55 protein-coding genes and 1 CRISPR repeat array (1 of these 56 only partly in view) are annotated in these 57,671 nt (G+C 41.1%); of the genes, 29 read left to right on the forward strand and 26 right to left on the reverse strand.

The window, feature by feature from the left end:
- Positions 1-10 precede the first annotated feature (10 nt).
- From KPF51_RS00220 to rapA, 4 genes are all read right to left on the reverse strand, one after another.
- A complete protein-coding gene (locus KPF51_RS00220) occupies positions 11-439 on the reverse strand; it encodes a DUF2489 domain-containing protein (protein WP_005724851.1) in 429 nt (142 codons plus the stop codon).
- Positions 440-444: 5 nt separating this feature from the next.
- On the reverse strand, positions 445-1,014 hold the full coding sequence (yihI, locus tag KPF51_RS00225) for a Der GTPase-activating protein YihI (RefSeq protein ID WP_005755466.1): 570 nt from the start codon (positions 1,012-1,014) through the stop codon (positions 445-447).
- A 63-nt stretch (positions 1,015-1,077) separates the two neighbouring features.
- Complete coding sequence (gene rluA, locus KPF51_RS00230) at positions 1,078-1,737, reverse strand: bifunctional tRNA pseudouridine(32) synthase/23S rRNA pseudouridine(746) synthase RluA (protein WP_005724855.1); 660 nt, start codon at positions 1,735-1,737, stop codon at positions 1,078-1,080.
- A gap of 80 nt (positions 1,738-1,817) precedes the next feature.
- On the reverse strand, positions 1,818-4,721 hold the full coding sequence (rapA, locus tag KPF51_RS00235) for an RNA polymerase-associated protein RapA (RefSeq protein WP_005724857.1): 2,904 nt from the start codon (positions 4,719-4,721) through the stop codon (positions 1,818-1,820).
- A 275-nt stretch (positions 4,722-4,996) separates the two neighbouring features.
- Here rapA and pnuC point away from each other — a divergent pair, with 275 nt between their 5' ends.
- On the forward strand, positions 4,997-5,701 hold the full coding sequence (gene pnuC / locus KPF51_RS00240; RefSeq protein WP_005724867.1) for a nicotinamide riboside transporter PnuC: 705 nt from the start codon (positions 4,997-4,999) through the stop codon (positions 5,699-5,701).
- 47 nt (positions 5,702-5,748) lie between these two features.
- Here pnuC and KPF51_RS00245 read toward each other — a convergent pair whose 3' ends face one another.
- Entirely contained in the window at positions 5,749-6,462 is a 714-nt protein-coding gene (locus KPF51_RS00245; RefSeq protein WP_211599551.1) for a tRNA1(Val) (adenine(37)-N6)-methyltransferase, read from the reverse strand.
- Between the two features lie 111 nt (positions 6,463-6,573).
- Here KPF51_RS00245 and srmB point away from each other — a divergent pair, with 111 nt between their 5' ends.
- Complete coding sequence (gene srmB, locus KPF51_RS00250; RefSeq protein WP_005724872.1) at positions 6,574-7,902, forward strand: ATP-dependent RNA helicase SrmB; 1,329 nt, start codon at positions 6,574-6,576, stop codon at positions 7,900-7,902.
- Positions 7,903-8,049: 147 nt separating this feature from the next.
- A CRISPR array of direct repeats spans positions 8,050-8,257; the repeat unit is 28 nt; unit sequence GTTAACTGCCGTGTAGGCAGCTTAGAAA.
- 51 nt (positions 8,258-8,308) lie between these two features.
- On the opposite strand, the gene rfaC is transcribed toward srmB, so the two are convergent.
- The 7 genes from rfaC to KPF51_RS00285 all read right to left on the reverse strand — a co-directional run bounded on the left by rfaC (position 8,309) and on the right by KPF51_RS00285 (position 16,013).
- Positions 8,309-9,274: a lipopolysaccharide heptosyltransferase RfaC gene (gene rfaC, locus KPF51_RS00255; RefSeq protein ID WP_005724889.1), complete on the reverse strand. Its 966-nt coding sequence runs from the start codon at positions 9,272-9,274 to the stop codon at positions 8,309-8,311.
- Positions 9,271-10,317, reverse strand: coding sequence for a lipopolysaccharide heptosyltransferase II (waaF, locus tag KPF51_RS00260; protein WP_005724891.1), 1,047 nt, complete (start codon positions 10,315-10,317; stop codon positions 9,271-9,273). Before waaF ends, rfaC begins: the two co-directional genes overlap by 4 nt.
- A 68-nt stretch (positions 10,318-10,385) precedes the next feature.
- The gene (locus tag KPF51_RS00265) at positions 10,386-10,793 is read right to left on the reverse strand and encodes a copper chaperone PCu(A)C (RefSeq protein ID WP_005724893.1); all 408 of its coding nucleotides are present in this window, start codon (positions 10,791-10,793) and stop codon (positions 10,386-10,388) included.
- Positions 10,794-10,908: 115 nt separating this feature from the next.
- A complete protein-coding gene (locus KPF51_RS00270; RefSeq protein ID WP_005724895.1) occupies positions 10,909-12,333 on the reverse strand; it encodes a sucrose-specific PTS transporter subunit IIBC in 1,425 nt (474 codons plus the stop codon).
- 228 nt (positions 12,334-12,561) lie between these two features.
- Positions 12,562-13,581 (reverse strand): substrate-binding domain-containing protein, encoded by a 1,020-nt coding sequence (locus tag KPF51_RS00275; RefSeq protein ID WP_005724897.1) that lies wholly within the window; start codon positions 13,579-13,581, stop codon positions 12,562-12,564.
- A 25-nt stretch (positions 13,582-13,606) separates the two neighbouring features.
- A complete protein-coding gene (locus KPF51_RS00280; RefSeq protein ID WP_005724899.1) occupies positions 13,607-15,049 on the reverse strand; it encodes a glycoside hydrolase family 32 protein in 1,443 nt (480 codons plus the stop codon).
- A gap of 37 nt (positions 15,050-15,086) precedes the next feature.
- On the reverse strand, positions 15,087-16,013 hold the full coding sequence (locus KPF51_RS00285; RefSeq protein ID WP_005724900.1) for an aminoimidazole riboside kinase: 927 nt from the start codon (positions 16,011-16,013) through the stop codon (positions 15,087-15,089).
- 185 nt (positions 16,014-16,198) lie between these two features.
- Here KPF51_RS00285 and hflD point away from each other — a divergent pair, with 185 nt between their 5' ends.
- The 6 genes from hflD to KPF51_RS00315 all read left to right on the forward strand — a co-directional run bounded on the left by hflD (position 16,199) and on the right by KPF51_RS00315 (position 23,102).
- A complete protein-coding gene (hflD, locus tag KPF51_RS00290; RefSeq protein ID WP_005724902.1) occupies positions 16,199-16,810 on the forward strand; it encodes a high frequency lysogenization protein HflD in 612 nt (203 codons plus the stop codon).
- Positions 16,811-16,837: 27 nt separating this feature from the next.
- Positions 16,838-18,205, forward strand: a complete 1,368-nt coding sequence (gene purB, locus KPF51_RS00295) for an adenylosuccinate lyase (RefSeq protein ID WP_061406270.1) — start codon at positions 16,838-16,840, stop codon at positions 18,203-18,205.
- Positions 18,206-18,563: 358 nt separating this feature from the next.
- Positions 18,564-20,150, forward strand: a complete 1,587-nt coding sequence (locus KPF51_RS00300; RefSeq protein ID WP_061406269.1) for an L-lactate permease — start codon at positions 18,564-18,566, stop codon at positions 20,148-20,150.
- Between the two features lie 77 nt (positions 20,151-20,227).
- Entirely contained in the window at positions 20,228-20,947 is a 720-nt protein-coding gene (locus KPF51_RS00305; RefSeq protein ID WP_005719269.1) for a (Fe-S)-binding protein, read from the forward strand.
- 11 nt (positions 20,948-20,958) lie between these two features.
- Positions 20,959-22,362 (forward strand): LutB/LldF family L-lactate oxidation iron-sulfur protein, encoded by a 1,404-nt coding sequence (locus tag KPF51_RS00310; protein WP_005724907.1) that lies wholly within the window; start codon positions 20,959-20,961, stop codon positions 22,360-22,362.
- Positions 22,363-22,379: 17 nt separating this feature from the next.
- Positions 22,380-23,102 (forward strand): lactate utilization protein C, encoded by a 723-nt coding sequence (locus KPF51_RS00315; RefSeq protein WP_061406268.1) that lies wholly within the window; start codon positions 22,380-22,382, stop codon positions 23,100-23,102.
- Between the two features lie 92 nt (positions 23,103-23,194).
- Here the strand turns inward: KPF51_RS00315 and pssA are convergent, their stop codons facing one another.
- Positions 23,195-24,571, reverse strand: coding sequence for a CDP-diacylglycerol--serine O-phosphatidyltransferase (gene pssA, locus KPF51_RS00320; RefSeq protein WP_064661127.1), 1,377 nt, complete (start codon positions 24,569-24,571; stop codon positions 23,195-23,197).
- 165 nt (positions 24,572-24,736) lie between these two features.
- Here pssA and KPF51_RS00325 point away from each other — a divergent pair, with 165 nt between their 5' ends.
- The gene (locus KPF51_RS00325) at positions 24,737-25,816 is read left to right on the forward strand and encodes a TrmH family RNA methyltransferase (RefSeq protein WP_005752335.1); all 1,080 of its coding nucleotides are present in this window, start codon (positions 24,737-24,739) and stop codon (positions 25,814-25,816) included.
- Positions 25,817-25,974: 158 nt separating this feature from the next.
- Here KPF51_RS00325 and KPF51_RS00330 read toward each other — a convergent pair whose 3' ends face one another.
- Positions 25,975-26,235 carry a YfhL family 4Fe-4S dicluster ferredoxin gene (locus KPF51_RS00330; RefSeq protein WP_005719279.1) on the reverse strand — a complete coding sequence of 87 codons (261 nt, stop codon included), beginning with the start codon at positions 26,233-26,235 and terminating at the stop codon, positions 25,975-25,977.
- Positions 26,236-26,312: 77 nt separating this feature from the next.
- Between KPF51_RS00330 and KPF51_RS00335 the strand changes: the two genes are divergently transcribed.
- From KPF51_RS00335 to KPF51_RS00350, 4 genes are all read left to right on the forward strand, one after another.
- Positions 26,313-27,008 (forward strand): hypothetical protein, encoded by a 696-nt coding sequence (locus tag KPF51_RS00335; RefSeq protein WP_005719283.1) that lies wholly within the window; start codon positions 26,313-26,315, stop codon positions 27,006-27,008.
- 116 nt (positions 27,009-27,124) lie between these two features.
- Positions 27,125-28,288, forward strand: coding sequence for a phosphoglycerate kinase (gene pgk / locus KPF51_RS00340; protein WP_005752336.1), 1,164 nt, complete (start codon positions 27,125-27,127; stop codon positions 28,286-28,288).
- A 113-nt stretch (positions 28,289-28,401) separates the two neighbouring features.
- A complete protein-coding gene (gene fbaA / locus KPF51_RS00345; protein WP_005719287.1) occupies positions 28,402-29,481 on the forward strand; it encodes a class II fructose-bisphosphate aldolase in 1,080 nt (359 codons plus the stop codon).
- Between the two features lie 81 nt (positions 29,482-29,562).
- Entirely contained in the window at positions 29,563-30,813 is a 1,251-nt protein-coding gene (locus KPF51_RS00350) for an O-antigen ligase (protein ID WP_061406266.1), read from the forward strand.
- A gap of 21 nt (positions 30,814-30,834) precedes the next feature.
- Here KPF51_RS00350 and KPF51_RS00355 read toward each other — a convergent pair whose 3' ends face one another.
- From KPF51_RS00355 to recO, 4 genes are read right to left on the reverse strand one after another with little or no spacing between them, the layout of a single operon-like run.
- A complete protein-coding gene (locus tag KPF51_RS00355) occupies positions 30,835-31,191 on the reverse strand; it encodes a diacylglycerol kinase (RefSeq protein WP_005724931.1) in 357 nt (118 codons plus the stop codon).
- A gap of 23 nt (positions 31,192-31,214) precedes the next feature.
- Positions 31,215-33,434 carry a GTP diphosphokinase gene (relA, locus tag KPF51_RS00360; RefSeq protein ID WP_061406265.1) on the reverse strand — a complete coding sequence of 740 codons (2,220 nt, stop codon included), beginning with the start codon at positions 33,432-33,434 and terminating at the stop codon, positions 31,215-31,217.
- A gap of 8 nt (positions 33,435-33,442) precedes the next feature.
- Positions 33,443-34,756: a 23S rRNA (uracil(1939)-C(5))-methyltransferase RlmD gene (rlmD, locus tag KPF51_RS00365; RefSeq protein WP_061406264.1), complete on the reverse strand. Its 1,314-nt coding sequence runs from the start codon at positions 34,754-34,756 to the stop codon at positions 33,443-33,445.
- Positions 34,757-34,759: 3 nt separating this feature from the next.
- Positions 34,760-35,482, reverse strand: coding sequence for a DNA repair protein RecO (gene recO, locus KPF51_RS00370; RefSeq protein WP_005752341.1), 723 nt, complete (start codon positions 35,480-35,482; stop codon positions 34,760-34,762).
- A gap of 179 nt (positions 35,483-35,661) precedes the next feature.
- Between recO and rsmE the strand changes: the two genes are divergently transcribed.
- From rsmE to ruvX, 3 genes are read left to right on the forward strand one after another with little or no spacing between them, the layout of a single operon-like run.
- The gene (gene rsmE, locus KPF51_RS00375) at positions 35,662-36,396 is read left to right on the forward strand and encodes a 16S rRNA (uracil(1498)-N(3))-methyltransferase (protein ID WP_005724940.1); all 735 of its coding nucleotides are present in this window, start codon (positions 35,662-35,664) and stop codon (positions 36,394-36,396) included.
- A 12-nt stretch (positions 36,397-36,408) separates the two neighbouring features.
- On the forward strand, positions 36,409-36,966 hold the full coding sequence (locus KPF51_RS00380) for a YqgE/AlgH family protein (protein ID WP_010907391.1): 558 nt from the start codon (positions 36,409-36,411) through the stop codon (positions 36,964-36,966).
- Complete coding sequence (gene ruvX / locus KPF51_RS00385) at positions 36,966-37,388, forward strand: Holliday junction resolvase RuvX (RefSeq protein ID WP_005755497.1); 423 nt, start codon at positions 36,966-36,968, stop codon at positions 37,386-37,388. Before KPF51_RS00380 ends, ruvX begins: the two co-directional genes overlap by 1 nt.
- 87 nt (positions 37,389-37,475) lie before the next feature.
- On the opposite strand, the gene eno is transcribed toward ruvX, so the two are convergent.
- Both eno and pyrG read right to left on the reverse strand, forming a co-directional pair.
- On the reverse strand, positions 37,476-38,777 hold the full coding sequence (gene eno, locus KPF51_RS00390; protein WP_005724946.1) for a phosphopyruvate hydratase: 1,302 nt from the start codon (positions 38,775-38,777) through the stop codon (positions 37,476-37,478).
- A gap of 320 nt (positions 38,778-39,097) precedes the next feature.
- Positions 39,098-40,726, reverse strand: coding sequence for a glutamine hydrolyzing CTP synthase (gene pyrG / locus KPF51_RS00395; RefSeq protein ID WP_005724949.1), 1,629 nt, complete (start codon positions 40,724-40,726; stop codon positions 39,098-39,100).
- Between the two features lie 299 nt (positions 40,727-41,025).
- Between pyrG and brnQ the strand changes: the two genes are divergently transcribed.
- On the forward strand, positions 41,026-42,330 hold the full coding sequence (gene brnQ, locus KPF51_RS00400; RefSeq protein WP_005724951.1) for a branched-chain amino acid transport system II carrier protein: 1,305 nt from the start codon (positions 41,026-41,028) through the stop codon (positions 42,328-42,330).
- A 61-nt stretch (positions 42,331-42,391) separates the two neighbouring features.
- Here the strand turns inward: brnQ and KPF51_RS00405 are convergent, their stop codons facing one another.
- Together KPF51_RS00405 and KPF51_RS00410 are read right to left on the reverse strand one after the other, a co-directional pair.
- Positions 42,392-43,276, reverse strand: a complete 885-nt coding sequence (locus KPF51_RS00405) for a folate-binding protein YgfZ (RefSeq protein WP_005719322.1) — start codon at positions 43,274-43,276, stop codon at positions 42,392-42,394.
- An 11-nt stretch (positions 43,277-43,287) separates the two neighbouring features.
- Positions 43,288-44,151, reverse strand: coding sequence for a YicC/YloC family endoribonuclease (locus KPF51_RS00410; RefSeq protein WP_005724953.1), 864 nt, complete (start codon positions 44,149-44,151; stop codon positions 43,288-43,290).
- Positions 44,152-44,285: 134 nt separating this feature from the next.
- Here KPF51_RS00410 and rph point away from each other — a divergent pair, with 134 nt between their 5' ends.
- From rph to yjjG, 6 genes are all read left to right on the forward strand, one after another.
- Entirely contained in the window at positions 44,286-45,002 is a 717-nt protein-coding gene (gene rph / locus KPF51_RS00415) for a ribonuclease PH (RefSeq protein ID WP_005724954.1), read from the forward strand.
- A 15-nt stretch (positions 45,003-45,017) separates the two neighbouring features.
- Positions 45,018-45,662: an orotate phosphoribosyltransferase gene (gene pyrE / locus KPF51_RS00420; RefSeq protein ID WP_005719325.1), complete on the forward strand. Its 645-nt coding sequence runs from the start codon at positions 45,018-45,020 to the stop codon at positions 45,660-45,662.
- Between the two features lie 91 nt (positions 45,663-45,753).
- Positions 45,754-46,617: a co-chaperone DjlA gene (gene djlA / locus KPF51_RS00425; RefSeq protein WP_005724956.1), complete on the forward strand. Its 864-nt coding sequence runs from the start codon at positions 45,754-45,756 to the stop codon at positions 46,615-46,617.
- Positions 46,617-47,234: a DUF2238 domain-containing protein gene (locus tag KPF51_RS00430; RefSeq protein WP_005724957.1), complete on the forward strand. Its 618-nt coding sequence runs from the start codon at positions 46,617-46,619 to the stop codon at positions 47,232-47,234. Before djlA ends, KPF51_RS00430 begins: the two co-directional genes overlap by 1 nt.
- Positions 47,225-48,163 carry a tRNA dihydrouridine(16) synthase DusC gene (gene dusC, locus KPF51_RS00435; RefSeq protein ID WP_061406263.1) on the forward strand — a complete coding sequence of 313 codons (939 nt, stop codon included), beginning with the start codon at positions 47,225-47,227 and terminating at the stop codon, positions 48,161-48,163. Before KPF51_RS00430 ends, dusC begins: the two co-directional genes overlap by 10 nt.
- A complete protein-coding gene (gene yjjG, locus KPF51_RS00440) occupies positions 48,163-48,834 on the forward strand; it encodes a pyrimidine 5'-nucleotidase (RefSeq protein WP_061406262.1) in 672 nt (223 codons plus the stop codon). Before dusC ends, yjjG begins: the two co-directional genes overlap by 1 nt.
- 148 nt (positions 48,835-48,982) lie before the next feature.
- On the opposite strand, the gene KPF51_RS00445 is transcribed toward yjjG, so the two are convergent.
- The 3 genes from KPF51_RS00445 to KPF51_RS00455 form a co-directional block, all read right to left on the reverse strand.
- The gene (locus KPF51_RS00445) at positions 48,983-49,972 is read right to left on the reverse strand and encodes an amidohydrolase family protein (RefSeq protein ID WP_005719330.1); all 990 of its coding nucleotides are present in this window, start codon (positions 49,970-49,972) and stop codon (positions 48,983-48,985) included.
- 272 nt (positions 49,973-50,244) lie between these two features.
- Positions 50,245-51,984, reverse strand: a complete 1,740-nt coding sequence (locus KPF51_RS00450; protein ID WP_005755510.1) for a DUF3413 domain-containing protein — start codon at positions 51,982-51,984, stop codon at positions 50,245-50,247.
- A gap of 1 nt (position 51,985) precedes the next feature.
- Entirely contained in the window at positions 51,986-52,210 is a 225-nt protein-coding gene (locus KPF51_RS00455; protein ID WP_005724962.1) for a YejL family protein, read from the reverse strand.
- Positions 52,211-52,350: 140 nt separating this feature from the next.
- On the opposite strand from KPF51_RS00455, the gene yejK reads away from it, so the two are divergent.
- The 4 genes from yejK to cpxA all read left to right on the forward strand — a co-directional run bounded on the left by yejK (position 52,351) and on the right by cpxA (position 56,070).
- Positions 52,351-53,367, forward strand: coding sequence for a nucleoid-associated protein YejK (gene yejK / locus KPF51_RS00460; RefSeq protein ID WP_010907395.1), 1,017 nt, complete (start codon positions 52,351-52,353; stop codon positions 53,365-53,367).
- Between the two features lie 66 nt (positions 53,368-53,433).
- Positions 53,434-53,847 (forward strand): outer membrane protein assembly factor BamE, encoded by a 414-nt coding sequence (bamE, locus tag KPF51_RS00465; protein ID WP_005724967.1) that lies wholly within the window; start codon positions 53,434-53,436, stop codon positions 53,845-53,847.
- 63 nt (positions 53,848-53,910) lie between these two features.
- Positions 53,911-54,612, forward strand: a complete 702-nt coding sequence (locus KPF51_RS00470) for a response regulator (protein ID WP_005724968.1) — start codon at positions 53,911-53,913, stop codon at positions 54,610-54,612.
- 54 nt (positions 54,613-54,666) lie between these two features.
- Positions 54,667-56,070, forward strand: a complete 1,404-nt coding sequence (gene cpxA, locus KPF51_RS00475) for an envelope stress sensor histidine kinase CpxA (RefSeq protein ID WP_005724970.1) — start codon at positions 54,667-54,669, stop codon at positions 56,068-56,070.
- Between the two features lie 54 nt (positions 56,071-56,124).
- Here the strand turns inward: cpxA and KPF51_RS00480 are convergent, their stop codons facing one another.
- The gene (locus KPF51_RS00480) at positions 56,125-56,832 is read right to left on the reverse strand and encodes a 7-cyano-7-deazaguanine/7-aminomethyl-7-deazaguanine transporter (RefSeq protein WP_005719344.1); all 708 of its coding nucleotides are present in this window, start codon (positions 56,830-56,832) and stop codon (positions 56,125-56,127) included.
- A 188-nt stretch (positions 56,833-57,020) separates the two neighbouring features.
- On the opposite strand from KPF51_RS00480, the gene KPF51_RS00485 reads away from it, so the two are divergent.
- A complete protein-coding gene (locus KPF51_RS00485; RefSeq protein ID WP_005724973.1) occupies positions 57,021-57,491 on the forward strand; it encodes a DMT family transporter in 471 nt (156 codons plus the stop codon).
- Positions 57,492-57,575: 84 nt separating this feature from the next.
- Positions 57,576-57,671, forward strand: partial view of a heavy-metal-associated domain-containing protein gene (locus KPF51_RS00490; RefSeq protein ID WP_005724975.1) — the beginning only. 117 nt of this gene lie beyond the right edge of the window; 96 of the gene's 213 nt are visible here — the first part of the coding sequence; the start codon lies at positions 57,576-57,578; its stop codon lies off the right edge, out of view.

Genomic DNA, 57,671 nt, shown 5'->3' on the forward strand with positions numbered 1-57,671 from the left:
AAGATTCCATTTACTTCATATCAATTAATAATTGCTGTAATTCTAAGCGAATTTTCTGCTCTAATTCCGCTTCGGCGCTTTCACGTTGTAAGTCTAAACGCATACGTTCATTTTTCTTTAATTCGCGACGCTTTTCATGGGTTGGCATATCCATTACCACTTCATACAGCTGATACATGGCTTGATAATTTTTGAGCTTTTTGCCCAAGGGATCAAGCAACATTTTTAAGCGAATGACGCCTTCCGAATGATTACAATCGCCATTTTGCATGGCTTTCGCAATAATCACAATACTTTCGGTTAAGCGCTGACTACGGGCAGTACGCATATTGGCAATGGCTTTTTTCTGCTTTTGCAATGCCAATAATAAGTAGCCCGCATAGCTCGCCATTGCCACAATAACCAGCACGGCAAGAATCAATAAAATGTTCGTCCACATCATACTTATCTAAATTGGTTAATATCGATTTTTTCAAAGGTGCGTAAGAGATCTTCTTCAGGATCGTCATCTTCTGAAATGCCTAGCTCGTCCATTAATTGTGCAATACGATCTAAACAGTCATCGACAAATTGTTGATCTTCTGCACTTAGCGTTTTGCCTGCATCTAACGCATCTAATAATTGGTTAAGGCATTCATTATTTTCCAATTGTTCTAATTCCAACATTGGGTCTAGTTTCGCCACTTTTTCTTCCACTTTCATCGGTGGAATAGTCATGCCTTTTTCTGGCTTATTCACGAATTCCACAATTAAAGGCACTTTTTTACGGCTACCAAGGCGCGGATCTTTTTTCGCTAGCGCTTGATGATTGTTATTGTTTTCTGTGGCACTATGACGAGAGCCTGAGGCTAAGCCTTTGCGTTTCTTTTTCTTTTTGTCTTCACGCGCTTTGGCATCTAATTCATAGCGTGTTAATTTCTTACCAGGTTTTCCCTTTGGCAATTCGACTTTTTTATCGACTTTACGAGCCGGCATAATATCGCTGACGCGGCGTGTTTTCTTCTTACGAGCCATAATCTTTTCTCTTTCATTCATCGTTGATGGTAGATTGTACCATTTAAAATCGGTTTTACTTAATTAAAACGCAGGTGGCGCACTAAAGCTTAGCCATTCTTGCGTAATTGGGTGGCGAAATGCTAGCTGTTCTGCGTGTAAACACAAGCGAGGCGAGAGGGCTTTGGCTTGTGGTGGGGCATAGAATTTATCACCTAAAATTGGGTGTCCAAGGGCAAGCATATGCAATCTCAATTGGTGAGAACGTCCTGTAATTGGCGTGAGTTTCACTCTTGTTGTGTTGTTAGGATAGCGGGCTAGCACTTCATATAACGTGAGCGCTGGTTTACCCCGCTCAAAGCAAATTTTTTGGCGAGGGCGGTTTTCCCAGTCACAAATTAATGGCAAGTTGACTTCCCCTTGGTCTTCCTCCAGATGTCCCCACACCAATGCTTGATAATGTTTTTTCGGTTCACGTTCACGAAACTGGCGTTTCAGTTCCCGATCGGCCGCTTTGCTCAAGGCAAACAAAATCAAACCGCTAGTAGACATATCTAAACGATGGGCGGGTTCACAGAAACCGTACTTTTCTTTCACGCGCGACATGGCGCTGTCGTAATATTGGGGCTGGTTACCCGGCACGGAGAGCAAGCCGCTCGGTTTGTTGATCACCACAAAATGATCATCGTAATGCACGATATCAAGGTAAGGATCGGTCGGTGGGGTGTAACTGATTAATGCCATTTTGTTTGCTCAATGTTCTTGGCACACGCATTGTGCCTGTGCCGTTTTACTTGAAAAGTGCGGTAAGTTTTTACTCTGTTTTATTCTTTGTTACTCACAATCACACGCAAGCTGTCTAAACGCCAGGTTGCTTGTTTTAGCTGGGCGAGGGACTGGCTGCGAATGTTTTCGAGTGCATCGACTTCATCTTGGCGAATGTTTTTATTCACTGCTTGTAATGCCGTTAAACGGTTTAATTCTGCACTTAATGTCTGATCTGCAAGCTGTTGTGCATTGTGGATAATTTGTTGTGCTTGTGCAACGATTTTTTGCTCACTGAGTTTGACCAGTTGCTCAATGTTCGGACGCACCATTTTCACCACTTTATTTGCCATATTTTTGCCAATCGGCTTTAACTGTTTTTGTAATGCATTGAACGACACCTGTTCCGCTAAGTTATTGCCTTTTTGATCCAACAATAAACGGATTGGTGTAGGTGGTAAGAAACGGGTAAGCTGTAAGCCTTTCGGTGCTTGTGCTTCCACCACATAAATCATTTCTAACAATAACGTCCCTGCAGGCAAGGCTTTATTAATTAATAAACTGACCGCACTTTTGCCGATATCACCTGAAGTGATCAGATCAATACCGTGACGAATGAGTGGGTGATCCCAGCTCATAAACTCGACATCTTCGCGTGCCAGTGAAAGTTGACGGTCAAAGGTGACAGTTGCGCCTTCCTCTTTTAAGCCCGGAAAATCGGGCACAAGCATATTACTTGCCGGTGTGATCACAATAGATTTTTCGCCCAAATCTTCTTGATCAACGCCAATAATATCAAACAGATTTAAAGTGAAGTTCACCAGTTCTGTCGTACCATCTTGTTCAGCAATATCTGTTGCCAACTGTTGCGCTTGTTCGCCCCCGTTGGAGTTCAGTTCTAATAAGCGATCACGTCCTTTTTCTAAAGCCTGTTTTAGTTCATGTTGCTGTTTGCGTGTGAGGCTAACAAATTCTGCAAAGCCTTCAAGTGCAGTCGGTTTTTGTAAAAATTTATTGAGCTGTGTTTGATGTGTTTCAAACAAGGTCATACCCATTGGGCAAGTTTCTTCAAAGGCATTTAAGCCCTCATGATACCAACGCGCAAGTACCACTTGGCCGGTGTCGGCAAAGCAAGGCACATGAATTTGAATATCACGACTTTGACCAATACGATCCAAACGACCGATACATTGTTCTAAGAGATCCGGATCATCAGGCAAGTTAAACAGCACTAAATGACTCGCAAATTGGAAGTTGCGCCCTTCCGAACCAATGCTTGAGCTGAGTAATACCTGTGCACCGTCTTCTTGTTGAGCAAAATAGGCTGCCGCGCGATCACGCTCCACAATGCTGAGTTTTTCATGGAAAACCGCCGCACGAATAGCTTCTTTTTCACGCAAGGCTTGTTCTAATTGAATGGCGGTATTCGCATGTCGGCAAATCACCAACACTTTTTCTTCTCGGTGATTTTTTAAGAAGGTAATTAACCATGCTAGACGAGGATCAAATTCCCACCAGCGAGCATCAGGATTGAGTTTTTGGAACATTTGTTCTGGGTAAAAAGAATCGTTTTCGCTTTTTTCTCCTAACATCGCTAACACATTCGCCGCATTATTGTATTGTTTTGGCAACTCAAGGGTAATTTGGTTGTAAGTACGATGTGGGAAACCTTTCACCCCTTGTCTGGTATTGCGGAATAACACGCGGCTTGTGCCATGGCGATCAATCAGGTTGTCGATAAGCTCTTGACGCGCCAGGGCTTTTTGTTCGTCGTGAGCTTGTGAGTCGATCACTTTTAACATTGGTTCGACATCTTGCTCGGATAACAAATCAGCAATATGGTTTTTTTCCACCGTACTTAAGGGTTTATCCGCCAATAAACTTTGCACCGCATCGGCAACAGGTTGGTACTGTTGTTGTTCTTGTACAAAGGCTTGATAATCATAGAAACGATCGGGGTCCAGCAAACTTAAACGGGCAAAATGACTTTCTTGTCCGAGCTGTTCTGGCGTGGCGGTCAGCAAGAGAACCGCGGGAATTTGACGTGCAAGCTGTTCGACTAATTGATATTCCAAACTTGGGTTATGTTCTGACCAGCCAAGGTGGTGAGCTTCATCCACAATCAGCATATCAAAGCCCGCTTCGAGGAGCTGTTCGACACGTTTTGGTTTTTCGCATAGCCAATCTAAGGCACAAATAATCTGTGATTCCGTGCTAAATGGGTTAATCCATAAAGCAGAAGCGGGATCTTCAAAATCGGCACAGCGTTCCTCATCAAATAAAGCAAAGTGCAAGTTAAAACGGCGTAGCATTTCCACGAGCCATTGATGTTGCAAAGTTTCCGGCACAATGATTAAAACACGTTCCACTTTTTCAGCAAACAATTGTTGCTGTAAAATCATACCCGCTTCAATGGTTTTGCCTAATCCCACTTCATCAGCGAGCAACACACGAGGGGCGGTACGCTGTCCTACTTCTCTGGCAATATGTAACTGGTGTGGAATCAAGCCGGCACGAATGCCGCGTAAACCACGTAAAGGCGATTGGAATTGGGCTTGTTGGTGAGTCAGAGCTTGGTAACGTAGGGTGAAATGTTCATTACGGTCAATTTGGGTGGTAAATAAACGATCTTGTGGCTTACTAAAGGTCATTTGATGAGCAATATCCCTTTCTTGAATCGTGATTTCTTCGCCGTTATCTTGTCGTTTGAGTAAATAAAACGCCACACCGTTATTCTCAAGAATGTCCAAGACATTACCTTTCCAGCCTTCATGATGCACAATTTCATCGCCAATTTGAAATAAGACGCGCGTTAAAGGCGCAGAGTTTAAAGCATAAATACGTTGCTCTTCAGAAGCAGGAAATAGAATGGTGACAGTGCGCATATCTATGGCGACAATTAAACCTAAGCCAAGATTATTCTCACTTTCACTCATCCAACGTTGACCGACTGCAAATGTCATAATGTTATAATTCTCTTTGTTTTGATGACTTGATAAAAAATATAAGACGTGTTCTTTCATTAAAAAATAGCCGGCTATTTTAGCGATCTTGCACTCAAAAATAAAACGAAATCTCTGTTTGGATGTGAGGGAAGAAAAAATAACCTTGTATTATATCTGTATATAACAAAAAATATCTTGATTATGGGTTCATAATTGATAATGTAGCTTATCATTGACATTTGTAATCAGCGATGTAAAAATCAACCTAAATTTCATTGTAGGAGAAGAGCAGCATGAATTTACAAGCCGTAAAAAATGAATTTCTTGGAGGCTGGAAGCCTTTTGAAGTGGCGTGGTTAAGTCTGTTTTTAATTGCGCAGATTGTCATTTATATCCAAAACCCAGATTCGATTTTGGGCATGATTTCAGGTATTTCTGGCATTTTATGTGTGGTGTTTGTCAGTAAAGGAAAAGTGAGTAACTACTTCTTTGGGCTGATTTTTGCCTACACTTACTTTTATGTGGCTTGGCAAGCCAATTATCTCGGCGAGATGAATACGGTATTGTATGTGTATATTCCCGCACAATTTATTGGTTATTTCTTATGGCGTGAGAATTTACAGAAAGGCAGTGAAGGCGCAGAAAGTGTGATTGCCAAATCCTTAACCTTAAAAGGCTGGGCAATCGTATTGGGCACTATCACGATAGGTACTTTATTGTTCGTGCAAGCATTGAATGCCGCAGGCGGAAGTTCAACAGGGCTAGATGGGCTAACCACGGTTATCGTGGTCGTAGCACAGCTTCTCATGATTTTGCGTTACCGTGAACAATGGCTTTTGTGGATTGCACTGAATGTGATTTCCATTGTGTTGTGGACACAGGCCAAAGAAGGATCGCTTGCGATGGTGACCATGTATTCTGCTTATTTACTCAACTCACTGTATGGCTATTACAACTGGACAAAATTGGAAAAAGCCCATCGTCAGTCAGTACAATAAACTTTATCAATTGATATGGGAGCGATATTCGCTCCCTTTTTGTGTGTTTAAAACGCTAAATAAAAATCTTTGGTTAAGCCAATAAAATCCGGATGATAGCGATTGCTTTCATCATAAATAATCAATTGGCTTGGCTGCAACGGTTGGGCTTGCAAGGAAAATGTGAGCAGTAAACGTTGTGGAGCTTTGCCTTTTTTAGTGATCACTTCACAACGGGCAATACAATAAAGTGCGCTCTGTTTTAACAACGTTTCACCCGCCTCAAAAGGCAACACCATGCTGATTTTGCCTTGCTCGCTAAGACAATGAGATGCCCAATTTAGCCAATCAACATGACGATGCGTGGCAGTATAACGTGCGAGATCACGTTGTGGCGTAGCACAGTCCACACCCTGTGGAAAATAAGGGGGATTTGCCACAATTAAATCAAACTTATTCACAGCGTTTCGGCAAAATTCGGCGGCATCTTGTTGATAGACATGCACACGCTGTGCCCATGGCGAAGCGTGAATATTTGCCTGTGCTTGTAAATAAGCAGCCTGATCTAATTCGACGGCATGAATTTCGCTTTCTTTGGTGCTACGTTGTGCTAACATCAAGGCGATTAAACCTGTGCCAGTTCCCAAATCGAGAATCCGTTCAGCTTGACTGACATCCGACCACGCACCTAATAAAATCCCGTCAGTGCCTACTTTCATCGCACAACGATGGTGCTCAATATGAAATTGTTTAAAGGTAAAACCGTTTTGTTTTGCTGACATATTTTTCCTTAATATTGCCCGCCTTTTGGTACAAATAGCGTCTTCATTTCGCAACACGGACAAAGTGCGCTATAATCTGCCACAATTTTACAATGATAGAAAGCCATACCCATGACATTAGCCACTTTTCAAGATTTTGATCTCGCTCCTGCCTTACTGAAAGCCCTCGCTAAAAAAGGCTACACTCGTCCAACAGCGATTCAGCAAGAAACGATTCCCGCCGCTATGGAACAACGTGACGTGCTAGGCTCTGCACCAACAGGTACCGGTAAAACAGCCGCCTTTTTACTGCCAGCCATTCAGCACTTACTTGATTACCCACGTCGCAAACCGGGTGCCCCACGTATTTTAATTTTAACGCCAACTCGTGAACTCGCTATGCAAGTGGCAGAGCAGGCAGAAAGCTTTGCGGAATTCACGAACTTGAGTATCGCGACAATTACCGGTGGAGTGGCTTACCAAAACCACGGGGAAATTTTTAACAGCAATCAAGATATCGTAGTGGCAACCCCAGGACGCTTATTGCAATACATTAAAGAAGAAAACTTTGACTGTCGTTCAGTCGAAATTCTCATCTTTGATGAAGCGGATCGTATGCTTCAAATGGGGTTTGGACAAGATGCCGAAAAAATTGCCGCCGAAACTCGCTGGCGTAAACAAACCTTGTTATTTTCCGCCACATTAGAGGGCGAATTGCTGGTGGATTTCGCCAGTCGCTTATTAACAGACCCCGTGCAAATTGACGCTGAGCCAAGTCGCCGTGAGCGTAAAAAAATTCAGCAATGGTACTATCATGCTGACAGCAATGAACACAAAATCAAATTATTGGCACGTTTTATTGATGAAGAACAGGTGAGCCGAGGTATTGTTTTTGTGCGTCGACGTGAAGATGTGCGTGAACTGTCCGAAACTTTGCGTAAACGCGGTATTCGTTCCACCTATTTAGAAGGTGAAATGGCACAAACTCAACGCAATAACGCTATTGATAAACTTAAAAATGGTATTGTGACGGTCTTGGTAGCAACTGATGTCGCCGCACGTGGGATTGATATCGAAGATGTCAGCCATGTCATGAACTTCGACTTACCATACAGCGCAGATACCTATTTGCACCGTATTGGACGTACTGCACGCGCAGGTAAAAAAGGCGTAGCGGTGTCTTTTGTGGAAGCCCATGATTATAAATTGTTGGGTAAAGTCAAACGTTACACCCAAGAATTACTGAAAGCACGTATTATCGAAGGCTTAGCACCTCGCACCAAAGCACCGAAAGAGGGAGAAATTAAAACGGTCAGTAAAAAGCAAAAAGCCCGCATTAAAGCAAAACGTGAAGAGAAGCAAAAACAAGAACAAAAGAAAAAAGTGAAACTGCGTCATAAAGATACGAAAAATATTGGTAAACGTCGCAAATCCAATACACCTCCTGCTAACGCAGAATAATCACATCTAAATTGCTAACCCTTTTTTCTGGCTAGATTATTTATCTAATAAGATCAAAGGGTTATTTCTATGTCTAGAAAAAGGGTTTTTAACAGTTTGATCGGCGCCATACTTGCTGAATAAAGGGATGTCGATTAGACTGTTTTAGTTAACTGCCGTGTAGGCAGCTTAGAAAAGCATCGGAAATGGGCAGAGTTGCAGATGTATGTTAACTGCCGTGTAGGCAGCTTAGAAATTTCACTAGAACGCCTGAAAGCAATTTACCCAGTTAACTGCCGTGTAGGCAGCTTAGAAAGCGTGCTAGTTTGTCTGCTGTTGCTTTCAAGTGTTAACTGCCGTATAGGCAGTTTCAATTGACTGTTGGTATATTACTAAAACAGTTGGATATGGGGATCGGTCTGTTAGCTTATATCGTGTTTAACGATAAAAGTGCGGTCAATTTTTGGAAAATTTCATCAGCTTCAATCTTATCCATACTCTCAGCAACGAGATAATGCTGGTTTTTGCCGTAGGAGCCGATCAGTTTGGGATCCGTGGCACCATAGAGAGTCAAGTTGGTTTTATCGAGTGCGGCACTTAAATGTGCCAATCCGGTGTCAACAGAAACAACAGCGCTGGCATTCACAATCTGCTGTGCTAACTCGGATAATGTGGATTTTGGCAAAATCGTCACAAGATCAAGCCCTTGGGCGATCCTCTCTGCACGCTGTTTTTCTTGAGGATTTGACCAAGGTACGTGAATTTGGATACCTTGTGCGGTCAGTTTTTCTGCTAATGTCCGCCATTGTCTGTCCGGTAGAAATTTATCTTGGCGTGTGGTGCCATGGAAAAAGAGGACATAAGGCATCGTTTGTGCGTGTTGTGGGAAATGGCGTGCTATGCCGTAATCGCCTTGTGTATGGGGCAAGGGATAATTTAGGCTTTGTGCAAACAGCTGGCGAATACGTTCGACAGCATGTTGTTGATAGCTAATGGCGTATTTTTTATCGTAGAAACAGGCGGCAATCGGTTCACGAATCGAATGACGATCGTAACCATGGCGTGTGCCTCGCGCTAATCGAGTGGCAAAAAGGGCACTTTTAAGTAAGCCTTGTGCATCAATGACCGCATCATATTGTTCTGATTGTAATAAAGTGCGGTAAGTTTTCCACTGTTTTCGAGTTAGGGCGGTAAATGGGGTTTTACGCCAACGTCGCAGAGCAATGGGGATAACCTGTCGGACGGCGCTATGCCAATGGGGAATTTCAGCGAAACTTTCTTCGACCACCCAATCAACTTGTAAATTGGGGAGGGCGCGTTGGGCATCGGTGAGCGCAGGTAAACTGTGCAGAATGTCGCCCATTGATGAGGTTTTGACTAAACAAATTTTCATGTGTTAGCAAGTAATCCTGTGAGTTTATCGAATACCAATTCCGGTTGAATATCAATTAAACTTTGATGGTAACCTTCGTCACTGTCTTTGCCTTTACGTACTTTGATTAAGCCACCTTCAATTAAACGAATAATTACGGCTTTTTCAGAAAGTGGAGGCGTATAAGTGGGGCTCGTTGGTCCATAAAGTGCCACTAAAGGGCGTTGAACTGCGGCTGCGATATGCATGAGTCCACTGTCATTGGTGACGATAGCGGTACAATCAGCGATTAAATCCACTGCCTCATTCAAACTGGTTTGCCCTGCCAGATTTATGCAAAAGTGACGCATTGTTTCAGGTAGCGCTTGGCGGATTTCTTCGCCTACGGCTTCATCTTTGGCAGAACCAAACAAACGAATGGCATAGCCTTGTTGAATCAGCATTGCTGCCAATTTAGCATAATGATAATGAGGCCAGCGTTTTGCTGGACCAAATTCTGCTCCCGGGCAAAAGCCAATACTCGGGCGTGGGGAAATAAGTGCGGTCTGTTTTTCAAATTTTTTTAAGGTATGTTGTTGTGTGACGGGATCGACCGTTAAATAGGGAACTGGTCGTGGCAAATCCTCTGCTTTCGGCACAGCACCTTTTTCAAAAGCTAAAGCAATATAGCGTTGCACCATCATCGGATAGTCTTTTTTATTACTGCGTAAATCATTTAAAAAGAGATAGCGACTTTCGCCTTTCCAACCACGGCGAAGCGGAATCTTGGCAAAAAAAGGAATGAATGCGGATTTGAGTGAATTAGGTAGAACAATCGCCATATCATATTGGTGGCGTAATGCTTTGCCTAAGCGATAACGATCACCCAAGGCAAATGCCCCATGTCCTAATGGCATTGTAATGGCTTGTCGCACTTCAGGCATACGTTCTAAGAGAGGTTTACACCAATTGGGTGCCATGACATCAATTTCACACTGGGGATATTGTTGTTTGAGTGTTTGATACAGGCTATGCGACATCATCATATCGCCAACCCAAGAGGGTCCAATAATTAAAATATGCATACTTATTCTATCCATGTTGAAAATAACAAATCATATCGCGTATTTTAGACGATTTCTGAGGTGATTTATTAGTATTGAATAATTTTTGCCTCAATATGCATGATTTCACCGTTGTCAAAGAGTAAACGCAGTGGGAAGGTATCACCCACGTTGAGATCTTGTTCGACATTAAACACCATGATATGTAATCCACCCCGTTTGAGCGCTGTCATTTGATGTGCCGGTAGGTTAATACCAGTGACTTCAATCATCTTGCCATGTTGTGTGCCGTGTAAGACGATATCGGCACGGATATCACTTTGTACTAGCGCTAAACTCACATCTTCATTTCCCGTATTATGAATATTCATGAATATGGCACTTGGCTCACCGGCTTTGGCACTGAACATCTGGGCTTGCTCGACATGGATGTGAGCAAAAAGCGAGGTAGGTAAAAGTGCGGTAAGGATGAAGAGAAGTTGAGTTAACGATTTCATAAAAGATCCTAGACAATAAAAATGAGCATCCAATATGCGGATATCATACGCTTTTAAAAAGAAAAATGCCGTGATTTTTTTCTATCACGGCATTTTTATACACGCAACAATCGTCTTATTCTGCTTTTAGTTGTGCTCTTTTACCTAAAATGACCGTGAGAGTAAATGCAATCGATGCGGAAATAAGCATACCGACACAATACATTGCTAAACTATCCGGCTTAATTGAGGGGATCCCCGGCAAGCCCGCAGCGCCTAAAGCAATGGCTTTAACATTAAACAAGGCAATGACCGCACTGGAAATGCCAGCACCGATCATGGCAGATATGAAAGGATAGCGATAGCGTAAGTTGACACCGAACATGGCGGGCTCAGTAATCCCTAACAAGGCTGAGATGCCAGAAGGTACGGCGATCCCTCTTACTTTGGCATCTTTCATCACATAAGCGGCGCCCAAACAAGCTGCACCTTGAGCAATATTTGACATTGCGGCGATTGGGAAGATAAAGGTACCTCCAGTGCGAGCCACCTCAGCAAGCAATTGTGTTTCGACAGCGATAAATGTTTGGTGCATACCTGTGATAACAATGGGTGCGTAAAGTGTACCGAAAATGGCACCCCCCACGAATCCTAATGTGTCATACAACCAGGTCAAGCCTGTACTAATTAAAGACCCCGCTTCACGCCCGATAGGACCTATTACGGTAAAAGCGAGTAAGCCCGTTATAAATAATGCAAAAAGTGGGGTAATTAAGTTATCAAGAAATGACGGGACGACTTTACGTAGGTTTTTCTCCAAGGTTGCTAAGACCCAAGAGGCGACAAGAACGGGGATAACTGTACCTTGGTAGCCGACACGTTCAATTTCTAAACCAAAGATATGCCAATATTGAATATTGCCTTTAGCGAGTGTCAGTGCATAATTCCAGCCATCAGAAAGTGCTGGGTGCACTAATAGCATGCCAAGCGCCGCTCCTAAGAATGGATTACCGCCAAATTTTCGAGTAGCGGAAAAACCAAGTAATACAGGTAAGAAGACAAAAGGTGCATTTGCAATGGTATTAATAAAATCCACTAAATCAGCTATTGCGGGATACAGATCGACAACATTTTTTTCTTCAACGAAGAAACCTTTTGCTGTCAACATACTGTGAATACCCATTAACAAACCACCGGCAACGATGGCAGGAATAATTGGGACGAAAATATCAGCTAGACCTTTCACTAAGCGTTGTAATAACCCTTGTTTTTCTGTACCAGCGGCAGCGACTTCAGAAGTCGTCATATCACCGATACCTAACAACTTGCTTAACTCTGCATAGACTTTATTGACTGTGCCAGAACCAAAAATAATTTGGTATTGTCCTGCTACGGCAAATTGACCTTTGACACCTTCAATATTCTCAATGCCTTTTTTATCAATCAAGTTTTCATTTTTTACAACGATTCTCAAGCGGGTAGCACAATGTGCCGCAGCAGAGATATTGTCTTTACCACCGAGTTTGTCAATCACTTGTTGGGCGATTTGCGAGAAGTTCATGGTCACCACCTATAAAGTTGTGTTGATGTAGAAAAAGTGTGTAATTTTATTTTAACTAAAACGTTTTAGTTATAAAAGTGCATTTAACTAAAACGTTTTAGTTTTGTGCGCTAGATCACATTTTTTGAAAAGAAGCGATGTATTGTTTGAATGGAACAAGAAGAAAGCGTCGTTTAATAAAACAAAGGAGAATTACTTTATTCTCCTTGTCTTCAGCGTTGTGATAGCTTAATCACGATAAATGACGTCACAGTCGATTTTTTGGTTAGGGCTTTTTTTACCTGCAAAGTAACGCATAATATGTTGGAAAATCTGCTGGGCAAGCTGGGGGTGATTTTGTTTAATAGAATGTATGTGGAATGGCAGGGCATTTAAGATATCGTGATCATCGAAAGTGGCTAAATGTAACTGACGATTAAGTAATAAATCCATTTTTTTTTGCTCTGTTAAGTAACGTAACACGCCCTCTAACAAAGTATAGGAAGCGGTGAAGATCGCTTGAGGTAAACGACCTAGTTTAGCTTCTGTCTCCGCTAACATTTGATAACCTGATTCTGGTTGATAGGTGCGGTGTAATATCCATTCTTTTTTTAGGTTAAGATTGGCTTGTTTAAGCCCTTGTAAAAAGCCCGCTAAGCGTGATTCGCTAGGAGAAAGGGTACGCTGTCCGCCAAAGTACATGAATTCTGTTAGCTGATACTGGTCACATAGACGGCAAATTAAAGTCGTAATGTGTTCACTATCATTACTGATGACATAGTTCAGCGCCAAGTCTGGTACATAACGATCCAATTGTAAAATAGGAGTGTGTTGACCGATTTTCTGGTAGTAACTCGGATCTTGATGAGTAGGGGCCGTAATTAAAAAATCAATTTGACGATCCAATAAGCGCTCAATCGCTAATTTTTCTTGCTGTGGATTGTCATCTGAACAGGCAATAATAAGTTGTAAACCATTTTCACGACACTGCTTTTCTAATATTTTAGCTGTACAGGCAAAGCCGTAGTTCGTCAGATCTGGAATCACGAAACCTATTACATTAGAGCGTTGCATTTTGAGTGATTTGGCGTAGACATTTGCTCGATAACCTTGTTGTTCCGCAATGGCTTTTACGCGTTGACACGTCTCCGCTTTAATTTTAAATTCCTCACCTCGATTATTTAAAATCATACTGACGGTAGTGGTGGATAAACCACAACATTTCGCAATATCGCTGAGGGTGATACGTTTTTTATTAGTAATGCTCATGCTGTAAAGAGAAATAAATGAAAACTTAGGGTGTTAAGATAATGGGTTTTAATTCTGCCACAGAAACACAGAGCGGGCGAGAGCTATCTAACGCATTTTCTCGATCTGCAATAAAGAAACGTGAAGTCATCACTTTCTCACCTTGATTTAAAAAAATTTCCACGACAGAACGATCAAAGAATATTTCCACATGGTTTAATTGAGGCAAAATACAATGGCGTTGTTCACCAAATTGTTGCATCAAGGCGGTCTGTGTTGTGTATGTTCTATCTAGCGTCAGTATGCCATTTTGATAGCGTAAAATCAGTTGTTGTCCTCGCTGGTTTGTGAAAAAACGCAGTGTGAAAGGCTGATTTTCAGCATCAAAAGCAACATAGCTACGATCTAAATGTGGAATTTGTTGCTTGCCCTCCACCCAATATTTATGCGCAGGTAGACACTGGTCATACACTTGTGGAATTGGGCGCTGATAAAGTATTCCCTGCTGAATTGAAAATTGACGTGGCAAACTTAGCATAGAATGCCATTGGTATTCATCCGTTGGATAGGTTAAGTCTGGTAAGCCAACCCAAGCATAATAGATACCTTCCGATCCCTGAATACTTTGTGGCGCATAAAAGTCAAAGCCATAATCCAGTTCTTCGATATGCTGTGCGGAAAAGTGCAAATTGGCATATTGACCCAGCGCATAAGTGGCATGGTAGTGATTTTGGAAACAGTAGGTTTTTTGTGCTTTGCCTTGAGGGGACCAAAGAAACAGATCTTGTTCTTGAAGCTTGAGCAAATCAGGGCATTCCCACATAAATACCTGCTGGTTATCAAAATCAGGGAGTTTGAATTCACCGATAAGTTGTGGTGTGGCATCAAGATCGGTCATTTCATAGATTAACGCTGTGCCAGAAAGATCTTCACGTTGTGCACCGAGAATAAAGCGAATTTTGCCTTCTTCCGTTATAAATGGTTTGGGATCTCTGACGTGCTCGGTATAACCTGTTGGGGCTTGATTTAACAAGCAACGTTTTTTTAAGAGTGTGCCGTCTTTCTTAAAAATCGCGATGTTTTGGTGTGGAATACGTTGATTTTCTGCGTTGCGCGTGTTGCCAGTATAAAAAGCAACAATCTGATCTTGCCATAACAGTGCGCCACCCGAATAGCAACCGTGTGATTCAAATAGTTCATCTGGAATCAATGGATCTGCAGCTTGAAAATGGTGAAAATCATACGTAATAAAATGTTTCCAATGTTTCATTCCGTGTATTGCGGCGTACGGGAACCATTGATAAAAAATATGATATTTTTCGCCATCAAACACTAAACCATTAGGATCATTTAATAAGCCTGTTTCTGGCGCAAGATGATAAGTCGGGCGAAATTGTGTATCGCGTAGTACATGTTGTCGAATCTGTGCAAGTTCCCCGACTTGCTGTGCGTGCAAACTTTTGTATTTGCCTTGATTAAAAATATACATAGGTGATGTCCAAAAATGGCAGAAAAATGACCGCACTTTACTCAGCGAGAAAGGCATCTAATTGCTGTTTATTGGGTAACGCAGACATGGCGCCCTTTGCCGTTGTCGCTAATGCGCCGCATGCATTGGCTTGTTTGATGATCTCGACAAGTGCGGTTGGATTTTGCCAATTTTTTACTTGTGAGATACCAAATAAGAGTCCACTGACGAAAGCATCTCCTGCCCCTGTCGTATCAACGGGGATTAACGCTTTTTTACTGGAAACCAATTGGCTTTTGCCTTGTAAGTAATAGGTTGCGCCTAATTTACCCAATGTCACAATAATGAGCTTATCGGGATAGTGTTGGGTCAGTTTAGCGGTAGCGTCTGATAGCGTATCGCTGTCAGTTAAGAACAATAATTCTTCTTCGGAAAATTTTAATACATCAGCCAAGGCGACCACTTGATTTACAACGGTTTTCATTTCTGCTGGGCTATTCCATAACGATTCTCGTAAATTCGGATCGAAAGAGAAGAATCCCCCTTCTGCTTTAATTCGATGAATCGCGGCAAATGTACTGGAACGTGAAGGTTCATTGATAAGCGCAATAGAGCAACAATGTAACCAATCATTTGGGTTAAAATGTGGCAGATCAGAAAGTTCTAAAAATTGATCCGCACTTGGATTCACCATAAAAGTAAAACTGCGTTCACCTTCTTTTAAGTCAACAATCACGGTGGAAGTCCGTTGTTTGGGATCGAGGTGCATATATTGGGTACAGACATTTTCTTGTTGTAATTTGTTTAACATAAAGCGTCCTAATGGGTCATCTCCCACTCGTCCAATAAAGCCAGTTGTGGCGCCTAAACGCGCAATGCCTACTGCCACATTCGCGGGGGCTCCGCCAGCACAACGTAAATAAGTGTTTTCCCCTTCCGGAATTAAATCAACCACCGCATCGCCTAATACCCAGATTTTGCCCATTTTGCTTTCTCCCACAGATTGGATTTTCATCATTTTAATCCTAACTAAAACGTTTTAGTTTTACAAGCTGGATTTTTATTTTTGCGATCTAGATCAAGTTTTCAGCGGTGACATCGTTTGCTTTAAAAAAATGTTAAAAAGTGCTATATTGTCCCCCGATTTTTCATCATCCTATTTCCAATCCTATGGCGAATTACTACGATATTACTTTAGCTCTGGCAGGTGTGTGTCAAGCCGCAAAATTGGTACAACAATTTGCTCATGAAGGGCAAGCGGATCAGGCAGCGTTTGAAACCAGTCTGAATACCTTGTTACAAATTTACCCAGAAGATACTTTGGCCGTCTTTGGTGGTAAAGCGCAGAATTTAAAATTGGGGCTTGAAACCTTGTTAGAACAAATGCATGGAACAGGGTCGGATTTAAGCCGATATTGGATTAGCTTACTGGCGTTAGAGAGTAAGCTGAATAAAGATCCCCATGCAAAAGCAGAACTTGCACGCCGTATTCAATATTTACCAACGCAACTTGAACATTATGATTTACTTGATGAACAAATGTTGTCCACTTTAGCCAGCATTTATGTGGATGTCATCAGCCCATTAGGTAAAAAAATTCAAGTGACAGGTTCCACGCTTTATTTACAGCAATTAGCTATGCATCATCGTATTCGCGCCTGCTTATTAGCGGGCATTCGTTCTGCGGTATTATGGCGCCAAGTGGGGGGAACAAAATGGCAAGTGTTATTCTCTCGTCGCAAAATTATCGCTATGGCAAAACAGATTTATTCTTCACTTTAATCATTTTATTTTATGGAGCAAACCGCTATGCAACTTAATGCATTAACTGCACTTTCCCCGATTGATGGTCGTTATCAAGACAAAGTGAGTTCACTACGTTCAATTTTTAGTGAATTTGGCTTGTTAAAATTTCGTGTGACAGTGGAAGTGCGCTGGTTACAAAAATTAGCTGCCACCGATCAAATTCAAGAAGTTTCTTTATTATCTCAAGAGGCAAACGATTACTTGAATCACATCGTTGAAAATTTCAGTGTGCAAGATGCTGAACGTATTAAAGAAATTGAACGCACGACGAACCACGATGTGAAAGCGGTGGAATATTTCTTAAAAGAAAAAAGTGAAGCTTTACCAGAATTAGCCAAAATCAGTGAATTTATTCACTTCGCTTGTACCTCAGAAGACATTAACAATCTTTCGCATGCATTAATGCTAAAAACGGCACGTGAAACGGTGATTCTGCCAGAATGGCAAAAATTGATCGCCGATATTACCGCACTTGCTAATGAGTATAAGACGATCCCATTACTTTCGCGTACACATGGACAACCTGCATCGCCTTCTACGATGGGGAAAGAAATGGCGAACGTGGTGTATCGCTTACAACGTCAGTATAAACAATTACAGCAGATTGACATTTTAGGTAAAATCAATGGTGCGGTAGGTAACTATAATGCCCATTTATCAGCGTATCCTGATATTGATTGGCATCAATTCAGTGAAGAGTTTGTGACATCATTAGGCTTAACTTGGAACCCATATACCACACAAATTGAACCACATGACTACATTGCTGAGTTTTTCGATAATATGGCGCGCTTTAATACTATTATTATCGATTTTGACCGTGACTTATGGGGATATATTGCGTTAAATCATTTCAAACAACGTACCATTGCCGGTGAAATTGGATCTTCAACCATGCCACATAAAGTCAATCCAATCGACTTTGAAAATTCAGAGGGAAATCTTGGTTTAGCCAATGCAGTCATGGCACATTTAGGCGCAAAATTACCGGTTTCTCGCTGGCAACGTGATTTAACGGATTCCACCGTATTACGTAACTTAGGTGTGGGATTAGGCTATTGTTTAATTGCGTACGCGGCGACACGTAAAGGTATCAGTAAATTAGAAGTGAACGAGCAGCATTTACGTGATGAGTTGGATCAAAACTGGGAAGTCCTTGCCGAACCTATCCAAACAGTGATGCGTCGTTATGGTATTGAAAAGCCGTATGAGAAATTAAAAGCGTTAACCCGTGGTAAGCGTGTGGATGCAGAAGCGATGCGTGAATTTATCGAAACATTAGATATTCCAGCGCAAGAAAAAATCCGTTTACAACAAATGACGCCTGCAACCTATATTGGTGCCGCGGTGGAATTAGTGGAAAAACTGTAACATAAAATAAATAGAGTGAGTCAAAAAATAAGGCTGTGTGATATGTCATACAGCCTTATTTATTTTAACTAATAAATTAAATTATTTCTGATATAAAAATAAGAAATTGGCTTATATTCGTATATAAATTAATCAAACGGTTCGTAAAATATAAGATGTGTGAGTTTTGTCACAGAAAAAAATCTGATTTTTAAAGCATTTTTTTAAAATTACTTTAATATAACAACTTATTAACATTTTAAGTGGTATATTATTTGTGTAGTTTTATTTTTCATGAAAATACATACTCATAAATAGTTATTCTTTGGCGTTGATATTTTGATGTTATCTCAAATTTAATTTTTATGTAGGGTTTTTTATGGTTTTCTTTTTAAGTATTCTTCCTATTGTCTTATTGATTTATTTAATGGTAAAACGTAATAGCTTACCGTCTTATATCGCACTTCCTTTGATTGCTGTTTTAACTTATCTCTTACAAGCATTTTATTTTGGGACAGATTTAACCCGTTTAAATGCCAATGTCATTGCGGGATTAATTGCGACACAAACACCGATTACAATTATTTTTGGTGCAATTTTATTTAACCGCATGATGGAAGTATCAGGCAGCACCGATGTATTACGTAAATGGTTAGCCAATATCAATCCGAATCCAGTGGCGCAAATTATGATCATTGGTTGGGCATTTGCCTTTATGATTGAAGGCGCGAGTGGCTTTGGAACGCCAGCAGCGATTGCCGCGCCAATCTTGATGGGTTTAGGTTTTAAACCGCTACAAGTGGCAATGCTAGCGTTAGTGATGAACTCTGTACCGGTTTCTTTCGGTGCGGTTGGTACACCAACTTGGTTTGGTTTCGGACCATTAGGATTAAGCGAAGACGTAGTACTTGAAGTGGGGCAGAAAACGGCATTTATTCACTTCATTGCAGCCTTTGTGATTCCCGTCTTAGCGTTACGTTTCTTAGTCAGCTGGCAACAAATCAAACAGAATCTTGTTTTCATTTATATCAGCATTTTAGCTTGTACTATTCCTTATTTCTTATTAGCGCAAGTGAACTATGAGTTCCCTGCTTTAGTGGGGGGAGCTATCGGTTTATTTATCTCAATTCTCGTGGCGAATAAAGGGATTGGGGTGAGTAAAACAGCGCAGGCAGACATACAGCTCGAAAAAGTGGAATTTGGCGTACTGGTTAAAGCCTTATTCCCAACCATGATGTTGATTGCGATCTTAATTGTGACACGTATTCACCAATTAGGGATTAAGCAATTATTAAATGATGCGACTACCTGGTTCTCTGTATCTTTAGGTGCCTTCGGTGAATTCAAAGTGAGCCAAGCGTTAATCTTGTCTTTAAACAATATCTTGGGTCAAGGTATTAACGAAAGCTATAAAACTTTATATGTGCCTTCACTGATTCCATTTATTGTCACGGTGATCATTTCGATTTTTGTGTTTAAACTCAATGGGGCAAAAGCCAAAACCATTGCGGTGAGCACCTATCAACAAACGAAAAAACCATTCTTTGCGTTATTAGGCGCCTTAGTTATGGTAAAATTAATGTTAGTTGGCAATGAGAATTATGATTCTATGGTGATTACTATTGGTAAAACCTTCGCTGATGTTACTGGAGATAAATGGGTGTATTTCTCCTCTTATCTTGGTGCTATCGGTGCATTTTTCTCAGGATCTAATACTGTTTCAAATTTAACTTTTGGTGGGATCCAACTCTCTATCGCTGAAACCACAGGCATGTCTGTACCATTAATCCTTGCACTACAATCTGTGGGCGGTGCAATGGGTAACATGGTGTGTTTGAATAACATTATTGCCGTATGTACTGTATTAAATGTCAGTAACCAAGAAGGTTCGATTTTAAAACGGACGGTGGTTCCAATGTTCCTCTATGGTGTTATCGCAGCGTTGGTTGCAGTTGTTATTTACTAATTTATTTTTGATGTCTTTTTTTAAATATAGCTAACTTGCCCGAGTTAGCTATATCCGCATTTATTGGAGTGATGAAAATGAATGTCAATTTTTATGTGACGTGCATTGGTGATGCCTTAAAATCCAATGTCGCTAAACAGTCTGTTCTCCTTTTAGAACAACTCGGATGTAAAATTACCTTTCTTGAACAACAAGGTTGTTGTGGGCAACCTGCGCTTAACAGCGGTTATGTTTTATCTGCTATCCCTGGCATGAAAAAATTGATTGAAACTTTTGAAGTCAATGATTATCCCATCGTTGCCCCTGCTGGTTCTTGCGTGTATGCCATTAAAACTTATGCAGAATACTTGAAAGAGGAACCCGAATGGGCTGCGCGCGCTCAAAAAGTGGCGGATCGTTTTTACGACTTAACCGATTTTATTGTGAATCAGTTAAAGGTTGTCAATGTGGGGGCGAAACTCGCGGGTAACGCGGTATATCACCCTTCTTGTAGCTTATTCCGTAAACTTGGCGTGAAAGAAGAGCCAGTGAAATTATTACAGCAGGTGGAAGGATTAAATTTATTGCCGATCCATAATCAAGAAACTTGTTGTGGTTTTGGTGGCACATTCTCCGTCAAAATGGCGGAAATTTCAGGCGAAATGGTGAAAGAAAAAGTACAGCATATTATGGCGGTGAAGCCGTTGTATTTAATCGGTGCAGATGTCAGTTGTTTACTTAATATTGGCGGACGTCTCAAACGTGAGGGGCATCATGTAAAAGTGATGCATATTGCTGAAGTGTTAATGAGTCGCTAAGGGGGAGAATGATGTCTATTAAAACGAGCCACCTTAAATTTAAACCACGCATCAATGAAGAAATTCAAAATGACATTATGCGTAAAGCTGTGGTGATGGCACAAGAGCGTATCGGTGCAAACCGCCAGAAAATGGTGGAGGAATTAGGGCATTGGGAAGAATGGCGAGAGCATGCCAAAGAGATTCGTAACCATGTCATTGAAAATTTAGATGCTTATTTGTATCAGCTTTCAGAGAAAGTGACCCAAAATGGTGGTCATGTGTATTTTGCGGCAACAGCAGAAGAAGCCACAAATTACATTAAAGACGTCGCCAAGCAGAAAAATGCCAAGAAAATTGTCAAATCGAAATCCATGGTGACGGAAGAAATTGGCATGAATCATGTGTTAGAAGCTGAGGGGATCAAAGTCGTTGAAACTGACTTAGGTGAATATATTTTACAAGTGGCAGAAGATAAGCCTTCACATATTGTGGTACCTGCCATTCATAAAGACCGTCATCAAATCCGTAAAGTACTGGCTGAAAAATTAGGTTATACCGGTTCCGATACACCAGAAGAAATGACCCTATTTATTCGTGAAACGATCCGTAATGATTTCTTAGAAGCGGATATCGGCGTAAGCGGTTGTAACTTTGCGGTGGCAGAAACGGGCAGCGTATGTTTAGTCACTAATGAAGGGAACTTACGTTTAGCCACATCCTTGCCAAAAACACATATTGCAGTGATGGGTATGGAGCGTTTAGCGCCAACCTTTAAAGAAGTGGATGTGCTAATTACCTTGCTTGCACGCAGTGCGGTAGGGGCACGTTTAACGGGCTATAACACTTGGTTAACTGGACCACGTCTAGCTGGGGAAACTGATGGACCTGAAGAGTTCCACTTAGTGATCGTCGATAATGGTCGTTCAAAAATGCTCGGTTCAGAGTTTCGTGAGGTTTTACGTTGTATTCGTTGTGGCGCTTGTTTAAATACTTGTCCAGCCTATCGTCAAATTGGTGGTCATGGTTATGGTTCGATTTATCCGGGTCCAATCGGTTCAGTGATTTCACCTATTTTAGGGGGGTATGAGGAGTTTAAAGACTTACCTTCAGCATGTTCCTTATGTACGGCGTGTAACCAAGTTTGTCCTGTGAAAATTCCACTCGCCAATTTGTTATTAAAACACCGCCGTCATATTGCCGAATCAGGTATGAATCCATTAGCAGAACGGCTTTCTGTCAAAGCGTTCACGTTAGCAAATAGTCACCCAAGTCTGTGGAAAATTGGTATGAATGTAGGGGCGAAAGTGGCGAAATTGGCGATTCGTGATGGCAAAATGCCGATTCAAGTAGGTGCGATTGCTGAATGGACAAAAGCCCGTGATTTACCAGACGCTGAAGGCGAAAGCTTCCGTTCTTGGTTTAAAAACCGTTAATTAAGTGAGGAATTTCGATGTTAGATCAAAATAATAGACAACAGTTTTTAGATCACCTTGCCAAACAATTAGGACGTGAGCCTCGTACGCAAGTCGTCAGTGAATATCATCCGCTAAATGATTATCCAGTGACTCGTTTAACCGAGTTAAGTCTTGACCAGCGTTGTGATGCGTTCGTGGAATTTGCGTCGCAAACCATGTTAGTCAATTGCCAAGTGACCACACCAGAACAAGCTACTGCTGATTTGTTGGCAATGTGTGAGAAATATGGTGGCGGTCCAGTGATTTTAAATGATGATTCTCGTTTAGTCGAAGCGGGGATTACGCCGGCAGTACAAGCCAAATATGAAACTCATATTTGGTCAGAAAATGCAGCAGAAATTAACCGCACTTTTGCGAATACTGCGAATATTGGAATTGTGTTTGCAGAATACGGTTTAACCGAATCCGGTGGAATTGTGTTATTTTCTGATGCACAGCGTGGACGTTCAGTGAGCTTATTACCAAAAGTGTCGATTGTTGTATTAAACAAAAGTACGATTTTGCCACGTGTGGCACAGCTTTCTGAAATTCTTCATCAAAAAGCGAAGCAAGGTGAGCGTATGCCATCTTGCATTAACTTAATTGCGGGACCCAGTTCAACAGCGGATATTGAATTAATCAAAGTGGTTGGTGTACATGGACCGGTGGCGAAAGCCTATTTAATTATTGATGATACAAAAAATGTTTCCATTTCTTAACTGATTGTGTCGTTTAAAAAAGACCGCGAAAGTGCGGTCTTTTTTTATGTTTTTTGAATGAGAAAATATCACCATGACAGAGTGATTGACTATTATAAGATCATCTTCACGAGCTTATCCGCTTTTACACGGGCAAATTTTTTCAATAACTTTTGTACGGGGGCAGGATACTGTTTCATTTCGTCAAGTTCAGAATAATGGCGCAACACTTGCGTATGTTGGCGAATGTAATCCAGTTCTTGTTCAAATTGTGCGCGTAGCTCTTGTTTTGGATCGTAGATAAATAAACCATTCTCTGCATCCAAGCGCCATGCTCTAGGATTTAGATTATTGCCAGTGAGGAGCACATAATTGTTATCGACCCAAACCCCTTTCAAGTGGTATGAATTATCCCCATCTTTCCAAGTCCGAATCACTAACAAACCTTGGTTAATCTCATATTCAAACTTTTTGCTAAAGCGGCGTAAATTGCTTTCGTATAGATAAGGCAAGGCACCCGCCATTTTAAAGGGTTCTGAAGGCGGGATATAGAAGTCATTTGCAGTTTTGTCACCGACAATAATTTCCACTTTTTTCCCTTTATTCAGCAAGCGGCGGATTTTTTGTTGTAGCGTACGTGGAAAATTAAAATAAGGAGTACAAATCGCTAATTCCTCTTCCACAATTTGGAAGAGATCCTCGATCACTTGGTTTAATTGGTTACTGTATTTACTCAAGCCAAAGAGCGCAGAAATACTGAGTTGTTCAGGTGTTTCCTCCAAGAAACGCGCGCCTTTTAACGTATAACGGGCATCAAAAGCGAGTGTTTTACGAAATTCTTTAATCGCGGGGCGTATTTCTTTGGTTGTTGGACGAGTGTTCTGATCTAATGGGTGAACAGCTAACGGATCCAACAAATAGTCGTTGATAAAGTTCACCATGCTGTTGGCTAATTCAGGATGCGTGATTTTATGGTAGCGATCGTAACGGTATTTATTAAATTGATTTAAGTAAACATTGTTAATACTTGCACCGCTGTATAAGACCGTATCATCAAACACAAAGCCTTTAATATGTAACACACCAAAGACTTCTCGAGTGTTCACTGGCACCCCAAAAAAGAGAGGTGAATCTTGCTCTGCTTGATATTTCGCACGTTGTTCACAATACCAGTCAGCATTGGTCATACTTTTTTCCGCACCCAGTAAATTGCGTTGTGCACGGTGCCAGTCAATTAAAATCTTGATTTCTAATGACGGGTTGTTTTGTTTGGCACGGTAGATTTCATCTAAAATTTCTTGACCCGCTTCGTCATGTTGCCAATAAAGTGCGGTCACATAAATGCGTGATTTTGCTTGTTTAATGAGCTGAAGGATTTGCTGTTTGAATGCGGCAGCGCTATAAATAAATTCAACGTGTTCAGCTTGTAAGGGTAAACAGAATAAACGATTGATATTTTGTTTTGCTCGTTTGGTTTTGTTTATCAGCATAAAAATCATTCTCTATAGTTTGATTAGCTCTGTAGTTTACAATATTTACCTCGCGACTTGGTAGAAAAATGCGGTTTTTTCGTTATAATGCTCACACTTTCTTGCAACGCTAGGTGATTTTTTGCCCAGCTTTGCCTCCTCAACTCATCAAATAGGCATATCGAAATGAATAGTAAAGCGAAAGCGCCTGTCTTTCAACAAACCAGTAATAAGCAATTTCATGAACGCAGCGTTGGCGAAAAATCTGTCAAAACTGCACCGCACTTTAAAGAAAAATTTGACGGACGTGGCGAGGCGAAGACTCGCGAAAAATTGACGGGCAATAAATTTTCGGCGAGAAGTAAACCTGTGCGTCGTTCACAGCAAGTCGAACAGCATATTTCTGAAATCTCCATGCGTACAGCATCTGGCGAAGAAGGCAAAGTGAAAGTTGTGGTGAAAAGTACGGGTGCCAGTGATAAACCTCGTGAGAAAAAAACTGGGGCACTTTCGCCACGTGCACCCGAAAAAATTAAGAAAAACCGTGCAGAAGAAATGAAAGTCTATGGCGAGAATGCTTGTCAGGCATTGTTTGCACAACGTCCGGAAAGCATTGTGCGTATTTGGGCAACGGTAGAGATGGCGAAAAAGAGCGGTGAACTTTTCAGTTATTTAGCAGAGCAGAAAAAAGCCTATCATGTGGTGGACAGTGCGGAACTCGCTTTAGTGAGCGGTACCGCGCATCATGGCGGCATTTGTATGTTAGTGAAAAAAGCCCGTCCTTTTACTTTAGCCGGATACTTGGACATTCCACGTAAACAAGATTGTCTTGTGTTGATAGATGGCGTGCAAAATCCACATAATTTAGGCGGTGTTGTGCGTACTTGTGCGGTGTTTGGTGTGAAAGGTGTGGTGATTGAACAAGCGTTAGCGGATAATTTAAACGCGCCTGCGGCAATGCGTGTGGCAGAAGGGGGAATGGAATATGTTCGGGTGTTGGAAACAACCGATGTGCCAAAGGCATTAGCGCAATTGCGTCAAGCAGGTTATCAACTTATTCATGTGACGGCGAATAAACAAGCTAAGCCGCTATCGAAATTACACTTTACTGAGAAAGTAGTGTTTGTTCTAAATGAACAAGGCGATGCTTCTCTTGCACAAGCCGAAGATGAACAGGTGGTGTTGTCTCTTGGTAATCCATTAAAAGCAGAATTAAATATTGCGGTGGCAACGGGCATTTTATTAGCACAGTGGGACTATCGTTGAGGTTAACAGAATCGGGCATTTGCCCGATTTTTCATCATGTTCAGGGAAAGGGGTGTGGGATGTAACCTAAGGAGGGGCAAAGAAAAACGTATGCCTGCGATTGAGGCTCGTTTTCAGGCATTTTCAAGGTGGCTAAGAATTGTTACACTCGATACAGGCTATAATTTATCTGCGTGATGAATCAGAACAAACCGTTCCCACAGTTGCTCATTGGTTTCAATGTGGTCGGGATCGGTAATAATACAGTGATTAATGGGGCAGACTTTTTGACAGGTTGGGATGTCATAATGCCCCACGCATTCTGTGCAAAGGGCGGGATCAATGACGTAAATTTCCTCTCCCATTGAAATTGCTTGATTTGGACATTCCGGCTCACACATATCGCAATTTGTGCATTTGTCTGTGATTAAAAGCGCCATGGTGTTTGTCCTTTGCTGTGTTACAGTGAAAGCGACGAATTATAATCAATCCGCTCCAAAAGTGAAATAGGAATTTTATGAACGAGAAAAAAACACTTCAGCTGTCTATCTTTGTGGTTTGTTTTCTAATGTTTTTGTTGTCAGGCTGGTATTTCTTTTCTAAGCAAAAACAAGCTGTTGAAATTATCGTGGATCGTAATTACGACTATATTATGAAAAATGATCCGATCGGTCAAAACGCCAATGCGCCGACGGATTATTATACGTTTGTATTATCTTGGTCGCCGGCATTTTGTGAGAAGCAGCGTAATCGTTATGGTGATGACTTACCTAATTCATTGCAATATCAATGTGGTTTAACTCAGCAATTTGGCTGGGTGATTCATGGCTTATGGCCTCAAAATGAGCGTGCGCGTCGCGTCTCAGATCAACCGCGTTTTTGCCGAGGGGATTTACCAATGGTACCGCAAGAGATCATTGAGCAATATTTACCAGAATCGCCAAGTGCCAGCTTATTACAAGGTGAGTGGGAAAAACACGGTGCTTGTGCTTTTGATGATGCAAAAGCGTATTTTGACAAACAACGTGAACTGTATCGCACCTTAAAATTACCAAATTATGAATTAAGTCGGAATGAACTTTTCCAGTGGTTGCGTAAAAATAATAAGCACCTAAAAGAGGCATATTTAGGGGCAAGTCGTAATGAACTCTTTATTTGTTATGACTTAAAATGGCAGGTGATCGATTGTCCAAGAAGTCGTACAGGATATTAATTTTTATTTATTAAATAATAAAAATTATTTGATCTAACGCAGTACAGCCTAGTTAGAAAGGGGTATAATGCGTTTAGTTTTCTCATTTTTTAATTTAACCAGTAAGAGGATAAAATATGTCAGTAATCAAAATGACAGACTTGGATTTGAGCGGCAAACGTGTGTTTATTCGTGCTGATTTAAATGTGCCAGTCAAAGATGGCAAAGTGACTTCTGATGCACGTATCCGTGCGACCATCCCTACCTTGAAACTTGCGCTTGAAAAAGGCGCAAAAGTGATGGTGACTTCACACTTAGGTCGCCCAACAGAAGGCGAATTTGATGAAGCAAACTCACTGAAACCTGTAGTTGATTACTTAAATGCAAATTTAGATGTGCCTGTTCGTTTAGTACGCGATTATTTAGACGGTGTGGACGTTAACCAAGGCGAAATCGTGGTATTAGAAAACGTGCGCATTAACAAAGGTGAGAAGAAAAACGATCCCGAATTAGGCAAAAAATATGCCGCACTTTGTGATGTCTTTGTGATGGATGCCTTTGGTACTGCACACCGTGCGCAAGCCTCGACTTACGGTGTGGCTGAATATGCGCCAGTGGCTTGTGCAGGTCCATTATTAGCTGCTGAATTAGATGCTTTAGGCAAAGCCTTAAAAGAACCTGCGCGTCCAATGGTGGCGATTGTAGGGGGGTCGAAAGTCTCAACTAAATTAGAAGTGTTAAATTCCTTATCTAAAATTGCGGACCAAATTATTGTGGGCGGGGGTATCGCCAATACCTTCATTGCTGCAGCAGGTCATAACGTCGGTAAATCCTTATATGAAGAAGATTTAATTCCTGTGGCGAAAAACTTAGCAGCAAGCACAGATATTCCTGTACCCGTTGATGTTCGCGTTGGTTTAGAATTCTCTGAAACTGCAGCAGCAACAGAAAAAGCCGTCAATGAAGTGAAAGATGATGAATCCATTTTTGATATTGGTGATAAATCAGCAGAACAACTCGCGGAAATCATCAAAAATGCGAAAACGATTCTTTGGAATGGTCCAGTGGGCGTGTTTGAGTTCCCGAATTTCCGTAAAGGGACTGAAATCATTTCTCAGGCAATCGCCAATAGCGAAGGTTTCTCAATTGCAGGTGGTGGTGACACATTAGCGGCGATTGACCTATTCGGTATCAAAGATAAAATTTCTTATATTTCAACAGGTGGTGGTGCGTTCTTAGAATTCGTTGAAGGTAAAGTATTACCAGCAGTAGAAATCTTAGAAAAACGTGCAAATGGTTAATTGGGTAGGGGCAGGCTTGTGTAGTCGCCCCTCTCTATTTTGAATGAGAATAAGCATTAGGCTTATCAAGAAACGAAATTTCACTCTAATCAAATAAATAAAGGAAGTAGAAAATGGCTAAATTATTAGATATTGTAAAACCCGGCGTTGTTACTGGTGATGATGTTCAGAAAGTATTTGCATATGCAAAAGCAAACAATTTTGCGATTCCAGCGGTAAACTGCGTGGGTTCAGACTCTGTAAATGCCGTATTAGAAACCGCAGCACGTGTCAAAGCACCTGTGATTATTCAATTCTCAAATGGTGGTGCACAATTTTATGCTGGTAAAGGCTTAAAACCAGCAAGTGGTGCACGTACAGATGTACTGGGTGCCATTGCAGGGGCAAAACATGTTCACGCGTTGGCAGAAGAATATGGTGTACCGGTGATTTTACATACTGACCATGCAGCGAAAAAACTTCTTCCATGGATTGACGGTTTATTAGAGGCGGGTGAAAAACATTTTGCTGAAACAGGCAAACCATTATTCTCTTCTCACATGATTGATCTTTCTGAAGAACCTATGGAAGAAAACATGGCTATTTGCCGTGAATACCTCGCGCGTATGGACAAAATGGGGATGACGTTAGAAATCGAAATCGGTATCACGGGTGGTGAAGAAGATGGGGTTGATAACTCTGACGTAGAAGAATCTAAACTTTATACGCAACCAGAAGATGTACTTTATGTTTATGATCAATTAAACCCTGTGAGCCCACGTTTCACAGTCGCTGCGGCATTCGGTAACGTACATGGTGTTTATAAGCCGGGTAATGTGAAATTAAAACCGTCTATCTTAGGTGCATCACAAGAATTTGTTTCTAAAGAACGTGGTTTGCCAGCGAAATCAATCGACTTTGTCTTCCATGGTGGTTCAGGCTCAAGCCGTGAAGAGATCCGCGAAGCGATCAGTTACGGTGCGATCAAAATGAATATCGATACCGACACACAATGGGCATCTTGGGAAGGGATTTTGAAATTCTACAACGCAAATCAAGATTATCTTCAAGGTCAATTAGGTAACCCAGAAGGTCCTGATGCACCAAACAAAAAATACTATGATCCACGTGTTTGGTTACGTAAAATGGAAGAATCCATGTCTAAACGTTTAGAACAATCTTTCGAAGATTTGAATTGTATTGATGTTCTATAAGCAACTCAATTCAGTTACAATGAAGCCGCACGTTGATGTGCGGTTTTTTTTGTTTGTTTCTTTATTAAGTTGTTAGATATTATGCAAAGCTTAAAAAAATCTTCTTTATACGTATTGAGTATAAATTTTATTATTTTTATCTTCTTTCCCACGCTTTTTCTTGTAAAAGGTGGGCATAATATTGCCTCTGTCGGGTTATGTGGCATCGCACTCATTTACCTGATTTCTCGTCTGCTTAACAGGGAAGAGCTTGACTCACTGCCTCGTGCAGAAAAAATCTGGATGTTATGTCTTCTTTTTTATAGCGCAGCGTTTTTATTGTCTTTCTTTTGGCATGCTGAAAAGTTAAGGGAACTCGAACATATTGCTAAGTTGTGCCTGTTTATCCCATTGTTATATTTATTTGAACGTTATCGACCTCATATCAATTGGCTACTTAAGGGAATTTTATTCGGTGCGATAATTGCAGGCGGGGTGGCGATTTATGATCGCTTTATCTTAAATGTTTATGCGGCGTATTCACCGCGTATGTTACAGATTCAAGCGGGCGATATTGCCATGTCTTTAGGTCTTTTTTCGTTTGTGATTGGTTTGCATTCGTTTAGTCGACAGCAATATCGTCAGATGTTGTGGGCGATTATTGCGACGTTATTCGGGATACTTGGTAGTGTGTTATCGACGGCTCGGGGTGGCTGGATTGGCTTACCGCTGCTGTTATGTTTTGCGTTGTTTGCTTATCGTCAGTATTTATCGAAAAAAATTCTCTTTTTTGTGAGTTTGTTTTTTGTGTTTCTGTTGGCAGCTGTTGCATTCGCCCCTAAAACAAAGTTGATTTCTCGTGTGACAGAAGCATATACCGAAACACAACAATATTTTGACGCACAAGCAGAACAATCGACCTCGATTGGCGCGCGTTTTGCGTTATGGAAAAGTGCATTGCTTATGGCAAAAGAAAAACCACTATTAGGTTGGGGAAATGCGGGAGCGATGGAGAAACGTCAAGTGCAGCAACAAGAAGGGGTGATAAGTGAATATGCCGCCAATTTTACCCATGCACATAATCAATATTTGGATAACCTGTCAAAATATGGTTTTGTAGGGTTAGTTGCATTACTGGCGATTTTTAGTGTGCCATTTTGTTATTTTTATCGAAAACGACATGCCATAAAGGGTGAGGAAAAATTAGTGGCAACATTAGGTATGCTTCATATTATTTCAGTGATGTGCTATTCCTTAACTCAAGCCTTTTTAAACCATAATTCCGGTAATATTTTTTATTTCTTATCGGTTTTTATTTTCTATGGCTGTTTAAAACACAGTGAAAAGGAATAACACATAATATGATTTGTCTGCTCAATAAAAGAGCACCAGTGCCCACACAACAACCACATTGACCATGGCAATAAAAACGGAAGCGGAGCCGAAATCTTTAGCGCGCCCAGAGAGTTCATGATGGTCCAAGCTGATGCGATCAACGACCGCTTCAATCGCACTATTAATCAGTTCAAAGGCAAGGACTAACAAAAGAGAGCCAAGCATTAAGGCAATTTCAATCCCATTTTCACCGAGCCAAAAGGCTAAAGGCACCAAAAAAAGGGCGGCGAGCAGTTCATGGCGAAACGCAGTTTCAAATTTAACCGCACTTTTTAACCCTTTGAGTGAATAACCAGTGGCTTTAATCAGATGAGTAAGTCCTGTTGTTTTATACATTTTTATTATCCTTAATGGCTGAATTACAGTCGTTTTGCTTCAATGACATCGTCGAGTTTTGAGAGACGAGCTAGAATTTTACTCAAAATTTGAACATTATTCAGCTCAATTTCCATATCAATTGTCGCTAATTGTTTTTTAGTATCAGTACGACTCGATACGCCTAAGACACTAATTTTATCGTTGGCTAAAACCGTCGTGATATCACGTAATAAGCCACTGCGATCACTGGCGATAATACGAATACTGATTTTAAATCCACTGGCATAGTTATCACCCCAAATGGACTCTACCACTCGTTCGGGATGGGCTTGTTGTAGCTCGAGGAATTGTTCGCAATCACTACGGTGAATGGAAATCCCCCGTCCCATTGTGATATAACCCATAATATGATCGCCCGGAATCGGTTGACAACAACGGGCAATGTGATGCATTAAATTCCCGACGCCCTCTACGATCACATAACCCCGAGGCTTTTCTTTTTGTTGATTATTCGCCGCACTTTTATTTGCTACATGACGTAAGATTTCTTCATCAACTTCTTGAGCCGTCGTTTTAATTAACTTGTTTTGTAAGAAGTTGATGAGGTGATTGAGGCGAATATCACCGCCACCGATACCCGCGTATAAATCCTCTAAATTTTTTAGGTTGTAACGCGCTAAGGCGTGTGGTTCGATTTGTTTTAAGCCGATGTTTAAGCGTGTAAGTTCATTTTCCAGCATTTCTTTACCTGCTGGAATATTTTTCTCACGATCTTGTTTTTTAAACCAAGCATGGATTTTAGCCCGTGCTTTGGCGGTATGTGTAAAGCCTAAGTTAGGATTTAACCAGTCGCGACTTGGGTTGGCATTTTTCTGTGTAATGATGTCAATTTGATCACCCATTTGTAGCTGATAGGTGAACGGAACAATACGACCACTGACTTTGGCACCAATACAGCGATGACCAATTTCGCTATGAATGGCATAGGCAAAATCTAATGGGGTGGAGCCTGTCGGTAAATCGATAACCTCACCTTTGGGGGTAAACACATAAACGCGATCGTCAAAGACCTGACTACGCATTTCTGCCATAATTTCGCCGGAGTCCGTAATATCATCTTGCCAAGCAAGCAATTTGCGTAACCAGGTGATTTTTTCTTCATAGCCAGAACGACCGCCAATCGCGCCTTCTTTATATTTCCAGTGGGCGGCTACCCCAAGCTCGGCATCATCATGCATTTGTTGAGTGCGAATTTGCACTTCCACCGGTTTACCGCCTTTGCCGAGGACAACAGTATGGATAGATTGGTAACCATTGGGTTTCGGGTTCGCCACGTAATCATCAAATTCTTTCGGAATATGTTTGAAGTGGGTATGCACAATGCCAAGTGCGGTATAACAATCTTGCAATTTAGGGACGATAATTCGCACTGCACGAACATCGTAGAGATCGCTAAATTCAAGATGTTTTTTCTGCATTTTGCGCCAAATGCTATAGATGTGTTTCGGACGACCATACACTTCCACTTTATCAATGTTATGGCGTAAATAGTCGCTTACTTCGGAGACAAAATCGGCAATGTATTGTTCTCGATCAAGGCGTCTTTCTTTCAATAAGTTGGCAATGCTACGATATTGCTCAGGGTGGAGATAACGGAAACAGTAATCTTCTAATTCCCATTTTAATTGCCCGATACCTAAACGATTTGCCAGTGGGGCATAAATATTGGCACATTCTTTGGCGGCTAGGACTTTATCTTCTTCAGAGCAGGTTTGTTCGGCATCCCTTAAAAAAGTAATGCGTTCTGCCAGTTTGATAATCACACAACGGAAATCATCTACCATCGCGAGTAACATGCGGCGGATATTATCTACTTGTGCGTTATTGGCGGATTGGCTGGCATTTAATTGGCGAATGTTATCCATTTCCATCACGCCTTTTGCCAATTTATAGATATTTGCCCCAAAATCTTCGTTAATTTGGCTGAGTTCGACAAGCTTGTGATGAATCGTCGGATAGAGCATTGCCGTGAGTAAGCTATCTGCATCCATATTCAGACTGTGTAGAATTTCGACCATTTCTACGCCAGAGTGCAATGAGCAAGAAGAGGCGTCGTGGTGTTGCGGTATGTACTTTTGCGAGTAATACCAAGCGTTGACCAGATTTTCTCGTACTTCTGGTGAAACCTCTAAACTGGCACACCAGGTTTCAATAACAAAATCTTTTGGATTGAGTAAGTGTGATCCTCGCACTGCAACCATAATCTATCCTATTCTTTTTCAAATAAACTGATGGATTCTAAATGTCCTGTATTGGGGAACATATCGATCATTGCGACTTTTTTAAGTCGGTAGTTAAATTGTAATAAAATCGCTGTATCACGTACTAATGTAGCAGGATTGCAGGAAACATATAAGATTTTTTCTGCGCCCAATTCACATAAGGCATGTAAGGCAAATGCCGCGCCTGTACGTGGAGGGTCCAGTAAAATTTTATTAAAATGTTGGCTCGCCCAATGTTGTTGCACAAAAGGTTGATCTAAATTCGCCTGATAGAATTGGACATTATCACATTGATTTTGTTCCGCATTTCGTTTTGCTTTCTCCACCATTTCTCCTACGCCTTCAATGCCCACAACCTGATTGACCTGACGACTGATTGGGAGGGTGAAGTTTCCCATACCACAAAACAAATCTAATACGTTATCGTTCGATGTGAGTTCCAACCACTCAAGAGCGGTATCAATCATTTTCTGATTTACAACAGCATTCACTTGGATAAAGTCACGGATATCAAACTGTAATTTGGTGCCATCGCGTAGTATGTAGTAAGGTGCCTCGCCATGTAGTTGGGTGATCTGTTGATCATCTTGTACAAACAACATTAAGTTTTCTTGTTGCGCAAAATTGGTTAATAAAGTGCGGTCAGTTTGCGCTAAATTTCCTGTATGGCGTAATAACATCGCAATTCCATTATCCGCATGCACTAACTCCACATGCCCTAAGTTTTTAGGCAGGGACCATGTTGAAAACAACAAATGTAATTTAGGTAAGAGTTGACTTAAGGGGATTTCAAGCACATCACAATGCTGCAGATTCACGATTTGTTGAGTATTTCTCTGACGCAAACCCATCGCAAGTTGTTTGCTTTTGGTATGAAACCGCACGCTTAAACGCACACGACGGCGATAATGCCAAGGCGCTGCGACGATCATGGGCATGAAGGTCGCTTGAGGTTGTAATTGTTGTAAGCGTTGGAATAAGGCTTGTTGTTTAGCCTGACGTTGCATGTCAATTGGAATATGTTGACTTTGGCAACCACCGCACTGGGCATAGTAAGCACATTTTGCTGACTGGCGTTCTGGATGTGGAGTGAGAATTTTGCAGCTGATTCCATGACCATAATGGCGTTTTTCATCGACAATGCGCACTTCCACTTTTTCTTGTGGCAGTGCATTTTCAATGAACCACGTTTTGCCTTGTACTTTGGCTACACCACGTCCTTGATAATCAAGATCAAGAATTTCCGCAACGAATGTTGTGTTACGTGGGGTGGATTGATGAGGGGTATAGTGTAATACCATAGTTTATTTTTGATACAACATATATTGAGTAAATAATTCTCGGCTTTTTAAGGGCTTATTCCCTAAATACTGTTTAAGCGCGATGCGAGTGAAACGTTTAGCCGCCTGTAAAGTGGCGCTGTCGTGAAATTGTCTTGCGTCAAAAGCCAGTAATTCACGACCATAAAAAGTTAAATTATCCTTAATGAGCGATGCAATAAAGCCTTTTTCTTCACGATAACGATAAGTCATATTTTCATCAACCAGCTCGCCTGAGCCAGCACAATGGCAAAAATCGACGCCGTAGCCTAAAGTTTGTAATAATTGAAATTCAAAGTGACGCAGACTAGGCTCAATCAGATGTTCTGCGCTTGCCAAGCCAGTTAGGCAACGTAAATAGTCTTGGAACAGATGGGGATAACCAGTTTCGGGTTCAAGGACGCGACAGAGCAATTCATTAACATAGAATCCGCTATAAAGTGCGGTCTGTTGTAACGGTAATGCAATGGCAGCAGGTTCTACTTTCGTCAATGTTTTCAATTCACTGCGCCCGCTCCAACGCAATAGCAAAGGGGTAAAAGGCTGTAAGATGCCTTTTAATGCGGAACGTTTTGCTCGCGCACCTTTGGCAAGTACGGTTAGACGCCCTGTTTCTTCGGTGAATAACTCAACTAATAAGCTTGTTTCACTATAGGCTTTGCGATGTAAGACAAAACCCCGTTGCCAATTTTCGATAACTTGCCTCAACTTTTGCTAACTAAATCGCCTGTTATTTTAGCAGATTTTCACTGGATATTTGGGGATTTCTGTTTTTTCTTGCTTAAAATGAAAACAAAATAGCCCATACTTTTGTTTAACCAAGCGCTTGCCTTTCTGTTATGATAGGAATATGACAAATCGCGTAAGATAAAATAATCATTGCAGTTATGAGAATACCTCGAATTTACCACCCAGTCCTATTACAAGGCGTGAAACATTGTGAATTAAGTGAAGATGCGGCTAACCATGTTGGACGTGTGTTACGTATGCAAGCCGGGGATAAACTCGTGCTTTTCGATGGCTCAAACCATGTGTATGACGCACAGATTACGCAAATCAGCAAAAAACGTGTTGAAGTAGATATTTTGCAACACCAATGGGATGATCGAGAAAGTCCATTAAAAATTCACCTTGGGCAAGTGATTTCACGAGGAGAAAGAATGGAATTTACCATTCAGAAATCCGTTGAATTGGGAGTACATGTGATTACACCTCTTTGGTCAGAGCGTTGTGGGGTGAAGTTAGATGCAGATCGTCTGGAGAAAAAAATCCAGCAATGGCAGAAAATTGCCATTGCCGCCTGTGAACAATGTGGGCGTAATGTAGTGCCAGAAATACGTCCAATGATGAAATTACAAGATTGGTGTGCGGAAAAAGACGGGGCGTTGAAGTTGAATTTACATCCAAGGGCCCAATATTCAATACGTACCCTACCTGACATCCCAGCAGCAGGGGTACGTTTATTAATTGGTTCTGAAGGGGGCTTATCCGCACAAGAGATTGCCCAAACAGAACAACAAGATTTTATTGAAGTATTATTAGGAAAGCGTGTATTGCGTACGGAAACAGCTTCGTTAGCTGCAATTACAGCATTGCAGATCTGTTTCGGTGATTTAGGTTGAGGAAGAGATATGATGGAATTACAAGATCATTTTTTAATTGCGATGCCTCAAATGGAAGATGATTATTTTGCCCATTCGGTGGTTTATATTTGTGAGCACAACGATCAAGGCACAATGGGATTGGTGTTGAATCAACCCACGGATTTAAGTATTGCAGAGTTGTGCGCCAAAATGAATTTTATGATGAAAACTGACCGTACTTATGGCAATGATTTAGTGTTAGCCGGCGGGCCGGTGAATATTGAGCGAGGCTTTATTTTACATACTAAAACAGCACAAACATTTAAACATAGCTACAAAGTGACTGATCAGCTCAGTTTGACGACTTCGGCAGATATTATCGATACGTTTGGCACGGCACAAGCACCTGAAAAATATTTGGTGGCGTTAGGTTGTGCAAGTTGGACTGTCAACCAATTAGAAAGCGAGATTGCCAATAATGATTGGTTAGTGGTGCCAGCGAATAATCGTATTTTATTTGATGTGCCTTATGAAGATCGTTGGTTAGAAGCCAATTTATTGTTGGGGATTCAACATCATAATTTTGCACACCAAGCGGGACATTGCTAATGGGGATGACTGTTCTCGCATTTGATTTTGGTACAAAAAGCATTGGTTGTGCGGTAGGGCAAAGTATTACGGGCACGGCTCAGGCATTGCCAGCGTTTAAAGCACAAGATGGCATCCCAAACTGGGATGCGATCGGCAAGTGTTTGGCAGAATGGCAACCAGATCGAGTAGTGGTCGGTTTACCGTTAAATATGGATGGTACCGAGCAAGATCTCACAGTAAGGGCAAGAAAATTTGCTCATCGTTTACATGGGCGTTTTGGCGTGGCAGTTGAATTACAAGATGAACGTTTGACTACGACAGAAGCGCGGGCTGAAATCTTTGGACGTGGTGGTTATAAAGCCTTAAACAAAAGCAAAGTAGATGGGATATCGGCGTGCTTAATTCTAGAAAGTTGGTTTGAAAATCAACAGGTTAAGTAGGAAAAAATCATCATTTTCAAGAAATTCATAAAAAAACACCGCACTTGATAAAAGTGCGGTGCTTTTTTTTGCGATGTTATTAGCGAATTATGCTTGACCTTTAACCGCTTTTAAACCTAAGAATGGTGCTTTATCACCTAATGCTTCTTCGATACGGATTAATTGGTTGTATTTCGCGATACGGTCAGAACGGCTCATTGAACCCGTTTTGATTTGACCTGCTGCAGTACCAACGGCTAAATCTGCAATAGTGGCATCTTCTGTTTCACCAGAACGGTGTGAAATCACCGCCGTGTAACCTGCGTCTTTCGCCATTTTGATTGCCGCTAACGTTTCAGTTAATGAACCGATTTGGTTGAATTTGATTAAGATCGAATTCGCGATACCTTTTTCGATACCTTCTTTTAAGATTTTGGTATTCGTTACGAATAAGTCATCACCAACTAATTGAACTTTGTCGCCTAATACTTTAGTTTGGTAGGCGAAACCTTCCCAGTCTGACTCGTCTTGACCATCTTCGATAGACACGATTGGGTATTCTTTGCATAATTCTTCTAAGTAGTGTGTGAACTCTTGAGAAGTGAATGATTTACCTTCACCTTTCATTTCGTACATACCATTTTCTTTGTTATAGAACTCAGATGATGCACAGTCCATTGCTAATGTGACATCTTTACCTAACACATAACCCGCTTTTTCTACGGCTTCTTTGATACAAGCAAGCGCTGCTGCGTTAGATTCTAAGTTAGGTGCAAAACCACCTTCGTCACCGACTGCTGTGCTTAAGCCTTTGCCTTTTAATACTTTCGCAAGGTTGTGGAATACTTCCGCACCGATACGAAGGGCTTCTTTTAAGGTTTTCGCACCCACTGGTTGAATCATAAATTCTTGGATATCAACGTTGTTGTCTGCGTGCTCACCACCGTTGATGATGTTCATCATTGGTAATGGCATAGAGTATTGACCTGGCGTACCGTTAAGTTCTGCAATCCAAGCAAATAATGGCATACCTTTTGCCGCCGCCGCTGCTTTTGCGTTAGCTAAAGAAACCGCTAAAATGGCGTTTGCACCGAATTTAGATTTGTTTTCTGTGCCATCTAAATCGATCATGATTTGGTCGATTTCAGCTTGGTTTGTCGCATCTTTACCAACGAGAGCTTGTGCAATTTCGTTGTTCACTGCAGCAACAGCTTTTAACACACCTTTACCTAAGAAACGTGCTTTGTCACCGTCACGTAATTCTAATGCTTCGCGTGAACCAGTTGATGCACCTGATGGTGCGGCGGCTAGACCCACAAAGCCACCTTCTAAATGGACTTCTGCTTCAACAGTTGGGTTACCACGAGAATCGATGATTTCACGGCCGATCACTTTAACGATTTTTGCCATTTTTGTTTTCCTCTTTAAATGAAAATTAACCTAAAACGAATGGTTCGTATCTTAAAATAATTCATCTGCTTTGTCTTGTGAAAAATGTCGATTAATTGATTTACATCTAGTTTTTTCTTGGTAAACGAAAGCATCAAAAAGCCCCTCACACATTTCGCTCGAACTTGCATAGTATTGGCAGTGATGAGGGAGCGAAATAGCAGTCGCTTTTTTGCAAAAATGGAATCAAAAACGGAGAGTGTGAATGGAACAACATGATATTTTTTGACTAAAAAAGCCCTACAAAGTTGCTGTAGGGCTGAGTTTCTTGATAGGTAAAATTATTTCTTTTGATTGTCTTTTGCCGCTTTGACAAAACCAGCAAAGAGTGGGTGCCCATCACGTGGGGTGGAGGTGAATTCTGGGTGGAATTGACACGCCACAAACCAAGGGTGATTTGGTACTTCAATAATTTCCACTAATTTTTTATCTGCGGATAAGCCCGTGACTTTTAAGCCCGCTTTTTCCACTTGTGGACGTAAGACGTTATTGACTTCATAACGATGACGATGACGTTCTTCGATGGTTTCAGCACCATAAAGTTCACGTGCTTTGCTACCTGCCATTAAATGGCATTGTTGTGCACCTAAACGCATGGTGCCACCTAAATCAGAGGCATCGGTACGTGTTTCAATATTCCCTTCGGCGTCTTGCCATTCGGTAATTAAGCCCACGACAGGATAGTCACAAGTGCGGTCAAATTCAGTAGAATTTGCATTAGTTAAACCAGCAACATTGCGAGCATATTCAATATAAGCCACTTGCATCCCTAAGCAGATCCCTAAATAAGGAATGTGATTTTCACGTGCATATTTGGCGGTGAGAATTTTACCTTCTACACCACGATTACCAAATCCACCCGGCACTAAAATACCGTCAACGCCTTCTAACACTTCTGTGCCTTTGGTTTCCACATCTTGTGAATCAATATATTTGATTTGCACGCTAAGACGGTTTTTTAAGCCTGCGTGTTTTAATGCTTCATTGACCGATTTGTACGCATCAGGTAATTCCGTATATTTACCCACCATACCGATCACCACTTCACCTGTTGGATTCGCTTCTTGGTATAACACTTGTTCCCATTCAGACAGATCGGCTTCTGGGCAATCTAAGTGGAAACGTTGACAAATGAAATCATCCAAGCCTTGTGATTTTAATAAGGCTGGAATTTGGTAAATCGAGCTGACATCTTTCAGTGAAATGACCGCTCTTTCTGGCACATTACAGAATAATGCGATTTTTGCTCGCTCATTTGGTGGGACCATGCGATCAGAACGACAAATTAAGACATCAGGTTGAATCCCAATGGATAATAATTCTTTCACTGAATGTTGTGTTGGTTTCGTTTTCACTTCACCTGCCGTTGGAATATAAGGCACGAGGGTTAAGTGCATAAACAAGGTACGTTCACGACCGACTTGCACTGCCAGTTGACGTAAGGCTTCAAGGAAAGGTAAAGATTCAATATCACCTACTGTTCCCCCTACTTCGACAATTGCGACATCATGCCCAGCTGCGCCATCAATGACGCGAGATTTAATTTCGTTTGTGATGTGAGGAATGACTTGAATTGTTGCGCCTAAATAATCACCACGACGCTCTTTGCGTAAGACTTCAGAATAGATTTTACCTGTGGTGAAATTGTTACGTTTGGTCATTTTGGTGCGAATAAAACGCTCATAATGCCCTAAGTCTAAGTCGGTTTCAGCGCCATCTTGGGTGACAAAGACTTCACCATGTTGAGTTGGACTCATGGTTCCTGGGTCCACGTTGATATAAGGATCAAGTTTTAACATGGTGACCTTTAAACCACGCGCTTCTAAAATTGCTGCTAATGATGCTGCAGCAATACCTTTACCCAGGGAAGATACAACACCGCCCGTCACAAAAATATAATTTGTTGCCATATGAAACCTAACTATTGATATGAAAAAATGGATTGAATGAAATTATCAAGACGGGAGAGTAGTTTACAGCAAAGGCGCGTTTAACTCAATCATTGTGCTGTATTTTATCGAAATGTGAAAAATAAGTGTGCATTTTTAACGATTTTTCATTAAATGTGCTGAAATGACGATGATAAACGCAAAATTGGACATAATTTACCTCACTTTTGTAGGTGTTGATGATTTTTTATAGTAGAATGTCGCGTTTTTCTATTTTTAATATCCTAAAAAATTCTGTTTTTTAATATTTGAGGTTTTCTATGAACAAAAACACATTTGTTGTTGGCTTTATGCTATTTGCCATCTTTTTTGGGGCAGGGAATTTAATTTTTCCACCCAAATTAGGTTTTGAAAGTGGCGTCGGTTTTTGGCCAGCTATTCTTGGGTTTGTCACGACAGGCGTTGGTTTGCCTCTTTTAGGGATTTTAGTGGCGACTCGTTATGAAGGTGGCTATAAGAAAGCATTAGAAGATATTCATCCGTGGATTTCTGTGCTCTTGTTAGGTGCGATTTATTTAACGATTGGACCGTTTTTTGCGATTCCACGTACCGCGGCGACAGCTTTTGATATGGCGGTGATTCCTTTTATTGGGAGCAGCGATCCCGTTTCTTTATTTGCTTTTACCTTTGTTTATTTTGCGATCACATTATGGGTCAGTTTAAACCCGACTAAAATGGTGGATCGTATCGGGGCGATTTTAACCCCTGTTCTATTAGTTGCAATTATTGCGTTAGTCGTGCGTATGGCGAGTATTTTAATTAGCGGAGAGTACAATAATACCTCAGCAGGTATGGAAACCCCATTAATTGTTGGCTTTATCGAAGGCTATCAAACCATGGATGTGCTTGCCTCTTTTGCTTTCTCTGTCGTGGTCATGAACGCAATTCGTGCGAAAAGTGACAAAAACACCAGCTTTATTAAACAAGCCACGGTAGCAAGTGTGATTGCGGCAATTGCTTTAGCCTTTATTTATATTGCGATTGGTTGGATTGGCAACAATATCCCGTTGAGTGCGGAAACTGTTGCAGATGTTGCGAGCAAAGGTCAAAATTTAGGCGTATTTATTTTAAATGATGCGACGACACAATCGTTTGGTGAGCTAGGACGTAGCTTACTGGGCTTAATTGTGACATTAGCTTGTTTAACAACAGCGATTGGTTTAGTGGTGGCAACCTCTTCTTACTTTAACAGTATTTTCCCTGCCATTTCTTATCGTAACTATGCCATTTTATTTACCTTGATTGGATTTGGTTTGGCTAACCAAGGGTTAAATGCCGTGATTAGTAAGTCTGTGCCTGTGTTATTAGTCCTTTATCCAATCTCAATGACAGCAATGTTATTATTGTTAGTTAATTTGGTCATGCCATTACCAAAATTAGCAAAAGGCATCCCATTAGTGTTGGTAGCGATTGTGTCCATCTTATCCGTCATGGGCGCTGAGGTTGTAGCAGGCTTACCATTTAAAGCGTACTCAATGGAATGGTTACCAGTGGCATTATTTGGTTGTTTCATCGGCTTAATCATTGTAAAAGCACAAGCGCAAATGAAAGTGAAAGCACATTAAGTTTATTGTGAGTATTAAAAAAGCAGATCATATGATCTGCTTTTTTGTGCCTGAATGTTAACTAACTTAATGTATAAGGCAAGGGAAACCGGGTTAAAGCTGTATGTTCTGATAAACGAAATTGGACGTCTTCTTCAAGCTGATTGTTTAACACCACTTGTAACCATAAAGTGCCCTCAAAATTCACCGCGCTAATGATATTACCCGTTTTACGCCAATGGTTTTCCAATTGCATTTCAACTTCACTTTTGATATTTGGCATTTCTTGACTTTGAGCTACAAAAGTAAACATCGCGCGTTTATTCGCACCACGGTATTTTGCTCTGGCGACAATTTCTTGTCCAATATAGCAACCTTTTTGGAATGAAATAGCGTGTTCTAAACATTGTAAGTTTAATGCTTGTGGAATAAACTCCGCTTGCGTTTCAGGGCTTAATAAAGGGATGCCATCTTGAATATCCAATAAATCCCATACCACATGGCTAGCATTGGCTTGCAAATCTAATGCTGTTGGGTGGATTAAAATGACACGTGGTTGTTGACTGGATAAGGTTACACGTATTTGTGCGTCGATTTCATCGCAGGCATTGATGATTTTCTCTCCAGCTAAGCCAATAATTTGCCAATCACATGGGGTAAAAGTCACTTTAGAAAAAACCGCATATTTTTTCAATTGGTCAAGCGCCGTTGGCAACAGCCCTTTTTTGACCAGTAAGTAGAACGTCTGCGGAGCCGTACGAATTAAGCGAAAAAGCGAATTGATTTTTCCTTTTGCATCACAATGGGCTGCAAGAGTAGATTCTCCTACCGCTAATTTGTTAACGTCACAAGTGAGCTGACCTTGTAAATATTTTTCGGCATCTTCGCCTTGGATTTCAAGTAGCGTGTATTGTTGTAGATCGCAAACCACATGTGCTTGGGTTTCCGTTAATAATGAATAAGTCATGTCCTTTTCCCTTACTCTAAGTTTTGAATTTGCTCACGCATTTGTTCGATAAGGACTTTCAGTTCAACCGCAGAATTGGTGACTTCAGTACTGATAGATTTGGACGCGAGCGTATTTGATTCACGGTTAAGTTCTTGCATCATAAAATCCAATTTTCTGCCAACCGCACCGCCTTTTTGTAAAATGGCTTTGGTTTCTTTGACGTGTAATTGCAGACGATCGAGTTCTTCAGCGACATCAACCCGTTGGGCTAATAACACCATTTCCTGCTCAACACGTTGGGGATCCACTTGTAAATGGATTTCGTCAAAGCGTTGTAATAAACGATCTCGTTGCCATTGTAAAATTTCCGGCATTTTTGACCGCACTTTATTGGCTTCAACTTCAACGGCATCTAAACGTTGTTGAAGGAGTGTGTTGAGTTTTTCGCCCTCTCTTGCTCGCATTGCAATAAACTCGGTTAATAAGCTGTCAAACGCGCTGAGTAATTGTTGGCTAATCAAATCCAGATCTTGTTCTGGTACTTCAACGACGCCCGGATAACGCAACACGTCATTTAAGTGAATCTCGCCTTCCCCAGCTTGTTGTTTGATCCACTGTAATGATTGTATCACTTGTAATGCAAAGGCTTTATTTAAATGGATTTCTGTGGCAGCTTGTTTTTTATTATCAATACGCAATGTGCATTCAATTTTGCCACGCGTCAGTTTTTGACGCAGTTTTTCTCGCAAGGTATTTTCTAAACCACGAAATTGCTCAGGCAAGCGGAAAAAGGTTTCTAAATAGCGCTGGTTAACTGAGCGAATTTCCCACACGGCATCACCCCAATCCTGTTTGATTTCGAGGCGTGCAAAAGCGGTCATACTATAAATCATGTGAGTTCCTTAATGTGATAAAAAGAGGTCGTGTTTAACAGAACTATTGTACTGGTAAATTTCGTTTCTGTCAGTTTGCGTGCTAAAATACTGCGAATTTTTTATCATGAAGAAAGAACAATAAGGAATAAACTATGCGTCCAAATGAACGTGCAAATAATCAGCCCCGCCCGATCAAAATTACTCGTCATTATACAAAACATGCGGAAGGCTCAGTGTTGGTTGAGTTTGGAGACACGAAAGTACTCTGTACAGCGACGGTGGAAGAGTCGGTGCCTCGCTTTTTGAAAGGTCAAAATCAAGGATGGGTAACGGCGGAATATGGGATGTTGCCACGTTCAACCCATAGCCGTATGCAACGTGAGGCGGCAAAGGGTAAACAAGGCGGACGCACACTTGAAATTCAGCGTTTAATTGCGCGCTCATTGCGGGCAATGGTAGATTTAGAAGCCTTAGGCGAACGCTCGATTACATTGGATTGTGATGTGATTCAAGCAGATGGGGGAACACGCACCGCATCGATTACTGGTGCTTGCGTAGCCTTATGTGATGCGATTCATGGTTTAGTGGAAAATGGCACCTTAAAAGTAAATCCCATTAAAAGTTTAGTGGCGGCGATTTCAGTAGGGATCGTTGAGGGCGTGCCGGTTTGTGATCTGGAATATGTCGAAGATTCTGCGGCAGAAACGGATATGAATGTCGTGATGATGGAAGATGGGCGAATGATTGAAGTACAGGGAACAGCAGAAGGGGAACCATTCAGTCATGAAGAATTATTGACCTTGTTAGCCTTAGCCAAAGAAGGCTGTCAGCTTATTTTCGATGTGCAACGTCAGGCGCTAGCCAAGTAGGAAGGAGAGCGGATCATGGAAGCCTATAAATCGGAATTTATTCAATTTGCGCTAAGCCGTCAGGTGTTAAAATTTGGTGAGTTTACTCTAAAATCTGGTCGTATTAGTCCCTATTTTTTTAATGCAGGGTTATTTAATACGGGAGCAGATCTCGCTCGTTTAGGGGAATTCTATGCTAAAGCGATTCAAGCCAGTGGTGTTGAATATGATGTGATTTTTGGTCCGGCTTATAAAGGGCTGCCGATTGCCACGACAGTTTCTGTGGCATTATTTAATCATTTTCAAATTGATAAACCCGTTTGCTTTAACCGTAAAGAAGCCAAAGATCACGGTGAAGGGGGGCAGCTCATTGGCTATGGTTTAAGTGGAAAAATTTTATTGGTAGATGATGTGATTACTGCGGGGACCGCTATTCGTGAATCCATGACCTTAATTGCACAAAATCAAGCGGAACTCAGTGCCGTGATGATCGCGTTAAATCGTCAAGAAAAAGGCAAAGGTGAATTGTCTGCGATTCAAGAAGTGGAACGTGATTATCAATGCCAAGTGTTGTCGATTGTGAATTTTGATGATTTGATGACGTTCATTGAGCAAGCACCAGAATATCAACAATATTTACCAGCAATGCGTGCTTATCGTGAGCAATATGGCGTGAAGTAAGATAAAAGTGCGGTGGGTTTTAAGAAAATATTCAGAATAGGACGATATTGTATAATGCACAACCGCACTTTGGCGCTTTCGGAGGGGAAGAATGAATTTTATTGGTAAGTTTTTAGGCTTGATTATTGGTTGGAAGTTAGGTGGCTTTTTTGGCGCGATTTGTGGTGTGATTTTAGGACACCTTGGTGATAAAAAACTGTATGAATTAGGGACGGTCAATTCCAGTTTCTTTAAAAGTAAAATCACCCGTCAATCGCTATTTATGCAAACCACTTTTGCGGTGCTTGGACATTTAAGCAAAGCGAAAGGGCGAGTCACTGAAGATGATATTCAATTAGCCAGTCATTTAATGCAACAAATGCAGTTAGATGACGCCAATCGCCGTTTGGCACAAGAAGCCTTTACACGCGGTAAGGCAGCGGATTTCCCTTTGCGCCAAGTGATTCGCGAGTTTCGTTTAGGCTGTGGACAACGCGCTGATTTGTTACGGATGTTTTTACATGTACAAGTTCAAGCGGCTTTCGCCGATGCTCAACTCGATCAAAGCGAAAAAGACGTACTGTATATTGTGGGAGAAGAATTAGGACTTTCTCGTTTTCAATTTGAACAAATGTTAGCGATGGAATTTGCAGCACGCCAGTTTTCTCGTGCAGGTTACCAACAGCAAAATCGTTATCAACGTGATTATGGCTATCAACAGCATCAGCAACAATATAGTGGTTATCAACAACAGTCAGGTCCAACAGTTGACGACGCGTATAAGGTGCTCGGTGTATCTGCTACGGATGATCAACAAACCGTGAAGCGGGCTTATCGCCGTCTGATGAATGAAAATCATCCTGATAAATTAGTGGCGAAAGGCTTGCCAAAAGAAATGTTAGAGATGGCAAAAGAGAAAACGCAGCAAATTCAATCCGCGTATGATTTAATTTGTAAAACCAAAGGGTGGAAATAATGTCCTTGACCACCAAACAGGTATTTCCTTGGCTGTTAGCACTCGTTGTGCTTGTCATCGCGATTTGGTCGAGCATTGAACCTGTTTCTCGGGCGGTGTGGTATGCTGAAGTATTACCCATTTTTTTGGTCTTTTTGGCTTTAGTCGTGAGCTATTCTCGTTTTCAGTTCAGCAACCTTGCATATTTCTTAATGAGCTTATGGATGGTTTTACATCTTATTGGTGCTCACTATACGTTTGAACAGGTGCCTTTTGAGTGGGCAAATCGACTACTCGCCCCTTGGTTAGGCGAAGGACGTAATCATTTTGATCGCGTAGCACATTATGTTATTGGTTTTTACAGTTTTCCTATGGCGGAATGGTTGTTACGACGTCGATTATGTGGTCCGATCTTAGCGGGCTTTTTTGCCCTATTTTTTATTATGAGTATTGCGGCGGGCTATGAGTTGATTGAGTGGCAATATGCGGTGATTGCTGGTGGTGAAGAAGGAATTGCCTTTTTAGGATCGCAGGGCGATCAGTGGGATGCGCAAAAAGATATTTTGGCAGATACATTCGGGGCGTTAAGCGCGTTAGCACTGTTTTATCTCGTGAGAACGGATAAAACATGCGCGTAATTCTTGCTCCGATGCAAGGGGTATTAGACCCTTTTGTTCGTCAACTTCTCACACAGGTCAATCAGTATGATTTGTGTGTTTCTGAATTTGTGCGGGTGGTCGATCAGCTTCTTCCCACGAAAGTATTCTATCGTCTGTGCCCTGAATTATATCAACAAGGATTGACCGCTTCGGGAACGCCAGTGCGTGTGCAACTATTGGGGCAACATCCTCAATGGTTAGCGGAAAATGCGCAGCGTGCGATTGAATTAGGTTCTCATGGGATTGATTTGAATTGTGGTTGTCCGTCAAAAACGGTGAATGGCAGTAATGGCGGCGCGTCTCTCTTAAAACAACCCGAACTGATTTATCACGCCACCAAAGCCCTACGTGCTGCAGTACCGAAGGACTTGCCAGTTAGTGTAAAAGTGCGTTTAGGTTGGGATAATTCAGAACAAGCGTTTGAGATCGCTGATGCGGTACAACAAGGTGGTGCGACAGAGATTACTATCCATGGACGAACCAAAATGGATGGTTATCGTGCTGATCGGATTAATTGGGCAAAAATTAATGACGTACGTCAACGCTTATCTATTCCAGTGATTGCCAATGGTGAGATCTGGGACTGGCAATCAGGGCAAGCCTGTTTAGCTGAAACGGGGTGCCAAGATTTGATGATCGGGCGCGGCGCTTTGAATATTCCGAATTTAAGCCAAGTGGTGAAATTCAATCAAGCAAAAATGCCGTGGGCTGAGGTGCTTATCCTGTTACATCAATATGCGCATACGGAAAACCAATTTGATACGGGGTTTTATCATGTCGCGCGTATAAAACAATGGCTAGGTTATCTTAAAAAAGCATACCCACAAGCCGATGCGCTCTTTCAGCTCATTAAAACCTGTCATGATGGACAGGCGTTACGCATGAAAATAGACGGAGTTATGAACTAATGAAATATCAATGGATTTTTTTTGATGCAGATGAAACCTTGTTTTCATTTGATGCTTTTGCAGGATTGCAGAAATTGTTTTCAGATTATGGTGTTGATTTTCAACAAAGTGATTTTACAGAATTTCAACGTGTGAATAAGCCACTTTGGGTACAATATCAACAGGCTGAAATTAGCGCAGAACAATTACAGGTCACCCGTTTTGCTAGTTGGGCGAAGCGTTTAAATAAAAATCCAGTAGAGCTGAACGATCATTACTTAATCGCAATGGCAGACATTTGTAAACCGTTGGAAAACGTAGTGGAAACCTTAACCGTGTTAAAAGAACAAGTGAATTTAGGCATCATCACTAATGGGTTTACGACATTACAGAAATTGCGTTTAGAAAAAACAGGCTTAAGTGATTGGTTTCAATTTGTCACCATTTCGGAAGAAGTGGGGATCGCAAAACCGGATCCTCGGATTTTTGAACACAGTTTAGCCTTAGCAAAAGTGACAGATCGTCGCCAAGTGTTAATGGTGGGGGATAATTTAGATTCGGATATTTTAGGCGGGCATAATGCGGATTTAGATACCTGTTGGTTGCATTATGATCGTGAAAATCACAGTGATATTCAGCCAACGTACAGTATTGATCGTTTTGATCAATTATTGGAAATTGTGTCAGCCTAGTGTTGAGTGTATTGTTATCCAAAAATTTTTTAAAAAATGACCGCACTTTTTGCAAGAGCATGCTTTGATGGCAAAGTCTAAAAGTGCGGTGTGTTTTATCAATATTGACATGTCAAAAGGGGATCTTTCGTTCGCTTTTTGTTGAGGATTATACTTCTAAACCAAGTACTTTCCTGCCATTGATACTCGCAATATTCACCATCGCCTCTAAGTCAGGGAAGCGACAACCCGCGGCTAATAAACTGAGTTCTTGCCACATATCGCCTTCACATAATGGCACCATGTAATCGCAGATATTATCGGTACCAATCGCGACAGTAATACCTTCAGGAATCATTTCATCGGCAGGGGTGAGGGCGTTGTGGAATGGCATTAAATCTTCTTTACGATTACTGTCAATCCACGCCATTGGGCAGGCAATCATCATCATTTGTGCTTGGCGCATTTTTTCGTATAAACGGTAGCGGTAATCTTTTGAATGGGCACCGATAGAAATACCATGGATAGCAACAACACGCCCTTGCATGCCATGTTCAATGGTTTTATCACAGAGTTGTTCGGTTTCTTTTTCTTTTGGGGTATTAAATTGATCCACGTGTACATGACACATAATGCCACGCGATTTGGCGGTATCCAATAAGATATCCATTGCTTCTAAGCCACGACCATAATCCAGTTCATCGCGATACGGTAAGCCACCAATCATATCCACCATTTCTGAACCAATATCGAACCATTTTCGTGCGGTAGGCTCAATCACACCTTTTAACGTTTGGTTAGCAAATTTTAACGTGATATCGTGTTTGTACACTTCTCGTGCTTTGTGTGCCGCAATAATTGCACGGTCTTCACAGATCGGATCGATATCTACAAAAGTGCCGAAAGCAGTGACACCTTGCGAAATCATTAACTCAATAGACTGGCAAAAACGCGCATAATAGTCATCTACACTGGATGTTCGCTTGACTTCATCCACTAAATCCCATTTTTGTTGCAGATTACTTGTATGGTAAATGCTGATTTTTTCCGGGGTCATGGTAAAGGCGCGATCGGCATGCGCATGTGCATTGACCCAACCGCCTTTTTTAATGATTTCATCTCGAATATAGGTTTTAAAACTACGAACGTGGTTTTTCATAATCGCTCCGTGAGGACGTAAAAGTGAGAGGTAAGTGAGGAAGGCGAGACATAAAAAAATCCCCAATAAATGAGGATCGGTTATTCATTAAAAACAGATATGGGCTCAATGCGTTAAGACGATTGACGAGGGGGGTAACAATGTTATGAAAAATTCTCTGATTTTTAATTAATAACATTATGTTTCTATCCTAAAAAATTGCTGGCTAGTATAAAGGCTTCAACCTAAAAAATATAATTGGTTTTGGCTATTGGTTTTAGTGCAATTTTTCGTTATTTTTCAATAAATGAACGTTCTTGATTAAAGACCTCTAAGAACAAGCCAAGTGGCGGTCGATCAGAGGATTCTTTTTGATTCTCTTGATTGTATTTCTGATAAGTCCCGCGCTTATCGATATGGTACTGTGTCCCATCAGGCGTAATGATGACATTCCAGCGATAGTTCGATACTAACACCCAATCAGCAGGCTGTGTCAGTTGGAATAAATCGCGACCTTGGGAGTAGTCAGAAATCGGATTTTGTGCATGAAAAATATGTTTCATCACTGCGGGTAGTAAATCCATGTGACTGGTTAGGTTACTGACTTTTCCCGCAGGTAAATCTTTCCAATGAATAACCATTGGCACTTGAATTTCATCACGCCCAAAGTAATGCAATAAGGCTTTGGCGTTTAGCGGTTTGAAGTGATAGCCATGTTCCGCGGTAATTACCACTAATGTCTTATTTAATTCAATTTCAGGCAAAATTGTCCCTAATAGCCGATCAATTTCAGCCAGTTCCAACTGATAATCCGCCTTCGCCAAGTTTGGACGGATATTTAAACTTAAATAAGCTGCAAAGGGGGTATTTTTGTCTTTAATTTGTGCAAACCAAGTTTTAAAGCGCGCGGTTTCCAATTGATTACTGGTGTTTCGTGTGGCAAGGCTGAGCGTCGGGAACAGCGCTTGGCGGAATAAGCTAGAGTGAAATTGCGTGCTGGAAAACAAACCCAGTTCGTAGTGTTCTTGTTTGAGTTTTTCCACCAAAATCGAAGCAGTTTTATTACTTAATAAGCTGTCCACATAATGTGCACTTAAGCCATAAAAGAGTCCAGTTAAGCCAGTGTTATTATCATTGCCGCTACTATAATGATTCGTAAATTGCGTCGATTGGTTAGCAAAAGCGGTTAAGTGCGGCATATGTTTTTCATCAATGGCATCGTGACGTAAACCCGATACAGTAATCAGTACCATATTAGGTGTTTGGCTTGTCGCAAAGGTGAGCTTTTGTTTTGGGTAATTGATTTTTAACGCATCTAGGCGCCCTTGTTGCTCAATAATTTGATCATATTCTTGTTTATCTAAGAAACCATGTTTTTCTAAGAAAGAACGCGCCGTCATTGGATAAGACAGTGGGAAGTTAGAGCGTTGCATTGTAATCGGGCGGTAAATAAACGCGTCTGCCCAAGCATAAATTAAATGCGTTGCAATGAAAGTACAGACAAAGAAAACACCCACACCTTTGAGCCATTTTTGACGTTCTAAGCTACGTAATTTTTGCCATGACCAGCGTGAAAACACCATTTGTACTAATAAAATCAGTGGCATTGGGGCAAAGAAAATTTGCCAAGTCCGTGACAACTCACCATTCTCAGGATTGACCAATAAATTCCAAACAACGGTAGATAAGTGCAAGTTGAAGCGAGAAAACACTTCGCTATCGACCAGTAAGAGTGTGGCACCAATTGTGGTGAGGATGACGGTGATGCCACGAAAAGTGCGGTCATTTTTGATGAGAAAACTCAACGGAAAAATGAACAGCAGATAAAGCGCAAAGACAACAAAGCTGAAGTGACCGAGAAGGCTAATGAAAAAATACAGTTTACCAAAGAGCGTATCGGGCCAATCCATAATAAAGGCATAGCGCGCGCCAAGGATAATCGCCCATAAAATATTAAAAAACGCAAACCAGTGACCCCACGAAATTTTGCGTGAGGTTTCTTCTCGATATTGTTTGCTTGTCTTTATCCACATCTTACGATTTTTGCTTGTTAACGGAGTTTAATAACGCCTCTGAAAAGGCATTCGCCAAGGCAATACGCTGATTGGTTCCGACGCTACTGACCAATAAATTGGTGACCATATTGCCGAGCACAACCAATGATAAGTCAACTGGTGCTTGGTGTTTTTCTAATACAGCGATCATGTCATTTAAGATCGCATCGACTTGTTTATCTTGATATTTTGAGTTTTTTGCCATGGTTATTGAGATAGGGAAATGAACATTTGTGCTATATCATAACCGATAATTTTGGATATCCCAGCATTTTTTCTTATTTATCATTAAAAAAGTAGGGGTATAATGGAGCACATTTTTTTAAATAAAATAACGGATTAAACATGAGTATCAATGTGAATGAGATTGTCCTTCATCAAATTACGAAATCGATTGAAGGCGATGCGATGAAATTAAACACGATGTTGCGTGAGCGTTTGCTGACGATTACCCCAGAAGTTGAGCAAATGATGTTGCAATTACATCAAGCTTATCAAAATAAGAGTAAAGCCTATGCCGTGTTTAACGAAAACTCCCTTTTTGCACAAGATTTAAACCGTTTTTTAGAGCACGAAAGTGAATTCCTCGATTTTAGCCAAAAAGCGACCGCACTTTTAGTTAATGAACTAAGCCGATATCCTTTTGCCGACGAAGGTACTTTAGTGCTATGTCGTTATAACTTTCTTGCTACTGACTATTTATTTATTGCATTACTAGATAGTCGTGCCAGTATGTTAGTGGATGAACAGTTAGAGATTCATCGCACCAAATATTTGGAGATCAGTCAGTTTGATATTGCAGCACGTCTGAATCTGACGGAATTAAGTTTAGACGCTAAATCGGATCGGTATTTAACCTTCGTGAAGGGGCGTGTTGGGCGTAAAATTGGGGATTTCTTCATGGATTTTTTAGGGGCAGAGGAAGGGCTCAATCCACAAGTCCAAAATCAATGCTTATTGCAAGCGGTCAGTGATTATTGTGCGCAAGCCGATTTAAGCAAAGAACAATCACAAGCCGTGAAAAAACAAGTGTTTGAATACTGTAAAGGACAAATGAATGTAGGGGAAGAAATTGCATTAACGGAACTTTCTGCCACGATGCCAACTCTAAACGAGCAGGCGTTTGCGAGCTTCGCAGCAGAGCAAGCGTATGGGTTAGCAGAACATATTCCTCCTGTACGTTCAGCATTAAAAACCTTAACCAAGTTTTCGGGTTCAGGGAAAGGTATCACCTTGAGCTTTGATGCGGAGCTCATCAATCAACGCGTTTTTTGGGATGAAGCGACGGATAGCTTAACCATTCAGGGATTGCCACCTAACTTGCGTGATCAATTACAACGACAATTGAAAGGTCAGAATTGATTTGGCAATCGGGCAAAGTTTCTGTATCATCATCAATCATTTGCAGTGTATAAAAAGGTAAAAATTATGCAATTAAAATCCATGATCAGTGCCATTGTTCTTGCTTTAAGTGTAACCGCTTGTTCAACTGTAGATAAGCTTGTGTATCGTATTGATGTCCCGCAAGGCAACTATCTTGAAGCAGCGACAGTTAAGCAATTACAAGTTGGTATGAATGCGGCGCAAGTCCAATATTTACTTGGCACTCCGGTATTAGTTGAACCTTTTGATCAAAGCAAATGGTATTATGTGTTCTTACAACAAAAAGCCTATCAAAAACCAGAACAACATACGTTAGTCGTCAATTTTGATCAGCGCGGCATTGTCACCAGTTTTGACCTAGATAAACCTTTACCAGATGAAAGTAAGCCTGCAATTAACAATGCAGTGATTCATGCGGAGAAGAGTGCCTCAAAAAGCTGGTGGAAATTTTGGCAATAGCAAATAATTGTCGCGCTGTTGTTTATCGCGTTTTCTTTTTAATCAAATGTGAGGAGAGTCTGTATGCCTAAGATTTTATTAGTTGATGATGATGTTGAATTAATAGAGCTTCTTGCTGAGTTATTAACATTGGAAGGCTTTGAGATTGATATGGCAAATAATGGCTTACAAGCATTACAAAAATTAGATCTAAGTTATGATTTAGTTTTGTTGGATATTATGATGCCTGTCCTCAATGGGGTTGAGACGTTAAAGAAAATTCGTCAGGAATTTTCTGTACCCGTGATCATGTTAACTGCACGTGGTGATGATATTGATCGTATTCTCGGTCTCGAACTTGGGGCAGATGATTACATTCCAAAACCGTTTAATGATCGCGAGCTTGTAGCGCGTATTAAAGCGATTTTACGTCGTACACAGCCGGCAGCCACATTAAATACAGAAGTGAAAGAAAATCGTAGCGAATTTGTATTTTGCGATATTACACTTTATCCCGGTCGACAACAGGCGTTTCACCATGATAAAGATTTAGAATTAACAGGAACAGAATTTGCACTATTACAAAAATTGGTCTTGAATCCCGGTCAAATTCTTTCCAGAGAGTCGTTAAGTATTGAAATTTTAGGTAAACAATTAACCCCATTTGACCGTGCTATTGATATGCATATGTCAAATTTACGTAAGAAACTTCCACCGCGTACGGATGGGTCTCCTTGGTTTAAAACCTTACGTGGACGAGGTTATTTGTTAGTGTCAGAAAAATAACAGTGATGATAAAGGCTATTATCATGCATAATAGCCTTGTGTTTGAGGGCAACTATGCCATTTGCGAAAGAAAGTTTTTTTAATACTATTTCATTCCGAATTTTTGCTTTTTTCTGGTTAACGTTTTCGCTACTTTCCATTCTGATTTTTTCTATCCCTTATTTTGATTCTCGCATTTATTCTGAATTAAGCGAGAAAGAGCTATCTGCTTATCAGCAAGAAATTATCACTTCTATTCGTCATAACCAAATTGCACGTATTTTAGCTGGTGTGCCTCTCTCTCACGCAGAACGGTTTGACGGTATTCGCCCTGTGTTAGTCGATGATGTTGATGACAGCAGTATTTTAGGGGCGACGGCGACAGAAATCCCTTTATTAACTCAATTTATGTTTTCTTCTTCAGATCCCACAAGACCTTTGAAAAAAGTGTTTGGGGATGTACGTATCGTTGGTCCTTTTTCAATACATTTAGGCGGGGAAGCAAATAAATCTTATACACTTTATTTTATTGATAGAGTGAATGCGCAGAAGGAAATTATGAGCTTTGTCTTTGCTAACCCCGCTTTATTAGTCGGTTTGATTATTTTGGTGTCAACCCCGTTATTGTGGTGGCTTGCGCGCAGTATTGGTAAACCTATTCGAAACTTGCAAATGTCGGCAAAGGCAGTCGCTTTAGGGGACTTTAAAATTAATAAAGATCTTGAAACCAAAGGCTCGTTAGAATTACGTCAAGTAGGGCAAAGTTTTAACCAAATGACGGAGTCTTTGGAAGAATTACTCTCGAGCCAACAAGTGTTACTGTCTTCGATTTCTCATGAATTACGTACACCACTGACCCGTTTGCAATTAGCCTTGGCGTTATTACGCCGTAGGTTTGGAGAAGATAATACCGAAATTCATCGTATTGAAATTGAGGCACGCCGTTTAGATAAAATGATTAACGATCTTTTATTGTTATCAAGACAGCAGTTGCATAGTCATGTTTCTCGTGAGATTTTTCCGATTAATGAATTATGGGAGGAGGTGCTTGATGATGCAATATTTGAGGCAGAACACCGTAAATTGAATTTTGTTGTAAGACAAAATATTACTCAGCCTGCCCGATACTATGTGAATGGTAATAAAGCACTTTTGGTCAGTGCGATCGAAAATATTGTTCGAAATGCATTGAAATATACCCAAAGTGAAATCAGGGTGTCGATTTTCTTAAAACGTCAAGAATTGATGATTGTGATTGATGATAATGGTCACGGCTTAGATGAGGCAGAATACGAGAAAATTTTCCAGCCGTTTTACCGTGTAGATGAAACCAGAACCCGCGAAACCGGAGGAACGGGATTAGGTTTAGCCATTGTTGCTAACGTCGTTAAAGAGCATCACGGTGCGGTGTGGGCAAATGCTAGTCAGCTTGGGGGACTTTGTGTCACTTTATGTATTCCGCTTTGGATTACCAGTTAAATTTAGCATGTTAGAAAAATGCCACAATCGTTGTGGCATTTTTTATACTCCAAGTTAAGCAACTTGTGGCTGTGCATTGAGCGCTTGGATTTTACGTAAAATAAAATTGAGCACCACACCGTAAGCTGGTACAAATAAGATGATGCCAACAAACAGTTTAAATAAATAATCCACAAAGCCTAATGCCGCCCAATGTTCCGCCATAAACGGGTCACTGCTGGCATAAAATGCGATTGCAAAGAAGAGGAATGTGTCTGCCATGGAACCAAAAATCATGGAACTACTTGGGGCAATCCACCAAGTTTTTAATTGGCGTAAACGGTTAAAGACTAACACGTCTAAGAGTTGACCAAAAACATAAGCAAAGAAACTGGCAACCGCAATACGGAAGACAAAAGTATTAAAATGCGCTAATGCATTTAGACCTTGATATTGTGTATCTTGGAACAGGGTAGAAATCACATAACTTATCACTAATGCAGGGATCATGACCACAAAAATAATCCAGCGTGCTTCTTTTGCACCAAAAATACGTACAGTTAAGTCAGTGGCTAAGAAAATAAAAGGAAAGGTCAATGTGCCCCAAGTACTGTGAAAACTAAAATCTTCACGTGTACCGAGTTGACTCAGTGGAAGCGTGATTTCAAAGGGAATCTGTACCAAATAGTTACTGGCGGCGATAATCAGAATATGAAAAAAGCTCAAGAGGATTAACGCACGACGTGTTTGTTGATCATTAAAGATCGAAAATGTATTTTTCATTGTTGCACCTTTTTAATTGAAATTTGGGGTGAGGGAACCCAATACAGAAAATTGATTGTCTTTCGCCATTGGCGAGGGGCTGATCATACGGATTTCACAGCAGAATGCAAGTTTGTTTACTGATTAAACGTTTGCACTCCCCTATAATCTCGTTACAATAAGACACATTTTGATTTTTTAGGTGAGTTATGTTTGTTTTTTATACTATTATTGCATTGGTAGCGGGGGTTGCCTTAGCTTCTCAAGCGGCGATAAATTCACAGCTTGCCAAAGCCATGGGCAATGAGCCTTTGGTTGCTACTTTTATTTCTTTTGGGACAGGTACCTTATTATTGCTGGTGATTTCGTTATTAAAAACGGATTTAATTGGTCATCTTTCTAGCGCAACACAACATGCTTGGTGGAAATATATTGGCGGTGCGTTAGGCGCATTAGTCGTCTTTACCACGATTTTACTTTCTCCCAAAATGGGCATTACCAATATGTTGTTTTTTATTATTGTGGGTCAATTAATTGCGGCGATGGTGATTGACCATTATGGTCTGATTCATATGCCAGTGCGCGAAGTGAACTTGTTCAAGTTTATTGGGATAGTGATTGTTGGTATTGGGTTAATTATTTTTTTCTTTGGTGATAAATTCATGAAACTTTTTCAATAACATTGCTGTGTAAGCACAGTGTGGTCATTGTTAAAGCCGTTTTGTTATTCAATTTGCTAACATAAAAACAAGGAGGAAGACCTCATGCAAACTGTGACACTGAATATTGAGGGGATGCACTGTGGTGGTTGTGTCAAAACCGTAGAGCGCGTATTGAATGGGTTAGACGGCGTAACACAA

It is taken from the genome of Pasteurella sp. XG20, assembly GCF_018968665.1.
GTDB lineage: Bacteria > Pseudomonadota > Gammaproteobacteria > Enterobacterales > Pasteurellaceae > Pasteurella > Pasteurella multocida.

Excerpts from the sequence above, each read along its gene's own strand:
- KPF51_RS00305 (WP_005719269.1), top strand. The coding sequence starts at position 20,228 with ATGAATGTCAATTTTTATGTGACGTGCATTGGTGATGCCTTAAAATCC.
- purB (WP_061406270.1), top strand. The coding sequence starts at position 16,838 with ATGCAACTTAATGCATTAACTGCACTTTCCCCGATTGATGGTCGTTAT.
- pgk (WP_005752336.1), top strand. The coding sequence starts at position 27,125 with ATGTCAGTAATCAAAATGACAGACTTGGATTTGAGCGGCAAACGTGTG.
- pssA (WP_064661127.1), bottom strand. The coding sequence starts at position 24,571 with ATGCTGATAAACAAAACCAAACGAGCAAAACAAAATATCAATCGTTTA.
- srmB (WP_005724872.1), top strand. The coding sequence starts at position 6,574 with ATGACATTAGCCACTTTTCAAGATTTTGATCTCGCTCCTGCCTTACTG.
- rsmE (WP_005724940.1), top strand. The coding sequence starts at position 35,662 with ATGAGAATACCTCGAATTTACCACCCAGTCCTATTACAAGGCGTGAAA.
- KPF51_RS00450 (WP_005755510.1), bottom strand. The coding sequence starts at position 51,984 with ATGTGGATAAAGACAAGCAAACAATATCGAGAAGAAACCTCACGCAAA.
- bamE (WP_005724967.1), top strand. The coding sequence starts at position 53,434 with ATGCAATTAAAATCCATGATCAGTGCCATTGTTCTTGCTTTAAGTGTA.
- cpxA (WP_005724970.1), top strand. The coding sequence starts at position 54,667 with ATGCCATTTGCGAAAGAAAGTTTTTTTAATACTATTTCATTCCGAATT.
- rlmD (WP_061406264.1), bottom strand. The coding sequence starts at position 34,756 with ATGGTATTACACTATACCCCTCATCAATCCACCCCACGTAACACAACA.
- ruvX (WP_005755497.1), top strand. The coding sequence starts at position 36,966 with ATGGGGATGACTGTTCTCGCATTTGATTTTGGTACAAAAAGCATTGGT.
- rapA (WP_005724857.1), bottom strand. The coding sequence starts at position 4,721 with ATGACATTTGCAGTCGGTCAACGTTGGATGAGTGAAAGTGAGAATAAT.
- rph (WP_005724954.1), top strand. The coding sequence starts at position 44,286 with ATGCGTCCAAATGAACGTGCAAATAATCAGCCCCGCCCGATCAAAATT.
- KPF51_RS00355 (WP_005724931.1), bottom strand. The coding sequence starts at position 31,191 with ATGTATAAAACAACAGGACTTACTCATCTGATTAAAGCCACTGGTTAT.
- rluA (WP_005724855.1), bottom strand. The coding sequence starts at position 1,737 with ATGGCATTAATCAGTTACACCCCACCGACCGATCCTTACCTTGATATC.
- KPF51_RS00220 (WP_005724851.1), bottom strand. The coding sequence starts at position 439 with ATGTGGACGAACATTTTATTGATTCTTGCCGTGCTGGTTATTGTGGCA.
- hflD (WP_005724902.1), top strand. The coding sequence starts at position 16,199 with ATGGCGAATTACTACGATATTACTTTAGCTCTGGCAGGTGTGTGTCAA.
- brnQ (WP_005724951.1), top strand. The coding sequence starts at position 41,026 with ATGAACAAAAACACATTTGTTGTTGGCTTTATGCTATTTGCCATCTTT.
- KPF51_RS00310 (WP_005724907.1), top strand. The coding sequence starts at position 20,959 with ATGTCTATTAAAACGAGCCACCTTAAATTTAAACCACGCATCAATGAA.
- KPF51_RS00430 (WP_005724957.1), top strand. The coding sequence starts at position 46,617 with ATGTCCTTGACCACCAAACAGGTATTTCCTTGGCTGTTAGCACTCGTT.
- yejK (WP_010907395.1), top strand. The coding sequence starts at position 52,351 with ATGAGTATCAATGTGAATGAGATTGTCCTTCATCAAATTACGAAATCG.
- KPF51_RS00405 (WP_005719322.1), bottom strand. The coding sequence starts at position 43,276 with ATGACTTATTCATTATTAACGGAAACCCAAGCACATGTGGTTTGCGAT.
- KPF51_RS00275 (WP_005724897.1), bottom strand. The coding sequence starts at position 13,581 with ATGAGCATTACTAATAAAAAACGTATCACCCTCAGCGATATTGCGAAA.
- KPF51_RS00480 (WP_005719344.1), bottom strand. The coding sequence starts at position 56,832 with ATGAAAAATACATTTTCGATCTTTAATGATCAACAAACACGTCGTGCG.
- KPF51_RS00485 (WP_005724973.1), top strand. The coding sequence starts at position 57,021 with ATGTTTGTTTTTTATACTATTATTGCATTGGTAGCGGGGGTTGCCTTA.
- KPF51_RS00270 (WP_005724895.1), bottom strand. The coding sequence starts at position 12,333 with ATGAACTTCTCGCAAATCGCCCAACAAGTGATTGACAAACTCGGTGGT.
- rfaC (WP_005724889.1), bottom strand. The coding sequence starts at position 9,274 with ATGAAAATTTGTTTAGTCAAAACCTCATCAATGGGCGACATTCTGCAC.
- KPF51_RS00325 (WP_005752335.1), top strand. The coding sequence starts at position 24,737 with ATGAATAGTAAAGCGAAAGCGCCTGTCTTTCAACAAACCAGTAATAAG.
- KPF51_RS00410 (WP_005724953.1), bottom strand. The coding sequence starts at position 44,151 with ATGATTTATAGTATGACCGCTTTTGCACGCCTCGAAATCAAACAGGAT.
- dusC (WP_061406263.1), top strand. The coding sequence starts at position 47,225 with ATGCGCGTAATTCTTGCTCCGATGCAAGGGGTATTAGACCCTTTTGTT.
- KPF51_RS00470 (WP_005724968.1), top strand. The coding sequence starts at position 53,911 with ATGCCTAAGATTTTATTAGTTGATGATGATGTTGAATTAATAGAGCTT.
- fbaA (WP_005719287.1), top strand. The coding sequence starts at position 28,402 with ATGGCTAAATTATTAGATATTGTAAAACCCGGCGTTGTTACTGGTGAT.
- pnuC (WP_005724867.1), top strand. The coding sequence starts at position 4,997 with ATGAATTTACAAGCCGTAAAAAATGAATTTCTTGGAGGCTGGAAGCCT.
- waaF (WP_005724891.1), bottom strand. The coding sequence starts at position 10,317 with ATGCATATTTTAATTATTGGACCCTCTTGGGTTGGCGATATGATGATG.
- KPF51_RS00265 (WP_005724893.1), bottom strand. The coding sequence starts at position 10,793 with ATGAAATCGTTAACTCAACTTCTCTTCATCCTTACCGCACTTTTACCT.
- KPF51_RS00335 (WP_005719283.1), top strand. The coding sequence starts at position 26,313 with ATGAACGAGAAAAAAACACTTCAGCTGTCTATCTTTGTGGTTTGTTTT.
- eno (WP_005724946.1), bottom strand. The coding sequence starts at position 38,777 with ATGGCAAAAATCGTTAAAGTGATCGGCCGTGAAATCATCGATTCTCGT.
- KPF51_RS00380 (WP_010907391.1), top strand. The coding sequence starts at position 36,409 with ATGGAATTACAAGATCATTTTTTAATTGCGATGCCTCAAATGGAAGAT.
- yjjG (WP_061406262.1), top strand. The coding sequence starts at position 48,163 with ATGAAATATCAATGGATTTTTTTTGATGCAGATGAAACCTTGTTTTCA.
- KPF51_RS00245 (WP_211599551.1), bottom strand. The coding sequence starts at position 6,462 with ATGTCAGCAAAACAAAACGGTTTTACCTTTAAACAATTTCATATTGAG.
- KPF51_RS00445 (WP_005719330.1), bottom strand. The coding sequence starts at position 49,972 with ATGAAAAACCACGTTCGTAGTTTTAAAACCTATATTCGAGATGAAATC.
- relA (WP_061406265.1), bottom strand. The coding sequence starts at position 33,434 with ATGGTTGCAGTGCGAGGATCACACTTACTCAATCCAAAAGATTTTGTT.
- KPF51_RS00330 (WP_005719279.1), bottom strand. The coding sequence starts at position 26,235 with ATGGCGCTTTTAATCACAGACAAATGCACAAATTGCGATATGTGTGAG.
- KPF51_RS00285 (WP_005724900.1), bottom strand. The coding sequence starts at position 16,013 with ATGGGCAAAATCTGGGTATTAGGCGATGCGGTGGTTGATTTAATTCCG.
- KPF51_RS00350 (WP_061406266.1), top strand. The coding sequence starts at position 29,563 with ATGCAAAGCTTAAAAAAATCTTCTTTATACGTATTGAGTATAAATTTT.
- djlA (WP_005724956.1), top strand. The coding sequence starts at position 45,754 with ATGAATTTTATTGGTAAGTTTTTAGGCTTGATTATTGGTTGGAAGTTA.
- pyrE (WP_005719325.1), top strand. The coding sequence starts at position 45,018 with ATGGAAGCCTATAAATCGGAATTTATTCAATTTGCGCTAAGCCGTCAG.
- KPF51_RS00455 (WP_005724962.1), bottom strand. The coding sequence starts at position 52,210 with ATGGCAAAAAACTCAAAATATCAAGATAAACAAGTCGATGCGATCTTA.
- KPF51_RS00280 (WP_005724899.1), bottom strand. The coding sequence starts at position 15,049 with ATGTATATTTTTAATCAAGGCAAATACAAAAGTTTGCACGCACAGCAA.
- yihI (WP_005755466.1), bottom strand. The coding sequence starts at position 1,014 with ATGGCTCGTAAGAAGAAAACACGCCGCGTCAGCGATATTATGCCGGCT.
- pyrG (WP_005724949.1), bottom strand. The coding sequence starts at position 40,726 with ATGGCAACAAATTATATTTTTGTGACGGGCGGTGTTGTATCTTCCCTG.
- KPF51_RS00315 (WP_061406268.1), top strand. The coding sequence starts at position 22,380 with ATGTTAGATCAAAATAATAGACAACAGTTTTTAGATCACCTTGCCAAA.
- KPF51_RS00300 (WP_061406269.1), top strand. The coding sequence starts at position 18,564 with ATGGTTTTCTTTTTAAGTATTCTTCCTATTGTCTTATTGATTTATTTA.